This is a genomic window from Microvirga sp. VF16 (genome assembly GCF_016864375.1).
GTDB lineage: Bacteria > Pseudomonadota > Alphaproteobacteria > Rhizobiales > Beijerinckiaceae > Microvirga.
Genome location: NZ_CP069354.1, coordinates 2,182,844 through 2,238,879, shown reverse-complemented (window position 1 = coordinate 2,238,879; position 56,036 = coordinate 2,182,844). Strand labels below are relative to the sequence as shown.

General features: G+C 62.4%; 52 protein-coding genes and 2 pseudogenes (2 of these 54 running past the window's edge). 26 read left to right on the top strand and 28 right to left on the bottom strand.

Going from position 1 to position 56,036, the window contains the following annotated elements:
• On the top strand, positions 1-520 hold the 3' portion of the coding sequence (locus tag JO965_RS10635; protein WP_203443592.1) for an aldo/keto reductase. It extends 515 nt beyond the left edge of the window; only the last 520 of its 1,035 coding nucleotides appear in the window; the start codon falls outside the window, past its left edge; the stop codon is at positions 518-520.
• 481 nt (positions 521-1,001) lie between these two features.
• Here JO965_RS10635 and JO965_RS10630 read toward each other — a convergent pair whose 3' ends face one another.
• The 3 genes and pseudogenes from JO965_RS10630 to JO965_RS10620 all read right to left on the bottom strand — a co-directional run bounded on the left by JO965_RS10630 (position 1,002) and on the right by JO965_RS10620 (position 4,751).
• Positions 1,002-2,891 (bottom strand): adenylate/guanylate cyclase domain-containing protein, encoded by a 1,890-nt coding sequence (locus JO965_RS10630; RefSeq protein ID WP_203443591.1) that lies wholly within the window; start codon positions 2,889-2,891, stop codon positions 1,002-1,004.
• Between the two features lie 401 nt (positions 2,892-3,292).
• Positions 3,293-3,538: pseudogene (locus JO965_RS49320) on the bottom strand (transposase); the annotation flags it as partial.
• A gap of 157 nt (positions 3,539-3,695) precedes the next feature.
• On the bottom strand, positions 3,696-4,751 hold the full coding sequence (locus tag JO965_RS10620; protein WP_203443590.1) for a methyltransferase: 1,056 nt from the start codon (positions 4,749-4,751) through the stop codon (positions 3,696-3,698).
• 585 nt (positions 4,752-5,336) lie between these two features.
• Between JO965_RS10620 and JO965_RS10615 the strand changes: the two genes are divergently transcribed.
• Positions 5,337-5,747, top strand: a complete 411-nt coding sequence (locus JO965_RS10615; RefSeq protein ID WP_203443589.1) for a cupin domain-containing protein — start codon at positions 5,337-5,339, stop codon at positions 5,745-5,747.
• Between the two features lie 142 nt (positions 5,748-5,889).
• Here JO965_RS10615 and JO965_RS10610 read toward each other — a convergent pair whose 3' ends face one another.
• The 6 genes from JO965_RS10610 to JO965_RS10590 all read right to left on the bottom strand — a co-directional run bounded on the left by JO965_RS10610 (position 5,890) and on the right by JO965_RS10590 (position 11,572).
• Positions 5,890-6,033, bottom strand: a complete 144-nt coding sequence (locus JO965_RS10610; protein WP_203443588.1) for a hypothetical protein — start codon at positions 6,031-6,033, stop codon at positions 5,890-5,892.
• A gap of 247 nt (positions 6,034-6,280) precedes the next feature.
• Positions 6,281-8,038, bottom strand: coding sequence for an adenylate/guanylate cyclase domain-containing protein (locus JO965_RS10605; protein ID WP_203443587.1), 1,758 nt, complete (start codon positions 8,036-8,038; stop codon positions 6,281-6,283).
• Between the two features lie 570 nt (positions 8,039-8,608).
• Positions 8,609-8,752: a winged helix-turn-helix domain-containing protein gene (locus JO965_RS49315; RefSeq protein ID WP_371826853.1), complete on the bottom strand. Its 144-nt coding sequence runs from the start codon at positions 8,750-8,752 to the stop codon at positions 8,609-8,611.
• Between the two features lie 39 nt (positions 8,753-8,791).
• Positions 8,792-9,214 carry a response regulator transcription factor gene (locus tag JO965_RS10600; protein WP_371826852.1) on the bottom strand — a complete coding sequence of 141 codons (423 nt, stop codon included), beginning with the start codon at positions 9,212-9,214 and terminating at the stop codon, positions 8,792-8,794.
• A gap of 63 nt (positions 9,215-9,277) precedes the next feature.
• Positions 9,278-10,720 carry an SGNH/GDSL hydrolase family protein gene (locus JO965_RS10595; RefSeq protein ID WP_203443586.1) on the bottom strand — a complete coding sequence of 481 codons (1,443 nt, stop codon included), beginning with the start codon at positions 10,718-10,720 and terminating at the stop codon, positions 9,278-9,280.
• A 426-nt stretch (positions 10,721-11,146) separates the two neighbouring features.
• Positions 11,147-11,572 carry an antibiotic biosynthesis monooxygenase gene (locus JO965_RS10590; RefSeq protein ID WP_246776807.1) on the bottom strand — a complete coding sequence of 142 codons (426 nt, stop codon included), beginning with the start codon at positions 11,570-11,572 and terminating at the stop codon, positions 11,147-11,149.
• A gap of 495 nt (positions 11,573-12,067) precedes the next feature.
• On the opposite strand from JO965_RS10590, the gene JO965_RS10585 reads away from it, so the two are divergent.
• Both JO965_RS10585 and JO965_RS10580 read left to right on the top strand, forming a co-directional pair.
• Positions 12,068-12,880, top strand: a complete 813-nt coding sequence (locus JO965_RS10585; protein ID WP_203443585.1) for an alpha/beta fold hydrolase — start codon at positions 12,068-12,070, stop codon at positions 12,878-12,880.
• Positions 12,881-13,572: 692 nt separating this feature from the next.
• Positions 13,573-15,126 (top strand): acetolactate synthase large subunit, encoded by a 1,554-nt coding sequence (locus JO965_RS10580; RefSeq protein WP_203443584.1) that lies wholly within the window; start codon positions 13,573-13,575, stop codon positions 15,124-15,126.
• A 600-nt stretch (positions 15,127-15,726) separates the two neighbouring features.
• On the opposite strand, the gene JO965_RS10575 is transcribed toward JO965_RS10580, so the two are convergent.
• Entirely contained in the window at positions 15,727-16,071 is a 345-nt protein-coding gene (locus tag JO965_RS10575; protein WP_203443583.1) for a hypothetical protein, read from the bottom strand.
• Positions 16,072-16,287: 216 nt separating this feature from the next.
• On the opposite strand from JO965_RS10575, the gene JO965_RS10570 reads away from it, so the two are divergent.
• Positions 16,288-16,530, top strand: coding sequence for a hypothetical protein (locus tag JO965_RS10570; protein WP_203443582.1), 243 nt, complete (start codon positions 16,288-16,290; stop codon positions 16,528-16,530).
• Positions 16,531-16,916: 386 nt separating this feature from the next.
• Here the strand turns inward: JO965_RS10570 and JO965_RS10565 are convergent, their stop codons facing one another.
• Together JO965_RS10565 and JO965_RS10560 are read right to left on the bottom strand one after the other, a co-directional pair.
• Positions 16,917-17,609, bottom strand: coding sequence for a response regulator (locus JO965_RS10565; RefSeq protein ID WP_203443581.1), 693 nt, complete (start codon positions 17,607-17,609; stop codon positions 16,917-16,919).
• Positions 17,606-19,177, bottom strand: a complete 1,572-nt coding sequence (locus JO965_RS10560) for an ATP-binding protein (protein WP_203443580.1) — start codon at positions 19,175-19,177, stop codon at positions 17,606-17,608. The genes JO965_RS10565 and JO965_RS10560 overlap by 4 nt, the downstream gene beginning before the upstream one ends.
• A gap of 685 nt (positions 19,178-19,862) precedes the next feature.
• Here JO965_RS10560 and JO965_RS10555 point away from each other — a divergent pair.
• The 7 genes from JO965_RS10555 (at position 19,863) to JO965_RS10525 (ending at position 24,858) form a co-directional block, all read left to right on the top strand.
• Entirely contained in the window at positions 19,863-20,150 is a 288-nt protein-coding gene (locus tag JO965_RS10555) for a hypothetical protein (RefSeq protein WP_203443579.1), read from the top strand.
• Between the two features lie 57 nt (positions 20,151-20,207).
• Positions 20,208-20,513 carry a hypothetical protein gene (locus JO965_RS10550; protein ID WP_203443578.1) on the top strand — a complete coding sequence of 102 codons (306 nt, stop codon included), beginning with the start codon at positions 20,208-20,210 and terminating at the stop codon, positions 20,511-20,513.
• Between the two features lie 42 nt (positions 20,514-20,555).
• On the top strand, positions 20,556-20,828 hold the full coding sequence (locus tag JO965_RS10545; RefSeq protein WP_203443577.1) for a hypothetical protein: 273 nt from the start codon (positions 20,556-20,558) through the stop codon (positions 20,826-20,828).
• 111 nt (positions 20,829-20,939) lie between these two features.
• Positions 20,940-22,376 (top strand): efflux RND transporter periplasmic adaptor subunit, encoded by a 1,437-nt coding sequence (locus tag JO965_RS10540; RefSeq protein WP_203443576.1) that lies wholly within the window; start codon positions 20,940-20,942, stop codon positions 22,374-22,376.
• 13 nt (positions 22,377-22,389) lie between these two features.
• Positions 22,390-23,121 (top strand): ABC transporter ATP-binding protein, encoded by a 732-nt coding sequence (locus tag JO965_RS10535; RefSeq protein ID WP_246776806.1) that lies wholly within the window; start codon positions 22,390-22,392, stop codon positions 23,119-23,121.
• 55 nt (positions 23,122-23,176) lie between these two features.
• On the top strand, positions 23,177-24,337 hold the full coding sequence (locus JO965_RS10530; RefSeq protein WP_246776805.1) for an ABC transporter permease: 1,161 nt from the start codon (positions 23,177-23,179) through the stop codon (positions 24,335-24,337).
• A 251-nt stretch (positions 24,338-24,588) separates the two neighbouring features.
• On the top strand, positions 24,589-24,858 hold the full coding sequence (locus tag JO965_RS10525; protein ID WP_203443574.1) for a hypothetical protein: 270 nt from the start codon (positions 24,589-24,591) through the stop codon (positions 24,856-24,858).
• A gap of 14 nt (positions 24,859-24,872) precedes the next feature.
• Here JO965_RS10525 and JO965_RS10520 read toward each other — a convergent pair whose 3' ends face one another.
• Positions 24,873-25,127, bottom strand: coding sequence for a hypothetical protein (locus tag JO965_RS10520; RefSeq protein WP_203443573.1), 255 nt, complete (start codon positions 25,125-25,127; stop codon positions 24,873-24,875).
• A gap of 273 nt (positions 25,128-25,400) precedes the next feature.
• On the opposite strand from JO965_RS10520, the gene JO965_RS10515 reads away from it, so the two are divergent.
• From JO965_RS10515 to JO965_RS10500, 4 genes are all read left to right on the top strand, one after another.
• The gene (locus JO965_RS10515; RefSeq protein WP_203443572.1) at positions 25,401-26,126 is read left to right on the top strand and encodes a Crp/Fnr family transcriptional regulator; all 726 of its coding nucleotides are present in this window, start codon (positions 25,401-25,403) and stop codon (positions 26,124-26,126) included.
• 88 nt (positions 26,127-26,214) lie between these two features.
• Complete coding sequence (locus JO965_RS10510; RefSeq protein WP_203443571.1) at positions 26,215-27,039, top strand: IS5 family transposase; 825 nt, start codon at positions 26,215-26,217, stop codon at positions 27,037-27,039.
• Between the two features lie 724 nt (positions 27,040-27,763).
• Complete coding sequence (locus JO965_RS10505) at positions 27,764-29,086, top strand: HlyD family secretion protein (RefSeq protein WP_246776804.1); 1,323 nt, start codon at positions 27,764-27,766, stop codon at positions 29,084-29,086.
• Positions 29,083-31,671, top strand: coding sequence for a peptidase domain-containing ABC transporter (locus JO965_RS10500; RefSeq protein ID WP_246776803.1), 2,589 nt, complete (start codon positions 29,083-29,085; stop codon positions 31,669-31,671). The genes JO965_RS10505 and JO965_RS10500 overlap by 4 nt, the downstream gene beginning before the upstream one ends.
• 254 nt (positions 31,672-31,925) lie before the next feature.
• On the opposite strand, the gene JO965_RS10495 is transcribed toward JO965_RS10500, so the two are convergent.
• Entirely contained in the window at positions 31,926-32,243 is a 318-nt protein-coding gene (locus tag JO965_RS10495; protein ID WP_203443569.1) for a hypothetical protein, read from the bottom strand.
• A 186-nt stretch (positions 32,244-32,429) separates the two neighbouring features.
• Between JO965_RS10495 and JO965_RS10490 the strand changes: the two genes are divergently transcribed.
• The 3 genes and pseudogenes from JO965_RS10490 to JO965_RS10480 all read left to right on the top strand — a co-directional run bounded on the left by JO965_RS10490 (position 32,430) and on the right by JO965_RS10480 (position 35,012).
• Entirely contained in the window at positions 32,430-33,092 is a 663-nt protein-coding gene (locus JO965_RS10490; protein WP_203443568.1) for a winged helix-turn-helix domain-containing protein, read from the top strand.
• A gap of 249 nt (positions 33,093-33,341) precedes the next feature.
• Positions 33,342-33,910: pseudogene (locus JO965_RS10485) on the top strand (tyrosine-type recombinase/integrase).
• Between the two features lie 268 nt (positions 33,911-34,178).
• The gene (locus JO965_RS10480) at positions 34,179-35,012 is read left to right on the top strand and encodes a metal-dependent hydrolase (protein ID WP_203443567.1); all 834 of its coding nucleotides are present in this window, start codon (positions 34,179-34,181) and stop codon (positions 35,010-35,012) included.
• 5 nt (positions 35,013-35,017) lie between these two features.
• On the opposite strand, the gene JO965_RS10475 is transcribed toward JO965_RS10480, so the two are convergent.
• The 5 genes from JO965_RS10475 to JO965_RS10455 form a co-directional block, all read right to left on the bottom strand.
• Entirely contained in the window at positions 35,018-36,964 is a 1,947-nt protein-coding gene (locus tag JO965_RS10475; RefSeq protein WP_203443566.1) for an adenylate/guanylate cyclase domain-containing protein, read from the bottom strand.
• A gap of 395 nt (positions 36,965-37,359) precedes the next feature.
• Entirely contained in the window at positions 37,360-38,346 is a 987-nt protein-coding gene (locus tag JO965_RS10470; RefSeq protein WP_203444133.1) for an IS481 family transposase, read from the bottom strand.
• A gap of 360 nt (positions 38,347-38,706) precedes the next feature.
• A complete protein-coding gene (locus tag JO965_RS10465) occupies positions 38,707-40,128 on the bottom strand; it encodes an IS4 family transposase (protein WP_203443565.1) in 1,422 nt (473 codons plus the stop codon).
• A gap of 134 nt (positions 40,129-40,262) precedes the next feature.
• Positions 40,263-40,823, bottom strand: a complete 561-nt coding sequence (locus JO965_RS10460) for a transposase (protein ID WP_246776802.1) — start codon at positions 40,821-40,823, stop codon at positions 40,263-40,265.
• A gap of 81 nt (positions 40,824-40,904) precedes the next feature.
• Positions 40,905-42,173 (bottom strand): IS256 family transposase, encoded by a 1,269-nt coding sequence (locus JO965_RS10455; protein ID WP_203443564.1) that lies wholly within the window; start codon positions 42,171-42,173, stop codon positions 40,905-40,907.
• A gap of 281 nt (positions 42,174-42,454) precedes the next feature.
• Here JO965_RS10455 and JO965_RS10450 point away from each other — a divergent pair, with 281 nt between their 5' ends.
• Both JO965_RS10450 and JO965_RS10445 read left to right on the top strand, forming a co-directional pair.
• Complete coding sequence (locus JO965_RS10450) at positions 42,455-42,757, top strand: hypothetical protein (protein ID WP_203443563.1); 303 nt, start codon at positions 42,455-42,457, stop codon at positions 42,755-42,757.
• 482 nt (positions 42,758-43,239) lie between these two features.
• On the top strand, positions 43,240-43,509 hold the full coding sequence (locus JO965_RS10445; RefSeq protein WP_203443562.1) for a hypothetical protein: 270 nt from the start codon (positions 43,240-43,242) through the stop codon (positions 43,507-43,509).
• Positions 43,510-44,102: 593 nt separating this feature from the next.
• On the opposite strand, the gene JO965_RS10440 is transcribed toward JO965_RS10445, so the two are convergent.
• Complete coding sequence (locus JO965_RS10440) at positions 44,103-44,813, bottom strand: gamma-glutamylcyclotransferase (RefSeq protein WP_203443561.1); 711 nt, start codon at positions 44,811-44,813, stop codon at positions 44,103-44,105.
• A gap of 145 nt (positions 44,814-44,958) precedes the next feature.
• On the opposite strand from JO965_RS10440, the gene JO965_RS10435 reads away from it, so the two are divergent.
• Both JO965_RS10435 and JO965_RS10430 read left to right on the top strand, forming a co-directional pair.
• Entirely contained in the window at positions 44,959-45,660 is a 702-nt protein-coding gene (locus JO965_RS10435; protein WP_203443560.1) for a class I SAM-dependent methyltransferase, read from the top strand.
• 286 nt (positions 45,661-45,946) lie between these two features.
• Complete coding sequence (locus JO965_RS10430) at positions 45,947-47,530, top strand: adenylate/guanylate cyclase domain-containing protein (protein ID WP_203443559.1); 1,584 nt, start codon at positions 45,947-45,949, stop codon at positions 47,528-47,530.
• A gap of 450 nt (positions 47,531-47,980) precedes the next feature.
• Here JO965_RS10430 and JO965_RS10420 read toward each other — a convergent pair whose 3' ends face one another.
• Positions 47,981-48,418, bottom strand: a complete 438-nt coding sequence (locus tag JO965_RS10420) for a hypothetical protein (protein ID WP_203443558.1) — start codon at positions 48,416-48,418, stop codon at positions 47,981-47,983.
• Between the two features lie 739 nt (positions 48,419-49,157).
• Here JO965_RS10420 and JO965_RS10415 point away from each other — a divergent pair.
• Positions 49,158-49,925 (top strand): calcium-binding protein, encoded by a 768-nt coding sequence (locus JO965_RS10415; protein ID WP_203443557.1) that lies wholly within the window; start codon positions 49,158-49,160, stop codon positions 49,923-49,925.
• Between the two features lie 254 nt (positions 49,926-50,179).
• Here JO965_RS10415 and JO965_RS10410 read toward each other — a convergent pair whose 3' ends face one another.
• From JO965_RS10410 to JO965_RS10395, 4 genes are all read right to left on the bottom strand, one after another.
• On the bottom strand, positions 50,180-50,821 hold the full coding sequence (locus JO965_RS10410; protein WP_203443556.1) for a calcium-binding protein: 642 nt from the start codon (positions 50,819-50,821) through the stop codon (positions 50,180-50,182).
• 47 nt (positions 50,822-50,868) lie between these two features.
• Positions 50,869-51,144 (bottom strand): hypothetical protein, encoded by a 276-nt coding sequence (locus JO965_RS10405; protein ID WP_203443555.1) that lies wholly within the window; start codon positions 51,142-51,144, stop codon positions 50,869-50,871.
• Between the two features lie 327 nt (positions 51,145-51,471).
• Positions 51,472-51,666, bottom strand: a complete 195-nt coding sequence (locus JO965_RS10400; RefSeq protein ID WP_203443554.1) for a hypothetical protein — start codon at positions 51,664-51,666, stop codon at positions 51,472-51,474.
• 86 nt (positions 51,667-51,752) lie between these two features.
• Entirely contained in the window at positions 51,753-52,856 is a 1,104-nt protein-coding gene (locus JO965_RS10395; protein ID WP_203443553.1) for a DUF2252 family protein, read from the bottom strand.
• Between the two features lie 174 nt (positions 52,857-53,030).
• Between JO965_RS10395 and JO965_RS10390 the strand changes: the two genes are divergently transcribed.
• A complete protein-coding gene (locus JO965_RS10390; RefSeq protein WP_203443552.1) occupies positions 53,031-53,312 on the top strand; it encodes an MgtC/SapB family protein in 282 nt (93 codons plus the stop codon).
• 232 nt (positions 53,313-53,544) lie between these two features.
• Here the strand turns inward: JO965_RS10390 and JO965_RS10385 are convergent, their stop codons facing one another.
• The 3 genes from JO965_RS10385 to JO965_RS48905 form a co-directional block, all read right to left on the bottom strand.
• Positions 53,545-54,072, bottom strand: a complete 528-nt coding sequence (locus tag JO965_RS10385; RefSeq protein WP_203443551.1) for a hypothetical protein — start codon at positions 54,070-54,072, stop codon at positions 53,545-53,547.
• Positions 54,073-54,163: 91 nt separating this feature from the next.
• Positions 54,164-55,183, bottom strand: coding sequence for a patatin-like phospholipase family protein (locus JO965_RS10380; RefSeq protein ID WP_203443550.1), 1,020 nt, complete (start codon positions 55,181-55,183; stop codon positions 54,164-54,166).
• Between the two features lie 397 nt (positions 55,184-55,580).
• Positions 55,581-55,712 carry a hypothetical protein gene (locus JO965_RS48905; RefSeq protein ID WP_256451911.1) on the bottom strand — a complete coding sequence of 44 codons (132 nt, stop codon included), beginning with the start codon at positions 55,710-55,712 and terminating at the stop codon, positions 55,581-55,583.
• A gap of 158 nt (positions 55,713-55,870) precedes the next feature.
• Here JO965_RS48905 and JO965_RS10375 point away from each other — a divergent pair, with 158 nt between their 5' ends.
• A protein-coding gene (locus JO965_RS10375) for an ISL3 family transposase (RefSeq protein ID WP_203443549.1) crosses the window boundary here: on the top strand, positions 55,871-56,036 show its 5' end (the start). It continues 1,391 nt past the right edge of the window; the window shows 166 of its 1,557 coding nt (coding positions 1-166); its start codon is at positions 55,871-55,873; the stop codon falls past the right edge of the window.

Below are 56,036 nucleotides of genomic sequence, written 5' to 3'. Positions count from 1 at the left end.
GGACAGGCATGGCTGGCCCCGCTACGTGGCCCACCAGGTCTACTATTCTCTGGTCGGGCGCGACTACGAATGGGAGCTCATGCCGCTCGGATTGGATCAGGGAGTCGGAGCCCTGGCGTGGAGCCCGCTCGGCTGGGGACGGCTGACCGGGAAGATCCGGCGGGGACAGCCGCTGCCGCAGGGCAGCCGGTTGCACGAGACCGCCGCCTTCGGCCCTCCGGTCGACGATGACCACCTGTTCCGCGTCGTGGACGCCCTTGATGAGATCGCGAACGAAACTGGCAAGACCATACCGCAGATCGCCATCAACTGGCTGCTGCAACGGCCGACGGTGTCATCAGTCATTATCGGCGCCCGCAACGAGGAGCAGTTGCACCAGAACCTGGGTGCTGTCGGTTGGGCACTTACCCCAGATCAAATAGCGCGCCTGGATGCGGCGAGTGCCGTCACCGCGCCCTACCCGTACTTTCCCTACCGCCGCCAGGAAGGTTTCGCGCGATTGAATCCACCGGCAGTCTGAGGGTGCGCGCAACTTGAGGCCGACAAGACTCGCGGTGTTCAGGTCAACGTTGGCGGCCTTTTCTGCCCGATGCCGGAACAGCCGCCCCATCAGGAGATCCGCCGTCTGCCTTCGCCTGGTGCAAACCCTCGGCTCACCGGGCGATCGGTTGGGGTCGACAGTGTTGATGTAGTCGGCCCAAGTTCGGGCGACAACGAAGCTTGAGCGCAAAACTCTGACAGTCGGATCGGCTGGCGCGGTACAGGCATATCCCGTCCTCGGTGACCCCCGGCACGCGGGGCTGTAAATGGGTACCGTAACTGACCAGTTGCTTGCGTCCGGACAGGTGGGACGGCCCTGCTTCGGATCATGGACGCCGTCGGAGTGTAAGAACTTACCGTCGGCTGAAGCCGGGGAGCCGCGATCCGGCATAAAGTCGCCTGCCTCACCCATCAAGAGGTCGCCGCTGCTGTCCTCTTCCGCCCGCAGTCAAGGAGCCACATCAGGATCGTGGCGCTTTCTCAAGCAACTCGACCACCTCTTGGAACCGCGGATGGCTCCGGATCGGGTCGAGATCGGAGTCGTACTGTACCCACCGTTTTCTTTCCCGCGTGGCGTGGGGCATAAGCTCCACAAGCAGGTCGATTGCTCGTTCGTGTTCGCCCACCAGCGAGCAGAAGCAGGCCACGTTGTATTTCGTCAGGCTATCGTCGGGATCGATGACCAGAGCACGTTCCGCCCACTCCTTGGCACGATCGGGCTCGCCGAGAGCGGCAAGCCCGACGGCACCCAGATATGCTGGCCTTGAGTTCTCCGGATGCAACGCCAGGTCGCGTTCTGCGCGGGCCACACCTTCCCGCGCTGCCCTTCTCATATCCTGGTCTCGCCCCAGCGCCCGCAAAGTTCCAACCAGCACGAGCAAGGCCTGATAGTCATCGGGCTTGAGATCCGCTGCACGCTGGAAGTGCCTGGCCGCCTGCTCGAGGCTCCCTTGAGCAAAGCAAGCCCTTGCAAGGAAGTAATGCGCCTCGAAGAGGTTTGGATCGAGCGTGGTGGCGCGTTCCAATTCTGCCATGGCTTCCGGATAGCGCTCTGAAAGCGAGAGAGCCAAGCCCCGCGAGGCGTGCGCCTCGGCGAGGCCACTCTCCAGATCGAGAGCCCTGGCGCTGGTGTCGAGAATGCCCTCGATCGACACATCGGTGTTGTAGTGGAGGAACAGGAACGAGTCACAGTCCGCGATCCCTGCATAGGCCCGCGCATAGTTTGGGTCGAGCTCGACCGCCTTGGCGAACATACGTTTCGCCAGAACGTAGTAGGGCCTGGAATGCCGGTGCAGGAACTGCCGACCGCGTAGGTAATATCCATAGGCTTCGACGTCGTGGGTCGGCACTTGGCCGATGGCCGATTTCTCCTCTGGCAGCAGTTTGACCTTCAACTGGTCAACGATCGAATGAGCGATCTCGTCCTGGATGGCGAAGATATCGGTGAGATCACGGTCATAGCGCTCGGCCCAGAGGTGACCGCCTTTCCTGCCGTCGACAAGCTGCGCGGTGATGCGCACACGCGAGCCGGCCTTTCGGACGCTTCCTTCCAGGATGAAGGTGACCCCGAGTTCCTGGCTCGCCTGCCGCACGTTCGCAGGTTTGTCCTTGTAGCTGAAAGCCGTGTGGTACGCGATCACGAAGAGGCCCGAGATCTTCGACAGGTCGGTGATCAGATCCTCGGTAATTCCCTCGCTGAAGTACTCCTGCTCCGGATCCCCGCTCATGTTGCTGAACGGGAGGACCGCGATCGCCGGCTTCTCGATCTCGTTTCGCTCCCACCGGTCTGCATCGGCACCGGCTGCCCGGGCTGTTGGGGCCGCTCCGAGGCACACGCTATAGGCGTGCACCGGTCTGTCGATGTTCTTGAGAAACTGGTCACCCATATCCTGGTAGTGCAGGTCAAGCCGCGTGCCGACGTTCTCCCGCACGGAGGCCGAGACAACGATTCCGCCGGGCTTCGCGATAGTCTGGAGGCGGGCAGCCACGTTGACGCCGTCCCCGTAAATGTCGTCAGCTTCGACAATCACATCGCCAAGGTTGATGCCGATGCGAAGCTCCATCCGGCGGTCCTGCGGGACGCCTGCATTGCGCTCCCTCATTCCCCGCTGGATCATGGCGGCGCAGGCAACGGCATTCACGACGCTCGGAAACTCTGCCAGAAATCCGTCGCCGACAAGCTTCACGATGCGCCCCTCATACTCGGCAATTTTGACGTCGATCAGCTCGCAGCGGTGCAGTTTCCAGGCCGCAAGCGTGCCGGCCTCGTCCAGGCGCATGAGACGGCTGTAGGTCACAACATCTCCCGCGAGGATGGCCGCCAACCGTCTGTGCACTGAGGGAGCGCTCATTTGAGACCATCCAGTCTCCGCGTCCTGACACGCTCGCGGGATGCTCGACTATTGAGATGCCCACCACACTCCAGCGGTGTCCCGGCGTCTCGCCTCGGGTGCGGCAACGCTTGCACCGATGCGCTGGTCCTGCATTCCTGCCGCTCCACTGACGAACACGGGCGTTCGCCGGATTTACGAGATACATTCAGTGCGATCCATGTAAATGCGGGGCATCCGCGATGGGTCCTCTACGCCACAAAAAAGACAGCCAAGACCTCTCTCGGGTCAGGACAGGGTGAGAATCGGGAAAGTCCACCTGTTGCCCGCTAAGCGGACCAGAGCATTCCTTCGGCTCAGTGCCAGTGCTGACCTGCGGCATCGCCGCGTGGTGCCCCGCCCCCTAAGCCGAGACCAGTCAGCTAGTCCGAGTAACCGCAGGCACTTTGAAACATGCCCAGAGCCTGGAGAAGGAAGGCCTCCTCTTGCAGGCGGATAACGCGAGTAAAGGTCTGGCCGAGGAAACCTCTCTGGCGGATGGCCAAGGCGCAGAGACGGTCCGGGCTGCGATTCTGCTTGAGGCGGCGATCCACACGGTCCTCGGCCTTGTTCTCGGGCCGGACGTGGCCGCCCGTGTACTTGCCGTCGATCTCGACCTCGCCATCAAGGACCAGCCCTACACCGATCCCAAAAGCGCTTTACGACGCGACTACCGCGACGTGAGCGACACCATCCGAGAGTTCATGCGGCAGGGTATCGTAGTGAAGACGGTCATCAACGCGATGCCCCTCGACAGGGCGACCACTGATCCCATACTGCAATACTCTATGCTGCCGGAGCAGCCTCGATGAGCGAGGCTGGCGACGCAATGGGAATGACACGGAGCAACGAGAATCCGGACTGTTCGAGCAGGCTGCGGAACTCAGCTTCCGTGCGTTCGCGGGCGCAGCCGAACATGGCCATCATCTGCATGTCGACGAGATACGTCGCCACTTGCCCGAGCGCCGGATCGGGTTCCAGGATCTGATCGCCAATCAGCAATAACGCGTGTGGGCTCATCGCGGCCCGGCAGGTTCGCAGAATGTGCAGGCAAGCCTCATCGTCCCAGTTATGCAAAACGAAAATCAGCATGTAGATGTCGGCCCCACCCGGCACGGCGTCGAAGAAACTGCCGGCTTGCGCGGAGATCCGCCCCTGCATCGTGTCCTGAGGCAGAATGGCGGTGATGACGTCCTCGCGGTCGAAGACAAGCCCACGCGCGGTGGGGAAGCGAGTCAGGATGCGGCGCAGCGTTGCGCCGTTACCGCCACCGATGTCCTCGATCAGTCCCGCGCCGGAGAAGTCATAGCCCTCGGCAATCGCTGCATGCCGGTTGTCAGGATAGTTCGCCATCATGGCGTCGAAGATGCGGGCTTCGTCCGGGTGCTGCCGCAGATAATCGAAGCGGCTCATATCCCAGGCTGCCTCATGGGGTATGCCGCCTGTCATCGCGACATCCAGCATGCCCCAAGCCCCCCAGGAACCGCGCCCGGTCCAGAAGCGGGCTGCTTGGTGCAGACTGTTCGGTGTGTCTGTCCGAAGCAGACGCGAGCGCGGTGTGTGTGCGACCTTGCCGTCCGCTGAGACCTGAAAGATCTGGAAGCTCGCCAGTGCACGCAAAACGCGCAGCATCTGCTCGGGCAGGACCGCACAGGTCGTTGCAAGCTCTTGCACTGTGAGATGGCCATCGGTCGGGATCTTGTCCGCGACCCCAAGATCGGCCACCAGCCTGAGCATGCGAGATACCTGAAATCCGCGCAAAAGCAGATCCAGCTCCTCGCGGTCTCTGTCAGGCGTGGGCAACGCCGTGGACGGGAGCGGTGAGGCAGGCGGAAACGTCATCGCAACGAACACTCCTCTGCCCTCGACAGGAGCGCCAGGAAGAACTCGGCTCGGAACAGGAACCACCAGAAGCCGAGCATACCCGCCCGCCCACGAGGAATCCAAGGGGCGGCGGAGTTCCGCACCTCCCTGAAGACACTCGGGGCTTCTCGGAGCGCCAATGAACGCGACTGCCGCCAGGATGATCTAAGCCCCCTGAGTCCCTCGGAGAACCCGACGGTGTCTTCGTAAAGACCCAGCACTGTAGCTCCCCTACTGCCCTCGGGCACTCTAACCAGCGGCAGCAGGCCAGAGGCAGCAGGCGCAGCACAAGGGTTCGCTACGGGTTTCCCAATGTTCTGGTGCCAACTTCTGAAAGCCCATATCGTAGCGCGGCGCTTGGATTTACCCGGCATTCGGCAGCAAAGGCCACCAAACACCCTGTCCCTGAAATGCTCCCGAGGATTGCTTATCGTCGTAAGCCCAGCTCCATGATCGCACGGCATTCACGGTCCCATGGTCATGCGAATGCGGACCATATTCGTTCTTTCCTTCGGGACAGCTCAGGCGCATCCTGACCTCGAGCGGGGGCAAGGGAGATCGCCTATGCCCGGCAAGTTCATACTCAAGGATGACGTCAGGCGGGACGAACTGGAGATCCTGCGGCTCGGCTGGTTGAGCAATCCGGCCTCAACAGGTGCCAGCAAGTTCACCGTGCTGGAAGGAACCTTCTTCCCCGGCAAGGGACACGGCTTCCACTACCATGCCGACCAGGAAGAGCTCATCTATGTGGTCTCCGGCATCGTCGAGCACTGGATCGAGCAGGAGAAGCGCATTCTGGGTCCGGGAGACAGCGTCTTCATGCCGCCCCGGGTCGTGCACGCTACCTTCAATATCGGCACCGATGACGCTAAGGTCGTGGCCATTCTCGGACCCTGCGTCGGCGACATGGGGGTGGAGCAGGTTGATGTCTCCGGTGAGGCGCCTTGGAACGGGCTGAGGGCCCACGCAGCCTGAAAAGAGATCGTTTGATGGCTCCGTCCTGAGGATCCTCCGTCTGGTTCCACCGGGATGGAAGACTGCCAGGCGCATCGGATCCGATCTGGCGGCGTTTCCGGATCTGGCATGGTGAGGTTGACTGCTCTCGGGGCTCCGAGCCCTACTTGACGGTTGCGATCTCGGGCAATCGCCGGTCCGTCGGCATCGCGGCCGAGATGTCCTCGATCGAGCCGGCAGAGAGCGCCTTGTAGAAGGCGTCATTGGCTACGCGCACATCATTCGCATCGGTACCAGGATCAGCCATCGAAGCCTCCTTGATCGCCACGGACAAAGCGTCGGCTACCCAGATTACACTCGGAAGCACGGTCAATCATCTCTCGCAGCTCGCGCAGTATGGCAGCAGTAGCTCGAGCAACATTCAGTCTCGCAACTATATAACCACAAGCCGCAAGCTCGCCTTATCTGCAATGCCCCTCCGAAAGTCGTCGCGACATGCTGCCGGGAACGCCCCTCACCGGGAAGCGATCGGTTCTCGAGGTCAATCCAACCCGTCAATCCAGGCCGGCTCGGGCAAGTCCCTCGATCAGGCGCGCCCGATCCTCGGCGCGGACGAAACAAGATGCTGCTTCGACCGCGTCCCGTGAGATGTCAGGGACCAGCGACTTGAGCCGCCCGAGCAAATCCGTGGCAGCCTCGTGGTTGTCCAGAAGTCCGGCACAGACCGTGCCGATGATCAGCGGATATGCATGGCCGGACCGCAAGCGATGCGCCTCCCGTGCATAACTCAATCCAAGCTCGTAATTCGCGCCCTGGAAGTAAGCCATGGCGTAGTAGAACTGAAAGTCGCCGAGAAAAGCCTCGCGCGGACTCAGTCTGAGGGCGTAGTCGATGCAGGGAATGGCCTCCGCCGCGCGGCCCCCGTTGGCATGCGCAAGTCCCAACTGGCCGTGGGCAAACGCGGAGTTGGGGTTGATCGCGACAGCCTGGCTGACCGCTGCCATCGTCAGGGCATCGTCACGCATCGCATAGGCTATCATCGTCTGCGCAAGGTAAGCCCACGGTTCCTTGTCGTCCGCGGCAATGGCCTGTTGGACGACATCCCCGGCAAGGGCCAGGGCGTATCCCATGTCCTCCCACCCCTGGAACGCGCGCCACATCGTAATCCAACCTTTCATGGCGAGCGCCTGGGCATAATCGGGAGCCAGCCCGATCGCCCGATCGAGCAGAGGGAGCATCTTTTGGCTGCTTTCCTTAGACAACTGGGAACACAGGAACCTCGCCCGCACGACACATTCCCAGGCATCGAGGCCATGATGCGGCTTGGGGCTTTCGCGGGCATGCTCTGCCGCCATGAGTTCAGGCCCGATACGGCCGACAATGCTTGCGGTGATTTCGTCCTGAATGACGAAGATGTCGCCGAGGTCGCCGTCGTACCTCTCGGCCCAGAGATGGGCTTCGGAGGCCGCATCGATGAGCTGCGCAGTCACCCTGATGCGGTTGCCGGACTTGCGGACACTCCCCTCGAGAACATAGCGGATCCCGAGTTCGCGGCCGATGGCGCGCACATCCACGGTCTTTCCCTTGTAGGTGAACATCGTGTTGCGGGCGATCACGAAGAAGCCCTTGAGCTTGGACAGCGCGGTGATGATGTCCTCGGTGAGCCCATCGCTGAAGAAGTCCTGCTCCGGGTCGGCGCTCATGGCGTTGAACGGCAGCACGGCAATGGATGGTCGGTCCGGAAGTGCGGGCCTGGGCGATGCCGTTCGTGCGGTCGTCCCTTCCGGAAGGGGGCGGTACAGTCGCACCGGCCGCTCCATGTTCTTGAGCGCGCGTTCGCCGAGGTACTCGTAGTCGCAGTCAAGCTTGCCCTGGAGGTGATCGTACGCCGTGCCGGAAATGCAAAGGCTGCCTGGATCCGCCAGGGTCTGAAGGCGGGCCGCGATGTTGACACCATCGCCGTAGAGATCCCCATCCACCTCGTGGATCACATCACCGAGATTGACGCCGATCCGGAAGATGATGCGTCGCTCCGTCGGGATATCGGCCTGATTCTCGGCAACGCCCTTCTGGATGGCGAGCGCGCACGCGACGGCATCGACGACCGAGCCGAACTCCACAAGCGCACCGTCGCCCATCAGCTTGACAATACGGCCCTGATGCTCGGCCAGCAGCGGATCGATCACTTCCCGGCGCAGAACCTTCAGGGCCGACAACGTCCCAGCCTCGTCATGTTCGACGAGGCGGGAATAGCCGACGACGTCAGCGGCCAGGATCGCGGCCAGCCGCCGCTCCGCTCTTGCAGTCGCCATGGCTGTCTCTCCCTCAGGAGATCCGCCGGATGAAGCCTGGGCGATTGACGCGACATGCACCATCCGGCTGCCCGACACCGCGACCGTGCTGGTTCATGATACCACTGAGACGGTCATGTGGCGACGCTTCACGAGAGAGCCGCCTTCGACAGGAACAGGATCCGCGAAGCGGTCACTGCAAAGGTCTGTTGCGGTCCAATGGAAGGACAGGGGCATTCGAAGGAAGGTCCGTTTTCGGGACTTCGAGCCCGCCGTCGCGCTGAACTTGCCGAAGCGGTTTCTTCCGTCGTCGGCGGTGGGAACAATCGCTCCGTCAGCCACGTGTCCCAACCTCAGGATGGTCCGGAGTGGATCAGGCCATGAAATTCGCGGCCCTTGAGGAGTGTCTGGTTACGCGAGGATTGCTGCCTTCGGACGTAGGCTCAGGAGTGCCATGAACAGACCTTCCCGGTTCACAAGTTCATGTGGCACCCAAATTGAAATATCGCTGGTTGCGCAAAGTAGCAGAACTGTCAGTCAGGCTGGGTGAGACGGGGGCTGGGGCGCCGCCGCCTGCAAGTCGATCCAGCTTCAATCATCGGTCCGCAGCCGATAGCCGATTCCGGTTTCGGTTTCGGTTTCGGTCAGGATGTAGTGCGGCTGCTCCGGGTCCGGCTCCAGCTTCTGGCGCAGGGAGCGCACGTAGATACGCAGGTACTGCACGTCCCCCTTCATCCCCCAAACCTTCTCCATGATGGCCCGATGGGTGAGCACTTAGCCGGCATGCATCACCAGCAGGCGCAGAATGTCCCATTCCTTGTTCGTCAGCCCCACCTCCCGGCCGCCCACCCGCACGAGCCCGCGCGTGAGGTCCACGGTCAGGTCGCCGCTCCTGAACACCGGCTCGGCCCCCTGCTCCCGGACCTGTCGGCGAAGCACCGAGCGGATCCGCGCCACCAGCTCGGCCATGCCGAACGGCTTGGTCACGTAGTCGTCGGCCCCAAGATCGAGGGCCTCGACCTTCTCGGCCTCGCCGTTGCGGCTCGAGAGCACGATGATCGGCACCCGCGAGCCCGAGCCGCGCAGGCGGCGGATCACCTCGACGCCGTCGAGATCTGCCAGGCCGAGATCAAGCAGGAGGACATCAGGGTTCCCGGGCGAGCATCCCCAGGACCGCGTGGCCCGTTTCCGCCTCAAGGCTGCCCTTCACCTTCAGGGTATACCTTCGAGACCTGATTGGGCTTGATCCGCCCGGCCCGCTCACACCAGTCCCCACAGGTCCCCGTCCCGCAGCCGCGCCGCGGCGGTCGTGCCCTGGCTGGCGGCCGCGAGGCCGGCGAAGAGCTTTAGGGTGTCATCGACATAGACTTCGAGGCGCTCGACCTCGCGCACCGTCACGCCGATCGAGAGCGCCGTCTCCGCGCCGGGCACGAAGGCCCGCACCTCGGCCTGGAAGGCGGCTGAGTCGTAGACGCTTTGGGAGACCTCCAGCCGCAGCGTGTCGGTCCCCGTCCCGCCGATGATTGTATCCAAACCGCTCAGGGCGTCATCGGTGATGATCAGGAGGTCGTTGCCGGTGCCACCGCTGGCGCTGTCGAGGCCGACGCCGAGGAGCAGGATGTCATGGCCGTCGCCGCCGCTGGCGGTGTCATTACCCGCGTTGCCGGCAAGGAGGTCACTGCCGAGGGAGCCCGTGAGCACGTCATTGCCGCGGCCGCCGATGACGAGGTCGGACCCGTCGCTGCCACTGACGGTGTCATTGCCGATGCCGGCAAGGACGACATCGTTGCCGGCTCCCGCGAGGACCGAGTCGTTGCCCAGGCCCGCCACCACGAAGTCCGCGCCGGAGATACCGCTCACGACATTGTTGGCATCCCCGCGGAATGTGACACGGTCGGCCCGCAAGGTCGCCTCGGCAAAGGCCGCGAGGATGCCGTGGCCGGCGGCCGAGGGATGGACCGGGTCGAAGAAGGCGACCTCGTCGGGATCGAACTGGATCGTGGCCCCATTCCGCACGGGCCTGTCGTCTTCGTCGAGAAGGTAGAGGGGGGCGTCGTATGCCTTCAGGCCGAAGGTCTCGATTTCGCCGCGGACCTCGTGGAGGAGGCGCTCGACGTCGACGATGGTGGTCGGCACGCCGGCACTGTCGTAGGCAGCCTTGAGCGTCAGCAGGCGGTCATTGTGGGCGTCGATCATCGTGTCCTCGGCCGCCAGCTCGGCGGGGGACAGGAGCTGCCAGCGGGGAATCTGCGAGGAGAGCGGCAGGTTGAAGAGGATGAGTTCGTCGACGCCCCGGCGCGCCAGCCGCCCGGCCGCGTCATCGATGCGCTCGATCACCCTGTTGACGATCGTCGGATCGTTCGGGTTGACGTCGTGATAGTCGTTGCCGCCGATGAAGATCACGGCGGCACTGCCGCTCGGCGCGCCGAACAGGTAGCCGATCTCGAATTCCGTGACCTGGGCATCGAGGCCAATGACGTACTGCTGCGGCTCCGACGGCACGGCGTTTGCGCCGCCATAGGCGTAGTTGTTGGATCGGACGCCGAAGTCCTGGAGTTCCTGGGTCAGCACCTGGGCGTAGACGAGGCCGTTGGTAAAGCGGCCGCCTTCATAGGGCGGGTCAGGCCGAAACGGTTCTAGCAGACGCCCTTCATCGGTGATGCTGTCGCCAAAGAACAAAAGCCTCCGGAAATCGATCGACATGTCCGCCTCCGATGCCGCCGCGAGCGCGCCCGCGTCACAGCGATTTGCTCACCCTGCGCCGGATTTTGGGCAGGATCAGGCCTGCGCGCCTCCCCAATAGGGGTTAGGGCGAGACCAACGCGCATGAGGAACCAGCCTCGTGAATTTCGCGGAAGGTATGTGTGGACGGCGTTTATGGAATGGGCTTGGGGTTCAGGCGCTGGGCGGTCAGCCCTTGCGCTGGAAACTGAGCCTCGTGGGCCGATTCACGTTCGAGGGACGATGTCCATCAGGAACGAGTAGCTCACGATGGCCAGCATCACTGTCACGAGGATGATGGTGCCTGCCTGCTCCTCAAAACTGTCGCCGGCCATCCCTGCTCTTGGCAGGATCCCCTGCGGGGATGCGAGCCGGACAACCGACTCGCTTGTCGAGGAATGCCTGAGGTCAGGCGGCCGTTGCCCCTTGGCCCGGAACGCTCACGACGACCTCGCCCATGGTCACTTCGGGCTCACCCTCATAGAAGTCGCTGATGTTGTCCTTGATCCAGGCCATGGCGCGCCGATGCGCCTCCTGCACTGCGTCCTGGGTATCGAACAGGCTGATCGAAACGCCGACGTCGTTGCCGCCATTCACGACATAGTAGCCCCGGAACCCAGGCGATTGCCGCAGGATCGGCGCGAGGCCGGCCTCGGCCCGCCGGGCGACCTCATCAACCGAACGCATTTTGTTGAACTTGCGGATCACGGCATACATGAGAGCCTCCCGTTCGAGAACGCCCCGCAGCCGAGCGCAGCATACCACGAATGCCCCTAGGTCATAGCGGATGAAGTCCCCGGTGTTTCCTTGGCCTGCGCGAGGTGGCAATGCCACTTGGCCACTCATCGCGCCAACGGTCTCCCTGATCCGAGTGCAGTTCACGGGCCAGCAGCGTGCGCATGATCTCGACAAACAACCAGTCAAACCCATCCGGTCCGCAGCAGGCCTGCTGGAACTCCGGAACGGCAAAGTCCGGAATGGGTCGAGCCTGTGTCAAAACCCAAAGCAGCCTGATCTCAACGAAATGTTTGTACAATTCGACGCCCTTACACTGGGAAATCCTCGGCTCGTTTAAACCTGCAAGACATAAAGCTGCCCTTGGCAAGGCCCCGTCAGCGTTTTGGCACACTCTCGGTCACCCCAGGAACCTGCAAGTGCCTTGGGACAGTCTGCTGCTCCACACATGAGCGGACGTTCGGCGTATTTCAGGGAAGTGCCAGAGGGCGACAATCCTAATCTTACGTAGAGCGGAACCATCCAGATCCGTTGAAGGCTGAACAGGCAGGCCACCATTGCTCGTCTTCTCTCCCCCACGGTACACTGGCGGCCATGTCAACCGATCTGCGGTTCGCGAAATATCACCTGCCGTCTGGCCTTGGCCTGCATGTGGCCGAGCAGGGGCCGGAGGACGGCCGGGCCGTGCTGATGCTGCACGGCTATTCCGACTCCTGGGTATCCTTCAGCCGCATTCTCCCGCTCCTCCCGGCGGACTGGCATATGATCGTCCCGGACCAGCGCGGGCATGGAGATTCGGACCGACCCATTGATGGCTATGCGCCCGCCGATCTAGCCAGAGACGCCATCCAGCTCATAGACCTGCTCGGCATCGCAGAGGCCGCCGTGGTCGGCCATTCGATGGGGAGCTTCATCGCCCGCGCAGTCGCGGCTCAAGCTCCCCAGCGCGTTGAACGCTTGGTCCTCGTTGGCTCGGCCGCGACAGCGTGCAACCCGATCACTCAGGACCTGCTGCGGGAGGTCGAGGCGCTCGACGATCCTATCGGCGAGGACTTCGTCCGTGCCTTCCAGGCCAGCACCATCCACCGCCCGGTGCCGGCGGCGTTCTTCGAGCGAATCGTGGCCGAGAGCCTGAAGCTCCCGGCGCGGGTCTGGAAGGCCGCGCTGTCTGGCCTTCTCGCGGCCGATCCCGAACCGGATCTCGCCCGGATCCGCTGCCCGGTTCTGATCCTGGGCGGCGACCGCGACGGCGTCTTCTCGCGGGACGAGCAGGAGCACCTCGCCACGCGCATCCCCGGCGCGATAGTCAAGATCAGCGCCGAGATCGGCCATGATCCCCAGTGGGAGGCGCCGGACGATGTCGCGCTCGATCTGCTCGCGTTCCTCCAAAGCCCGAACACTCGGTAGGGGCGTGGACGCTTTCGGGTGCGCATCGGCACTCAAGCCTAGCTGCTCTTCTGATTTGAACACGCAAGGTCTGTATGGGGCCACGGAAGGAAATTGCCGATCCTTCAGGGACGTCTGCTGTTCCTTTCTTGAGCCGACGTTTGGTTTACTTCCGCCCCGTGCCAGTTTAGGACCTTTGCATCGCGGTCAGAATGGAAGTTTGTAGGGGGATTTTCAGGGGCACCCGAAAGGTTATCGGGACGGGCTCAAACTTCCCAGGCTCCCGCACGCGGGAGCCAAAGTAACCTCGTGCAGAGCGGCAGTTGGCTCGCGTAGGCATGTTCTGCGCAGTTACTGCCTCCTATCAACAGTTGTGGCGGGATCAATCAGGCATCGTGACAGGACCAGGGTTCGTGGCTGCGCTACCATAGGCTGATGAGATATCCCATGATCGACGCAAGGATGACATCGACGGGCCATCCGGTAAGCGATGCACTCTGGCTGGAACTCCACTTCCAAGTTGCCCGAGCTGAGTACGAGGAGGCCCAAGTCTTCGTCATCACATAAGGGCGTGTTCTGGCCTGACGCAGGGCCTTTCAGGCCATGGCAGAACAGGACTTGGAAAGCCGCCGAATGGCATGCGCACGGCTTCCCGACCGGAGGGATACGATCCCCCTCGGCTCCTGGGCCGAGATACGACAAGCGAGGACGATATGAACGGTGCCGACCGCCTGTGTGACGTGCTGCTCGCGAACGACGTGGACGTCTGCTTTGCCAATCCCGGAACCTCCGAGATGCATTTCGTGGCGGCGCTCGACCGCAAGCCGCGGATGCGCTGCGTGCTCGGCCTGTTCGAGGGCGTGGTCACTGGCGCCGCCGACGGCTACGCCCGAATGGCCGACAGGCCGGCCGCCACTCTCCTCCATCTGGGACCCGGGCTCGCCAACGGGCTCGCCAATCTCCATAATGCACGGCGCGCCCATACGCCGATGATCAACGTGGTCGGCGATCACGCCACCTATCATCTCCAACATGATGCACCGCTGACGAGCGATATCGAGAGCCTCGCCCGACCGATGTCGCACTGGGTCCGGCGGATCGCCGATGCCGAGAGCGTCGGGCCGGATACGGCCGCAGCCTATCAAGCGACCATGTCCCTGCCGGGCATCACGACCCTGATCCTGCCCGCCGATGCCGCCTGGGGCGCGGTGTCGGAGAGGCCGATCCAGCGGACTGTAGTCCCCAAGCCGGAGCCCTTGGCGGCAGAGGCGGTCCTGGCAGCGGCGAACGCCGTCCGCTCGGGCCGGCGCGCAGCCCTCATGCTCACCAGCCGGGCCCTGCGGGCGGATGCGCTCGAAATTGCCGGCCGCATCGCTGAAGCTACAGGGCTGCGGCTGACCGCCCAAGCATTCAACGGACGCATTGAGCGCGGCGTCGGCCGCGTCCCGGTCGCGCGGGTTCCCTATCCGATCGATCTGGCGCTGGAGATGCTGCGTGACGTCGAGGTGCTGATCCTTGTCGGCGCTGAGGTGCCGGTAGCCTTCTTCGCCTATCCGGGCAAGCCCGGGCGGCTCGTGCGTGACGATTGCGAGGTGATCGAGCTGGCACAGCTCGGGCAGGACCTCAAGGGGGCTCTCGCCTGGCTTGCAGACGAACTCGGGGTGCGGCCGGATAGGCCGGCGCCCATCCTCCGGTCCGCTGCTCTCGCAGACCCGCTGCCGGCGGGGCGTTTGACCGCGGATGCAATCTCGCGCGTCGTCGCCCGAATGATGCCGGAGAACGCCATCATTTGCGACGAGGCCATCACATCGGGCCGACAGTTCTTCGCCCTATCGCAGGACAGTGTGCCACATGATTACCTGCACATCACCGGCGGCTCCATCGGCATCGGCATCCCGCTTGCGGCTGGCGCGGCGATCGCCTGCCCCGATCGCAAGGTCATCGGCCTCCAGGCTGACGGCAGCGGCATGTACACGGTACAGGGGCTGTGGACGCAGGCGCGTGAAAACCTCGATGTGATCACCATTGTGTTCGCGAACCGCGCCTATGCGATCCTCCAGGGCGAGATGCGCAATGTCGGCGTGAACGAGTTCGGCCGCAATGCGCAGCGCATGCTCACCGTCGACGAGCCGGCGCTCGACTGGCTTGCGATGGCGAGGGGCCTGGGCGTAGAGGCAGGACGCGCCAGCACGGTTGAGGAGTTCGTGCGGCTCTTCGAGGGCGCTCTGTTGCGCCGCGGCCCCTTTCTCATCGAAGCCGTCCTCTGATGTGTCTCCGAGGCGGGGCCTCCCCGGCCTGACCCAGAGGCTTGAACATTTAGAACACTGACCCGAAGGCCGATAACAGATCTCCACCCACGGTTTGCCTCCAACCCATGGACTATTGGACGTCTGCAACGGGTCAAAGTATAACGTCAAAGTATAACATTGAGCGGATCAAAGGAAAGTCCGCTCAGCGCGCAATCGCGGAACTTGGGATAAGGTCAGCCCAGTGCCATTAGCGGTCCTTCCAACCCGAGCCGCCGGCACATGAACACCTCCGGCCTTCGCCATGTCGGTTACGTCTGTTTCAGTCCCAGGTACGCAACACATTGACCAGCAAGGTGAAGGCAGGCGCGGATTCGTACCGGGACGGATCGCATGAACGCCTCTGTTCCGATGCGGCGCAACCCGCGACATGGGCGCTCACGCCTCGTCTTGGGTCCTAAAGTGGCAAGCCATTGGCTCATTGGGGCAAACTGCGACGGCCGATTCTCGTAATCTGGAAGCCGCCGCCTGGCAGACCGGGCACGGCAGGCGTCGAGTTTGCGGGCGCCTTAACCGGATCGGAGACCGGCATCGTCGTGAGGACCTCATGAGGAGGAGAACTCACACGCCCTTGGCTCTGGAGGAGCTTTCTTGAAGTCTTGCCGATCTGGCATTCAAGGTGCGCTGGATGCGCCGAAGCTCCTCTTGGAGGAACTCAAGCCGAGTCAACAACTCGGCATCGGTCAGTTGGGGTGAGGCGCTGTCGCCCTGACACGGCTGTGGGCGCAGGACACAGTGAATCTTCTCCAGGGTGGAGGGGCCGATGTCGGGCGTTGCCAACCAGTGGCGATCGGAGATTTGGGAGACTTCCTGAACAGTGGGCCAGCGCCCCTGAAACTCGTGTAAGATCGCTCTGCGCACCCGGGGCGGAATGGCGTCGAGAGGAAAGAACTCATCCTGCTGCATGTGACATCCTTCAACTCAAGATGTCCGGCCAAGGCAAAAGAGAAATCCGGGCCTGCACAGGGCGAGACAAGGACATTTTTTAGTCTTCCACCGGCAATATCCGTTTGAGAGACTGGTCCAATACCAATGCGTCACGGATCAGCAGCGTCTGTGCGAGCATCCAGCGTGAAATAGCGTACGGATTCACTGGGTCTATATTGAACAGAGAACGACAATATGCCTAATGACAGGAGCCGCTGGGACGCTGTTCGTCTTGGTACGTACGGCGGATTGCTTGGCATGCTCCTGGCGATCATGGAACAATTCTGTCATGCCTTCTGCCCGCCTTCATGGCACTATGTCCCTGAAGGCGACTTGCTCCCGCACGTTCTGATGGAAGTCTTTGTCTTTGCCGTTGCCGGGGCAGCTTTGCTCGCCACCACCGCCATGATCCGGAACTGGCTCATCCGCGAGACTTGAGCCCGAGGAACCCCTTCAAGGACTGCACCTTGAGAGATCGCCGTGCGCTCACCCTTCTGCCAGCCAATAGTGGCCCAGCAGGATGACGAGCGATGCCTACCGAACGGCACTAAGGCGCAATCTCGGCCTTCCCCAACGTCGCCGAGCAGTCGCCGACCTGCCTGAGCCCTGTCGCGTGCCCGCAGCCACATGGCAGTGCTCTCAGCAGCACAGGATCCGATCCCATCATCGCACCCAAGCTGGATTATTGATGGCTGTCGCGATTGATTTGTCACCGGACAGGATAGGTCAGGAAAGCAGTCCGGTTTCAGGATGCTCACACTCACATGGTTGCGGTCATTCCAGCAGGGGCGAGGCCCATCTTCAGCTCGAGCGCCACTCCGGCCTCAGTCGTCGGTCCGCAGCCGATAGCCGATGCCGGTTTCGGTCAGGATGTGGCGCGGCTGCTCCGGGTCCGGCTCCAGCTTCTGGCGCAGGGAGCGCACGTAGATACGCAGGTACTGCACGTCCCCCTTCGTTCCCCAGACCTCCCGCATGATCGCCCGGTGGGTGAGCACCGTGCCGGCGTTCCTCACCAGCAGGCGCAGAATGTCCCATTCCTTGTTCGTCAGCCCCACCTCCCGGCCGCCCACCCGCACGAGCCCGCGCGTGAGGTCCACGGTCAGGTCGCCGCTCCTGAACACCGGCTCGGCCCCCTGCTCCCGGACCTGTCGGCGAAGCACCGAGCGGATCCGCGCCACCAGCTCGGCCATGCCGAACGGCTTGGTCACGTAGTCGTCGGCCCCAAGATCGAGGGCCTCGACCTTCTCGGCCTCGCCGTTGCGGCTCGAGAGCACGATGATCGGCACCCGCGAGCCCGAGCCGCGCAGGCGGCGGATCACCTCGACGCCGTCGAGGCCGGGCAGCCCCAGGTCGAGCAGAACGACGTCGGGCGGCTCGCGCGCCAGCATGTCCAGGGCTGTCTGCCCGCTCGCGGCCTCGAGGATGCGGTAGCCATGGCCCGCGAGGGTGGTGCGCAGGAGACGGCGGATGGAGGGTTCGTCATCGACGACCAGGATGGAGGCGCTCCCGGCGTTCACGGATCGCTGGCCTTGACTGCGGAGAAGAGGGCCTCCGGGAAGGTGATGGTAAAGACCGCCCCCGGCCCGCCCGCCCGGTTGGCGGCCCGGATCCTGCCACCGAGCGCCGCGACGAAGCCGCGGCAGATCGCAAGCCCCAGCCCCGTGCCGGGCGCCGGCCGGTCCCAGCCGCACGCCCGGCGGAACATTTCGAACACCTGCTCGGGATCACCGGGCGGGAGGCCCGGCCCCTCGTCGGCGACCGCGACGGCAACGCCCCCGGCCTCCTGGTGCGCCCTGAGCGTGATGGGCGAGGCCGCCGGCGCGTACTTGGCGGCGTTGTCGAGCAGGTTCACCAGCACGTGCTCCAGCAGGCCGGCATCCAGGTCGAGCAGGGGCAGGTCCAGGTCGAGGTCGACCTCAAGCGGGTGGCTACCCAGCACCGGGGCGGCCTGCCGAAGGGCCGAGCCGATCACCTCGCCAAGGTCGACGGGCTGGCGGTCGGGGACGATGGCGCCTGCTTCCAGGCGGGTCATGTGGAGCAGGTTCGTCACGAAGCGGCTGAGCCGCTCGGCCTCGTCCTGGATCATGCTCTCCAGCTCGTCACGGGCCATCTTGCCGTAGAGGTCCCGGTCCTGCCGCAAGGCGGTGATCGCGCCCAGGATCGACGCGAGCGGCGTCTTCAGGTCGTGCGAGAGCGCGGTGAGCAGGGCCGCGCGCAGCCGCTCGGTCTCCGCCGCCAGGCGGGCCTCGTCCCGCTCCCGCCCGAACCGGATGCGCTCGATCGCGACGGCGGCTTGGCTGAGGAGGGCCTCAAGGGTCTTCTGCCGGTCGCCCGTCAGGAGGCTTTCATTTCTTGCATTGCGCGTCGCGCGTCGCGCGATCCCGACCCGGCCGATCACCGCGTCGTTCGTCCGCAGGTCCAGAAACCGGACGTCGGCGCGCCGGACGCCAGGATCACCATCCGCTGACGCCTCGATCTCCCGCCAGGATGAGGTGCTTGCCCGAACCGCGAGTTGTCCCGTCGCACCAGGCAGCAGCAGCACGGCCTCGAGATCGAGCATCGTGGCGATCTGCTGCACCGTGGCCTGAAGCAGCTCGTCCAGATCCGTGATCGTCGCGATCCGCTGGCTGTAGGCGTAGAGCGCCTCGGCCGTGGCCGCGCATTGCTGGGCCGCGAATGTCTCGGCGCGGATCCGTGCGGCCAGGTAGCTGGCAATGACCGCAGCCAGTAGGAAGACTGAAAACGTGGCGACGTTCTCCGGACGTATTGGCTTGAATGCGTAGAGCGGCGGGACGAAGAAGAAGTCGTAGGCCAGCGCGCTGACGGCGGCGCAGGCGAGCGAGAGCCATAGTCCACACCGGATCGCTACGGCCCCGATCGCGAGGAGGAAGATGGTGTCGATGACATCGACGCCGACGACATCCTCCGCGAGCAGCGTGGAACCGAGTGTGCCGACGAACACCGCCAGCGCAATTCCGAAAGGCCATGGACCGGATGGCAGTTCCCGAAAGAAGCCTTGGAAGCCTTCCGCCAAGGGAACGTCACGGTTGATGGGTCCGGCAGCCCTGCTGTCGGCATCGCGCATGGGTCTTCATCTCCACCCATGGCCGATGCTGGGAACCGCGCGCCTCAACGAAGTCCCGCACCCTTTTCGCGTGGCACCGCAAGCAAACGGCCTGCAAATGAACCGTCTGGAACGAGACGACCTCAGCAGAAGACCTACGCTCTCGATGTAAAAGCGTTCCACGCGAGGACGCCCGCGCGGAGGCAAAATATAAATCTCATATAAAAGAGGCCCACGTGGTCCTCCAGCGGTTGCTGCGGGGAGATGCACGCAATAGGTTCACGACCGTCGAAGCCGATCCATGCGGCCTAGGAGAACGGGCCGCAGCGGCGGGTCCGTAGCACCGCAATGCTGCTATTTCCCGCATGCTGAGGGACATTATCCGGCGTTGCGAAGATAAAGTGCGCCCATACGGCATGTTTTACTTCCCAAATATAGAATATTTGTGGCAATTTTCAGAAATAAAGCAAATAATTTAATCATTGTCTCAAGTATATACTTAGCAATAACATATGTTTTTCTATACCATCATATAATACTTATTTTCCATACTAGTTAATCTGGTTCTGTTGCTATCGCAGAGGCAAGGGCGCAAAATATCCTTCCGCGATATCAGTACGCATGCTCCAGTGATCATGTTGGAGGAACGTATATTCAAGTACTCGCGGCCAGCATGCACATCTTTTGCTTCTAGAAGGAGGCAGTCATGACGCGTGTTCTTACGCTCGCTATCCTTGCATCCGCAGCCGCGTTTGCCATGGCCCCTATGTCTGCATGGGCGCAATCCCCCTCCCAGCGGGAGTGCGAGGCCGCAGGCGGCACCTTCACCAAATCAGGCGGGCAGGTGGAGTGTGTCATCGTTGAGGAAGGCAAGAACCCGAAGTTCACCGAGACGGAGACCACGACCGGCCAGGGCAACATCAGCAACAAGCAGGAGCAGGACACCGAGTGCGGCGGCACGGGCAGCAACAAGTGCCCGCCCGGGCAGTTCTAGGCACCGCCTCGGCTCATATGACCATTTGTGACCATTTGCTTCTGATGGGAGGCAATCATGACGCGTGTTCTTTCACTAGCCATTCTCGCATCCGCGGCCGCGTTTGCTATCGCGCCACCTGGCGCATGGGCACAATCCCCCTCCCAGCGGGAGTGTGAGGCGGCAGGCGGCACCTTCACCAAATCAGGCGGGCAGGTGGAGTGTATCATCGTCGAGGAAGAAGAAGGCAAGAATCCGAAGTTCACCGAGACGACGACCACGACGACGACCGGCCAGGGGAACATCAGCAACAAGCAGGAGCAGGATCAGGACACCGACTGCGGCGGCACAGGCAGCAACAAGTGCCCGCCCGGGCAGTTCTAGGCCCCAGTTCATGTGACCTTTCGCTTCGAACAGGAGGCAGTCATGCCGCGCATTCTTTCGTTCGCCATCCTTGCATCCACGGCCGCATTCGCGATTGCGCCCCCTGCCGCATGGGCGGTCTCGCCGTCCCAGGAACAATGCGAGGCGCAGGGTGGTGAGTTCGACCGTGTGAACGGCGAGGTGATCTGCACTGAAGAAGGCAAGAATCCGAAATTCACCTCGGCGACCAGTGGCCAGGGGAATATCGACAACAAGACGAGCGGTCCAGTTTGCGATGGGACGGGCAGCGACAAGTGCCCGCCCGGCCAGTTCTAGGCGCCCTGCGGTCCCTCGAAACCGAGCCGGAGGCGGCGACGCCCCCGGCTCCCGTGATCATGGCCCGGCACCCTCTTGCGGGGTGCCGGGCATAGCCATGGGACAACCGCCATGACACGGATCTTCCTGCTTGCGGTCCTCATCGTGGCCGGGGTGCTGTTGCCCGCGCGCGACTTGGTCCCGGAGGGCGCCATGCCGTCCGTCCTGTCGGGCATGCGAGGCTCCATGCCGCCCGCTCCAGGCGGTCGGGAGCTGTCGGCCTACCGAACGGTCCCAACGGAAAGAGGTGATCTCATCTCCGCCGTTACCGCCGGCGGTACCCTCAATGCCGTCGTGCTCGTGGAGGTCGGGTCGCAGGTCTCGGGCCAAGTCAGCGAACTCTTCGTCGACTTCAATTCCGCCGTCACCCAGGGCCAGGTGATCGCGCGGATCAGCCCGGAAATCTACGAGGCCCGGATGGCTCAGGCACAGGCGGAGCTCAAGACGGTTCGGGCCGGCCTGCCGGTCCACCAGGCCGAGGTGGAGCGGGTCCGCGCCGAACTGGACAATGCCAAGTCGGCCCTGGCGGTCGCAAAGGCGCAGACCGTACGGGCAGAACTGGCGGCGGACGACGCCAAGCGCGACCTCGACCGCAAGCAGTCGCTGGCGGAGCGCGCGATCGTCTCGGCCAGCGACTGGGAGCGCGTCCAGAGCGCGCATCGCTCGGCCCAGGCCCAGCTCGCGGCCTCGCGGGCCCAGGAGCTTTCACAGGCCTCGGCGATCCGTGCCGCTGAAGCGGCAGCCAGGATGGCCGAGGCTCAACTCGTCGCGGCAGCAGTCCAGGTGACGCAGAAGGAAGCGATCCTGCGCCAAGCCCAGATCGACCTCGAGAGGACCTTCATCCGTGCTCCCGTCACAGGCACCGTGGTCAACCGCAGCGTCAACCGCGGGCAGACCGTGGCGGCCAGCCTGCAAGCCCCGACCCTGTTCACGATCGCGCAGGACCTGCGGCAGATGCAGGTCGAGGCCTCGGTGGTGGAGGCTGACGTCAGCCGGTTTGCCATCGGGCAGCCCGTCACTTTCACGGTGGACGCCCATCCGGGCCGGTCGTTCACCGGAACCGTCCAGCAGATCCGCAAGGCTCCCCAGACCGTGCAGAACGTGGTTACCTACACGGCGGTGATCGCGACGGAAAACCCCGACGAAGCCCTCCTGCCCGGGATGACGGCCAATCTCCAGGTCGTCGTCGGCCGGAAGACGGACGTGTTGAAGGTGCCCAACACGGCGCTGCGGTACCGGCCGCCGGAATCCGCCCCCGAAACCATGGCGCAGGGAGCGGTCGCGAGCCCGGCTGGGGCTGCGCCCCATCAGCCGGGCACGCCCGGTCAGGTTTTCGTCCTCGGACCGGAGGGGCAGCCGACCCCGGTGCCGCTGCGCCTCGGGATCAGCGACGGCCGCATGACGGAGGTGCTGGCCGGCGACTTGGACGTCGGCCAGGCCGTCGTGGTGGGGCGGGCCTCGGCGAGCCCCGCCGCCGCGTCGCCCCTTGCCACCTTCCGGCTTTGGTAGGAGACCTGCGGCCGTGACGCTGATCCGCACGGAAGCACTGCGCCACAGCTACCGGATCGGGGGTGACCTCGTCTGGGCCCTCGACGGGGTCAGCCTCGCGATCGAGAAGGGGGAGTTCGTCGCCGTCGTGGGGCCGTCGGGCTCCGGCAAGTCGACCCTGATGAACCTGATCGGTTGCCTCGACACCCCGAGCCAGGGCCGCTACTGGCTCGACGGCATCGAGGTCACTGGCCTCGCACGCCGGGCGCTTGCCGCGATCCGCAACAGGAAGCTGGGGTTTGTGTTCCAGTCCTTCAGCCTGCTGCCGCGGATCACCGCGCTCGAGAATGTCGAGTTGCCGCTTCTCTACGCCCGCGTGCCGGCCACCGAGCGGCGCCGCCGCTGCCTGGCTCTTCTCGGCGAGGTCGGCCTCGCGCACCGGATCCGGCACACGCCCGCCGAGTTGTCGGGCGGACAGCAGCAGCGCGTCGCGATCGCGCGCGCCCTGGTCAACGACCCCATGATCCTGCTGGCGGATGAGCCGACCGGGGCCCTCGACACCCAGACCGGTCGCGACATCATGGCGATTCTCGGGCGTCTCCGGAGCGAACGTGACCTCACCGTCGTTCTGGTTACGCATGACGCGGAGATCGCCGCCTATGCCGACCGCGTGGTGACCGTCCGCGACGGGCGGGTCGTCTCGGACGAGCGTCGGTGTCCCGATCCCTGTTTACCAGGCGCGAGCGCGGACCATGTTGGGGGCTAGCATCAGGACGGCCCTACGATCCCTGCGCGCCCATCGGCTGCGCAGTGCGCTGACGATGCTCGGGATCATCATCGGGGTTGCCGCCTTCGTCGTGATGGTGGCGGTCGGCAGCGGCGCGCGCGAGCACGTCGCGGCCCAGATCCGCAGCCTGGGGGCCAACCTGATCGGCATCAGCCCGGGCAGCCTGACGATGCGCAGCGTGCGGCTCGGCCGCGGGGCCTCGCCCCGCCTCAACGAGGACGACGCACGGGCCATCGCGGCGGAGGTGCCCAACGTCGTGGCGGTTGCGCCGGTGCTGTACAGCCGGGCCCAGCTCACGAGCGGCGCATCCAACTGGATGGCGCCGATCCATGGCGTCACGCCCGACTTCCTTGCCGTCCGCGAGTGGGGTGTCGTGGAAGGGCGGGAGATGACCCTCGACGACAACGCCCGCTCGGCCATGGTCGTGCTGCTGGGGGCCACCATCCGCGAGAAGCTATTCGGCGAGGCCGATCCGGTCGGCACCATCGTTCGCCTGCGGGGCGTGCCGTTCACGGTGATCGGTGTCCTCGACCGCAAGGGGCAGAGCGTCTGGGGCGATGACCAGGACGACGTCGCGCTCGTCCCCCTGACGACGGCCCGCCACCAGCTTGTCGGGATGAACCGCGCCAGCCCGCGGTTGGTCCACGGCATCTCGGTCAAGTACGCCGAGGGCGGATCGGCCGCCGAGATCATGCCGGCGATCGGCGACCTCCTGCGCCAGCGTCACCGCCTCCCGCCCGGACAGGACGAGACCTTCATCATCCGCAATCTCGCCGAGGTGGCAGGCATCGAGCAGACCGCCACGCGGACCCTGTCGGGGCTGCTCGCCGCGGTCGCGGCCGTCTCCCTCGTCGTCGGCGGGATCGGCATCATGAACATCATGCTGGTCTCGGTCACCGAGCGCACCCGCGAGATCGGGCTCCGGCTCGCGGTCGGCGCGCAGGACAGAGACATCCTGGCCCAGTTCCTGATCGAAGCAGTGACATTGGCGGCCCTGGGCGGCCTGCTCGGGGCGCTGGTCGGCATTGCCAGCTCCGTGGCGGTCGCCATGACGGTGGGGTGGTCCGTTCTCATCGACGTGAGCACTCTGGCCGTCGCGATCGCGTTCGCGGGAATGGTGGGGGTGTGCTTCGGGTTCTATCCTGCCTGGCGGGCCGCGCACCTGGATCCGATCGTTGCGTTGCGCTCCGAATAAGGAGCCCGATCCAAAACCCGCGGGTGGTGACTGGACTGCGGGCGGTCAATGACCGCGCATGGGGTCTCGCGCCCGCCAGAAAGATGCAGTGGGGGAAGGCCAGGGAAACGCCACCGCAGTCACCCAAGGAGCGCTGCGCGACGGCGAAGAGTCGGGTGGTGACGCGTCGTCTCGCGCTGAGCTTCATGGACTGCGTAAGGGCACGTCGCGGGCAGCAATCGGTCTCCGTAATTCGCAATGGGTGCACGACCATGTCCCGTTACTATTTCGACATCTGCGAGGGGCTGGGATTTCGCCCTGATGATGCCGGCGAGGAGTTCGAGGACTTGGACACTGCCAAGAGCCATGCGGTGCACCTTGCAGGAGAGATCGCCAAGGACATGCCGCTGGCGCCCTCGAACCATGTCGTCATCGTTGAGGTCTGCAACGAACACAGGGAGCGGGTGATCACGGTGACCGTCGCGCTCTGGATCGAGCGGACGCAGATCGAGGGTCAGTCGGTGAATCCTTGGGGTGCGTAATACGCGGAATCTCTTTATGGAACAGGGGGAGCCTCGGGCTCTGGTCCTTCCTGGCGCGCGATTTCATCCAGGATGAGCTGACGATGCCTGCGCCATTGCTCCAGGGCTTGCATGTAGTTCCAGAGCAGCTTCGTAGCCTCCCCTGTCTCTTGCCTCTTCAGGGTCATCCGCCTGATGAGGTTGATCTGCTGGGCGACTCGCCGCTCGGCCTCGGCAATGTCGGCATCGATTTTGGCGAGGTTCTCGCGCTCTTTCCAGTCATTGGGCATGGATGGATCATGCACCGGGTGTACGCCCAGATGATGGAAATTCCGGGTAAACGCGACCTCACGCGCGTGAGCAAAGTTATTTTCTTGAGATCAGATAATTGTCCTGACAGCTGTCAGATAGTTTTAACCTTGCGACCAGTTCCACGGCCGTATTGTTCGGGACGATGTATCCAGGATCCAAGGTTTCACCGCGCTTCATTCGCTCCATTCTGCTCGCACCAAGGCAGTTGAAGCGATTGCCATAGCGCAATGATATCGGAGGAATGCATAGCCATGCCCTATAGGTTCGAATATCCTTATAAGGGCGCAAATCGTCTCCTCGAAAGACTCGATCTCAATATTCAGCAAACGGTAGGATCTCACTTGGAGACCATGGATCTTCCCTTGGGCAAGATCCTGTATGAGGCTGGAGACACCATTGAGTTTGTATATTTTCCACACAATGCAGTCCTGTCACTGCTAGCAGTTCTGTCGGATGGCAGCACGGTGGAGATGGCCACGATAGGCCGTGAAGGGATGGTGGGACTTGTCGAGGCGCTCGGCGATGGAGTTTCTCAAGGACGCTGCATCATTCAGGTCGGCGGGAAAGTCTCACGCATGAGGACGGAGCAATTGCGGCAGCAAATCGAGAGCAACGCACCCGTTCGCAAGATTATATTCTGCTATCTTCATTTTCTATTCAATCAAATTCTACAAATAGGAGTCTGCAGCGCCGCTCACTCTGTAGAGTCCCGTTGCTGCCGAATGATCCTGACGATGCGCGACCACATCGATCGCGACGAACTTCCTCTCACACATGAATTTCTTGCTCAAATGCTTGGAGCTCATCGCCCTGCGATCAGCATGGTTGCTCGTCGTCTGCAAGGTGCAGGACTTATTAAGCAGGGTCGCGGAACAATTACTGTTACCGATAGTGCTCATCTCGAAGAATTGGCATGTGAATGCCACAATATCATCCGCTCCAATTTCGAGAGGCTTCTTCCCTACACGAATGATTAAGCATGGCTTAGAGGCTGACTGAAAAAGGTTGAGTGGCCTCAAGCCGCTGTGATTCCGTCGGATTTGCAAAGATTCGATGGAGGTCACGATGGTTTGGACCGAGGCCACTCGCCGACAGTATCGGCGGGATGGACTGCGCTATGCAAGCAATCTCACAGATGCCGAATGGGCGCTGGTCGAGCCGTTCATGCCCGCCGCCCGGCGGATCGGGCGTCCGCGTATGACCTGCCTGCGGGCCGTGGCCGATGCCATTCTCTATCTCGCCTCGACCGGGTGCCAATGGCGCCAGCTGCCAAAGGAGTTTCCGCCCTATTCGACCGTGCAAGGATACTTCTATGCCTGGTCACGCGACGGCACCTTTCAGCGGATCAACCATGCTCTCGTGGCCGCCTCGCGCGAGAGGGCCGGCCGCGAGGCGAGCCCCTCGGCCGGCGTGATCGACAGCCAGTCCGTGAAGACCACCGAAGCCGGCGGCCCGCGCGGCTTTGATGCCGGCAAGAAGATCAAGGGCCGCAAGCGCCACATCATCACCGACACGCAGGGCCATCTGGTCGGGTTAAGGGTTCATCCCGCCGAGATCCAGGACCGGGACGGAGCCGTAGAGGTGCTGACGTCCGTCCGCACCCTCTATCCGTGGCTGCGCCATGTCTTTGCCGATGGCGGCTACGCGGGCGACAAGTTGCGCGACGACATCGCCGCTCTCGGGCACTGGACGATCGAGATCATCAAACGCTCGGATGCGGTCAAAGGCTTTGCGGTCCTCAAGCGCCGCTGGGTCGTGGAGCGAACCTTCGGTTGGCTTGGACGCTGCCGCCGCCTGGCCAAGGACTTCGAAGCCTCTATTGAAAGTGCGGTGGCATGGGTCTTCATCGCCCATATCCGGATGCTGACCAGACGGCTCGCAAGGACCTGAAAGACCACATGTCTTTTTGAGTCAGCCTCTTAGGCATCAAAGATGATCTGGCGCCTATGATGGATTTTGAGCGATTCATTTTGAAGAATGTTGATTTGCAGGCGCTGTACTCTGCTCCCGAATATTTGGGATTATTCCCCTTAAGAGATAACAGGAGAGTACATTTCCGAACAGACACAAGGTTTTGATACACTGATATTCGATGGCGACGCCAAGCCAAAAAGCACAACCTAAAGGCTGCAACGTCCCAAGTGCGTCGCGTTATAAATCAAAATGTTTTCTGCCTTTTCAATGAAACATAGAGGAACTTACCATGCGCGAACTTAACAGTGACGAGCTGGTCCACGTCTCTGGTGGCACCCTTGTTATTTGTCCGCCGTCCCCATGCTACCCGAAGCCTCCCTGCCCACCGAAGCAGGACGCCTATGGCAATCCGGGCAATAAGAAGGAAGTAGGGAACGCTATCAACGTCCTAGATCCAGACAAGTTTGTGGAGAATACGGATCCTAACGGCATTGGCACGCGTGGTGCTAGCAACTGATCAGGCATCTTCTCCGCACTTTTTGTCCTTTCGGATAAATAGAAGCTGAAGCGGCCCAGTATTAATTGCCGTGATAAGCAGAGCGCCGGCGGGAATCTCTGCCGACGCTCTCAAAATTACTGCATAGACAAGGCCGGGTGGCATGCCTTGTGCGGTCATTGTGAGCGGAGGAGGGTGGCGGTTGTGAGCCATGCCATTAACAAGGTCTCCATCGCTGAGCGCAACGCTCCTCCTTTACAGCCGTTGTTTCGCCCTGAGGTGATGGTTGAGCACCAGTCGCAGTGGCTCGGAACCGTGCTGCTGGAGCCGAAGATCACCCACTGGATGTTTGCATCGCTGGCCTTGCTGGCCACTGCCGCCGTTCTCGGCATGCTGTTCTTCACCTCCTACACCCGCAAGGCTCACATCAATGGCTGGCTGGTGCCTCAACAAGGTTTGGTGCGGGTCTTCGCACCACAAGCAGGCGTGATCACCCAAGTGCATGTGAAGGAAGGCATGGAGGTCAAAAAGGGTATACCCCTTCTGGCTGTATCCACCGAAATGCAGAGCGAGGCGTTCGGCGGGACGCGGAAGGAGATCGTCGACCGCTTGACGAAGCGCCGCAACAGCATGGCTGAGGAGAGAATCACACAGGAACAATTCTTCTCTCAACAAGCTGCAGACTTGGTTCGGCGCATCGCCGCGCTTGAGGACGAACAGAAACATCTGACCAAGGAAATCGACCTGCAGCAGACGCAATTGAAACTCAATGAGCAAATTGAGGAGCGGATGCGGGCTCTGCGCACACGGGACATCGTTACCGAACCGCGCCGGGAAGAGGCCGAGCGAGAGCGGATCCAACAGGCCGCAAGGCTACAGGGCTTAGAACGAACCCAGGCAACACTGCGGCGTGAGCACCTTCTGATGAAGGCGTCCTTACGTGAGATTCCGCTCCGGCGTCTCACCCAGCTTGCCGAGATCGACCGCAATGTCGCGGCGCTGGAGCAGGAACTGGCCGAGGCCGAGGCACGCCGGGAGATCGTGATCATGGCACCTCAAGATGGCACTGTCACAGGGCTGCAGATCGAGAGGGGCGGCGGCGTCCAGCCGAGCGTGCCCCTCATGAATATCGTGCCGTCTGGCGCCACCTTACAGGCGCAGCTTTTCAGCCCAAGCCGCGCGATTGGGTTCCTCCGCGAAGGGCAGCGGGTGCTCTTGCGCTACGAGGCATTTCCCTATCAGAAGTTCGGGTTTCACGAGGGCGTGGTGATCTCCGTCTCCCGCTCCGCAGTCAGTCCGGCCGAGATGACCCAGCAGCTCGCCGGCCTTTCCGCTCTCTATGGCGCCAATGAACCGGTCTACCGGATCACCGTCGATCTAAAGCAGCAGACCCTCGTCGCCTACGGAAATCCAATGCCGCTGCAGCCGGGCATGAAGCTTGAGGCCGATGTGCTGCTGGAGAGCCGCCGTCTAGTCGAATGGATGCTTGAGCCCTTGTTCAGCATCAGCGGGAAGTGGACCGGATGAGCGCCGTCGAACGCCTAGACCTTGGCTGGGGGCGCCGCACCCCAATGATCCTGCAGACGGAGGCGTCCGAATGCGGCCTCGCCAGTCTGGCCATGATCGCAAGCTACTTCGGGTACGAATCCGACCTTGCAGACCTGCGCCGGCGCTACGGTTTTTCCCTGAAAGGGGCGACGCTTAAGGATCTCGTCCGCATTGCCGATCAGATCGGTTTCGCGACGCGGCCTCTGCGCCTTGAGATCGAGGAGCTGCCGCAGCTCCGGATGCCCTGCATCCTGCATTGGGACCTTAACCACTTCGTGGTTCTGGTCAGCATCGGGCGCTCCAGTGTCGTTATTCATGATCCGGCCTTTGGACTGCGCCACATGAAGCAGACTGAGGTCTCGCGCCACTTCACGGGCGTGGCGCTTGAACTTTATCCAACCGACCGCTTCGAACCAGCCGCTACACCGCCCCGCGTGCGGTTTCAGCGGTTGCTCGGCCGGATGGTCGGCGTCAGGCGAGCTCTGTCTCACCAGCTGTCCCTCGCGCTCGCCATCGAAGTCTTCGCGATGACTGGTCCTCTGTTCATGGGCTGGGTTGTCGATCATGCCCTGGTCACCGCCGATCACGATCTTCTGTTCACGCTGGTGCTTGGCTTCCTTCTCCTGCTCGTGCTGCAGACATCGATCGCGGCCATGAGGAGCTGGATGCTGATGGGTCTCGGCGCCACTCTGAAAGTTCAGTCGCGCGCCAATCTCTTCTCACATCTCATCAGCCTTCCGGCATCGTTCTTCGAGGCGCGCCACCTTGGCGATGTGACATCCCGCTTTTCCTCTCAGGAGACAATCCTGAGCGCAATTACGACGGAACTCGTTGAAGCCCTCATGGACGGACTCATGACGGGCATCACCCTGGCGATCATGCTGATCATTGCCCCCAACATGACCGGCATCGTCGTGGCAGCGGCGATTCTGTATGCCATCCTGCGCTGGGCGTCCTACGCTCCCCTGCGCCAAGCCTCCATGGAAGCAATTGTCTGGAAGGCGAGGCTCGACACCCACTTTCTGGAGACCTTACGTGGCATCCGCACGATCAAGCTGTTCAACGGCCAGGAGGATCGACGCGCGCGCTGGCTTAATCTTCTGATCGAGGCCACCAACCGACAGCTCACCACCGAGAAGCTCGCCTTTCTGTTCCAGATCGGCAACAAGCTGCTCATGGGACTGCTCAAGCTCCTAATCATCTGGCTCGGTGCCAGACAGGTGCTGGACAATACCCTCTCGATCGGCCTTTTGCTCGCCTTCATTGCCTACAAGGACCAGTTCATCGGTCGTGTGACCGTTCTCATCGATAGGGCTGTGGATCTGAAGATGCTGCGGCTGCATGCGGAGCGCTTGGCGGATATTGCGCTAGCGGAGCCCGAAACGCGCACATCCCTCATGCCCGCGCCCGGAGGGCACCTGCCACCAACTATCGAGCTGCGGAATGTCAGCTTTCGCTATAGCGAACAGGACCCCTGGGTGCTCGATAACGTCAATCTGCAGATTGAAGCCGAGCAATCTGTGGCCATTACTGGACCTTCGGGAGGGGGCAAGTCGACGCTCTTGAAGCTGCTCGCCGGACTGATCCAGCCGACTTACGGTGAGGTCCTGATTGACGGCGAGCCGCTCGCTCGCATCGGCCTCGAAAACTACCGCGCTAGGGTTGGCGTGGTCATGCAGGACGACCAGCTCTTCGCAGGCTCTATTGCCGATAACATCTGCTTCTTCTCTGCTCAGCCAGACAGAGAGCGCATTGTTCTATGTGCCCAGCAGGCCGCCATTCACAATGAAATCATGGCCATGCCAATGGGCTATGAGACGTTGATCGGCGACATGGGAACTGTCCTGTCCGGCGGTCAGAAGCAGCGGGTCGTAATTGCCCGCGCTCTCTACCGGCAGCCAAGCATCCTCCTACTCGATGAGGCAACGAGCCACTTGGACGTGGAGCGGGAGAAGCTGGTGAACATGGCTTTCGGAGCCATCCGAGTCACACGCATAGTGATCGCCCACAGACCGGAGACGATCCGCATGTCCGGCCGCGTGGTTGGTCTTGAGCAAGGCAAAATTTTCGAAGCCGGCGATGTGGAGCGGAAGAAGCGCATTACGATAGATGACTACAGGCCTATTGCTCCGAACGTGCGTTTCAGCTCGGAGGAGAATCGAGGCGGCAGGGCAAAACTAGAGGTATCCAAAGGTAAAGCGCCGCACCGAGGGAAACTTCGCTCATCGCGCCGGGACCGCTCGCGCCGTGAGCACAGTGCCCCCAAAAGCCATGTCGTTCCCGAGATGCTCTCCGTTCTCTCTGATATTGCGTGCGAGATCCAGCTGCCCAAAGCGACGCTCGAAATGCCTTCCCCATGTAAGGTCAGTAGCCCGCGAAGTGCGGATAATGCGGACGAGATCGGGCAACAGACTCCTTGTGTGCCGGCAAGACAGGACCCTCCCCTGGAGGCGGATCGATCACCTGCCCATACAGCGCCCCTCCGACCGAAGCAGCGAGAGGTCTGGGGACGGGCCGCACTGGCAGTCTCCGCCTACCTACTGATGGCATCGACCTGCATCTGAGGTCCTCTGCGCGTCAGGGTCAGTGTTTAAGAATGGCCGTATAAAGGTCCGTTTCACCCTCCTCTTGCAGACGTATGGCTAACGTCATCCCCATGCCATTACCTGACCTTCGTGTCAGAAGCTTATAGAGCCGATGTTTTGTTGGCTCAATTGGCCAACGCATTGCGAGCGTGATTTAAAGATTTTCGCAGGTGGCGCGGCTCAGACGCTCAGGTTGCTTGCACGTTCAACAGGAGCAAATGAAAATAGTTGCCCTAGTGTCCATGGATCGGCTTGTCAGGTGTTTCTGTGACGAAGCCTTCGGGCATCTCCTCATCTGTGTAGTAGTAGCTGTCGAAGTCGACCACCGCATTGGCGTTGAGTATACGCACGGTACGGCGGGCCCGCTCCAAAGATAGGCCATGGGGCGGCTGCAACAGGATGGTGCGCGGATTAAGGTTACCTCTCGTCTGAGCCTGGATGTGGAAGCCGCGTGCCATCAGCTTCGCAAGGTCAGCATCGGTCAGCCCTGAGGCAACGAGGGTGTGCGTCGCCCGCTGTGGTTTGCCGCGCAGGTCGCGTGCCTTCGCCAAGGGTGTCGGGCGCTGACCCTGTGCCGGTCCGGGGAGACCCAGTGCGCGAGCGGCCGCACGGCGCTGAGCAGAGCCGGTGCGCTTGGGCTGACATCTCTTGAGCCAGGTATGGTGTCCTTGTCTGCACCGCCTGCCTTGCGTCCGGACAGGCCGTGGCCACCACGGCTTGGGCCTCCCCCCATTGCCATGGCTGTTTCCTCGGCCCTGATTGCCGGCGCTGCCCTTGTCATTTCCACCGCGACCGTTTCCGCCACCGCCGTGGTTTCCTGCCCCGTTCCCTCCGGCGTTTCCTCCGTTGCCCGATTTTGCGACAGCGAAAGAACGCTCAAGATGAGGCAGGACGACGTGGCGATCATCGTCCTTTCCAGCCGCGACGAGGAAGGCGCCAAGGTGGAGGCCCTCGACCTGGGTGCAGACGATTACGTAACCAAGCCGTTCGGTATGGCCGAGCTCGTCGCCCGCATCCGCACCGCCCTGCACCCCCGGGTCCAGCGGCAAGGGGCCGAGCCGCTGTTCACCCATGGCGACCTGTCCGTTGACCTCCCCCGCCGGCTCGTGGCGGTGCGCGGGGCGGAGGTGAAGCTCTCCAACAAGGAATGGGACATCCTGCGCCTGCTCGTGCTTCATGCCGGCCAAGTGGTGACCCACCGTACGATCATGCAAGAGGTCTGGGGACCGAAGGTCGACGTGCAGTACTTGCGGATCTACGTGCGCCAGCTCCGCCAGAAGCTGAAGGTGCGGCCCGACCAGCCTCGGCACATCCTAACGGAGACCGGGGTTGGCTATCGGCTCCAGACCGACGCGGATATGCCGGTAGTCGGATCAGGGTTGCGGACCGAGATTGGATGAGGCTGCCGTCTACGCTGCATCGCGGAATGTCACTTCCGGGTCACGAGCAGGAGATCGGTGCAGAGAATGGGCCGTCCGGCTTATCTTGGTAAACTGACCAAGGCCTTAGGAGGAAGGCTCAGGCTGGGTTTTGTCGGCAGAACGGCCAAGGTTCATTGCGGGGGCTTCACTTCAGGAGCACTGCAATGCAAGACGGTATCGCTGACCTTACTTGCCGAACCACCTCACCCCTGGAACCGGGGCAAGCTGATTGGACCCAAGCCGCCACTGAAAGCCAAAGAGATTTGGTCCATTCGAGTCAGGCTCCACGTTGTTCACCGTATCCGGGACTTGGCCTTGTTCAACTTGGCCCTTGACAGCAAGTTGCGCGCCTGTGACCTTGTCGCGCTCCGCGTCGACGGTGTGGCCCTCAATGGATGGGTGCGGTCCTGAGCCACTGTCATGCAGCGGAAGACCGGCCGCCCCTTCAGTTCGAGATCACCGAGCAGACCCACGAAGCTGTGGGGCGCTGGCTTGAGAAGAAGAATCTGCACAAGGGCGAGCCGCTGTTTCCAAGCCGGATTGATCAGCGAAGGGCTATGACAACGCGCCAGTACGCCCGCCTGCTGGGCTCCTGGCTTCGCGCGATAGGGCTCGATCCCCTCGCCTATGGCACACACTCCCTAGGGCGCACCAAGGCCTCAATGATCTATCGACGAGCAGGCAATCTCCGAGCCGTCCAGCTCCTGCTCGGTCACACCAAGATCGAGAGTACCTTGCGGTATCTGGGCATCGACGTTGATGATGCCCTTCTGATTGCCGAGCAGGTTGAGATCTAAACGCTGAGGCGGCACGCCCGACGTGCCGCCTCAGCCTACGGCCTTTTACGGAGCAAGGTCTGGACCTGAGGCTCAAGCAGCCACAAGACGAACGACCGGTACGTGCCAGCAGGGGTCGTTCCGCCGGACCACAAACAAGATCAGGACCAAGGGCGGCGTTGCCCTCCCCACGCGCCTCGGGTGAGCTCAAAAGCTTAAGATAACGCGGCTCCGTCGAACACTGTGATAGAGTCATCACGGAAGCAGAAGCTAATGCCCGGAGTTTCTCATGAAGGCCAAGTGGGCGCTCATCCTGAGCTTCTTTCTGTTTATCGCTCCCGGCTTTGCCGCAGCCCAACCCGTTGAAGTGCTTTGGCTTGGGCACGCAACGACCCGCATCACGAGCATCGCCGGCAAAGTGATCGTGATTGACCCCTTCGTCACCAGAAACCCGACGACCCCGCCTGAGTACCGGGACCTGAAGGCGGTTGGAAAAGTGGACCTGATCCTGGTGACGCATGGCCACCAGGATCACATCGCCGATCTGCTTGATCTGGCCCGTCTGACGGGCGCCAAGGTCCTGGCCAATTACGAGTTCGCCCGAAATCTGGTCTCGCTGGGTCTCATGGAGGAGAACAACGTCATTGCCATGAACAAGGGCGGCACAGCGGAGCCACTCGGCCGCGGCGTCAAGATCCATATGGTGCACGCCGATCACAGCTCGTCGCTCGACTACAACATTCTGGGCATCAGGAATCCTGACAACTCCGCCTCCATCCGACAAGGCGGAGGAGCCGGGGTCTCCGTTGGCTACGTGGTCGAGATGGAGAACGGCTTCAAGATCTATCACACGGGAGACACCGCCGTCTTCGGCGATATGGCGCTCATTCGGGAGCTCCACAAGCCGGACCTCGCGCTCGTGTGCATCGGGGGCTTCTTCACCATGGGGCCTGAAGAGGCCGCTTACGCCGTACGGGAGCTGATCAAGCCGAAAGCGGTGATCCCGATCCACTATGGCACCTTTCCGGTCCTCAACCGAACCCCCGCTGAATTCAAGAAAGCTTTAGGACCTAGTGTGACCCAGGTCTTGGACGTCGCTCCAGGTCAGGCGCTGCGATTTTGAGGGCGCTAGTCGGGCACGTTGGCTAGTCTGAGGCCCGTCGCCATGCGTTCCCAATCCGCTGGCTCCTTGAAGGAGTACCAGAAAGCAGTTCCACGAATGGAGAGTGGGTCCAGGCCCTGTCGATTTTTCTCAGCCAACGAAAAGATCCGCTCAGCGTCCGCTGTTCGACCCAAATGGCCGTACGCGGCGAGAAGCACACGATAAGACCATCGGTCGTCCGGGTTGAGAGCGACAGCCCGCTCCAAACTTGCCGCCGCCTTTTCGAATTGTCCCAGCCCGAACTGGGCCAATCCGAGCTCATAGAAGTAAGAGGGTGGGGAGAAAGGGTTGAGTCGCATGCCCTGAAAGACCAACTCGAGAGCCTTGGCGGGCTGACCGGCTAAGCTCAACGCGCCAGCGAGCGCGACGTAGGCGTTGGCGTCGTTAGGATCCATGCTGATGGCTCGCTCTCCCTCTCTGATCGCCTCCTCGTGCATTCCCTGCTGAGACAGAATGGCCGCAGCGACCTGATGACTGAGAGACGTCGGCGATTGCTGTGCTTTGGTGATGTACTCTCCAGCCTTCAGCCGCGCATCGTGCACCGATCTCAGCCCGAACCTTTCTTCCTGCCACTGCCTCCTTGCGATCTGCCAGTATGTAGCCGCGAGCGCAGCATAAGCACGAGGATAGTTTGGCTCCATTTCGATTGCTCGCTCGAAATGCTCGATCGCCTCGCGCGCAGCCTTCGGATTCTGCTGAAGGTACTTGTTCCAACCTTTGAGGAATTCGTCGTAGGCCGCAGGATCTTCAGTTCGCTTGGCGGCGATCTGTCCCTGCTCCTTGGATGTCAACTGGACCGCCAATGTACTTGTGATCTTGCCGGCGATATCGTCTTGCAGCCCGAAAACATCTCCCAGGGTTCCCTCGTAGCGATCTGCCCAGAGCTGCCCGCCACTCGCGGCATCGACCAATCGAACATTGATGCGAATCCGGTCCGCAGCCCGGCGTACGCTGCCTTCGACCACATAGCGGACACCGAGATCCGCAGCCGCCTTTCGCACATCCACGGCCGTGTTCTTGAAGGTGAAGGTGGAGTTACGGGCAACGACGAGGAGCCCGGCCACTTTGGAAAGATCGTTGATCACGTCATCGGTGATCCCATCCGAGAAGTATTCCTGGGCTCGGTCGTCACTCAGGTTCGCAAACGGCAGCACGGCGACTGAGGGTCTGTCGGATCGCACTGGGGTGCTGGCGCCCGCCTTCTGCGGCTCGAGGCGCTGTTGGGCCACCAGCCACCACATAGTTCCGCCAACGCTTGCGAGCACCAGGAGGATGACGGCGATTCCCGCATAAAGGGTAACGCTTCTCGCCCACTTCAACGCACGATCGTGCTCGGGCGTAGGCGGATCAGCGACGCCCGGCTGCGCAGAGCCGAGGCCCTCGACCAGAACAGCGTAGGTTAGGATCGGCCGGTCGATGTTCTTGAGTTTTTTCGGGCCGAGTTCTTCGAAGGAGAATGGAACCGCTTGGTGGACCTGCTCGTAAGCCGCGCCAGAGATGCACACTCCCCCTGGCGCGGCGACCTCCTGGAGCCGCGCACAGACATTGACCCCGTCTCCAAGCAGATCTCGCCCGTGCGCGACGACGTCACCCACGTGGATAGCGATCCGGAACTGGACACGCCGGTCCAGAGCGATCGCTCCGCCCGTTTCTAGCAGCCGCCTCTGGACTGCAACGGCACACTGAACGGCATCGACTGCGCTCGGGAACTCCGCCAGGACGCTGTCACCCGCGGTGTTGGCGATCCGGCCCCCATGCTCCTCAATGAGGGCGTCCATGATCTCACGAGCGGCGGCGAGGCTTTTCAAGGTGCCAAGTTCGTCCAGGCCGACTAGCCGCGAATAGCCCGCGACGTCCGCCGCAAAGATCGCGGCAAGGTGTCGTTCAACCCTTGGTTCCTGGTGCGACGGCATCCATCGTCAGCCTTAGGCGGCTGGCAATTGTGCGGGTTGATCCGCCAGGATTCAAGGCACAGCGGGGTACGAACCGACGCTTTTCGGTTCTGAGGGTTGAGCCTCAGCGAACAAGCCGAGGGCTGTCGCAGACGTCACCGCCACACCTCGGCCGCCCCGATCAGGACAGACGTACTGCGTCCGAGGCTCACCCCAGTCGCTGACCTTCCGGCGCCGGCCCGATGTCAGGCAAAAAAGCCTATCCGATTACCATTGAGTTAGGCTCTTTTGGGCTCAGACACATCCTTGTCGCCTGTTACTTCAAACGCGGCAGGTCGGCTTTGGGTCCAAACTCGGCCGTTTAAGCGCGGCAGTGACAAGGTCTGCTCCTCACTCCTGACCTGCCCTCCCCTCTCCTAGTTGTCTGGATGCGAGACCTCCTTGGCGTGAGCGACGACCTGGAGGGCTTGAGGCAAAGCGTGTGGATCGGGTGGCTTCGCGCGCCGATTGGCCAGCTTCGGCTCAGCGACCAAGCGGCTTCGCACGACCTCGTCCGGTGATCGCCCCTTGAGCACGCGCTGGCGTCTTCTGTTGTAGGCTTGGTTGAAGCCCTTGAGCAGCGTCTCCAGATCCCCATGGCTGTAGATCGTGATGCCGAGCACTTCACGCTGCACCCGTCCATTGAAGCGCTCGGCGAGACCGTTGGTTTGCGGCGTATACGGCTTGGTCCTGCGATGCTCCACCTTCAACTGGTGGCAGGCGTCCTCGAAGCCATCAGCGGTAAAGCACGAGCCACGGTCGGTGAGCACGTGGGTGACCTTGAAGGGAAACGCGCGGATCGCTTCTTTGAGGAAGGCAATCGCGCTTATGGCCAGCTCGTCGTCTTTGACGGCCAGGTGCACCCAGCGCGAGCAGCGGTCGATGGCGACATAGAGGAAGCGTTTGCGGCTCTCGCCATTGGCGGTTCTCAGCTTGGGCAGGTGTTTGATGTCCATGTGCACGAAGCCGAGATCGTAGTCCTTGAAGGTGCCGCTCCGGCGCTGGCGCTGCTGCGCCGGTGGCAGGCGGCCTAAGCCTTCAGCCTTGAGGATGCGGTAGACCGCATCACGGTTGAGATGCGGCAGGAAATGCGTGACCACGAAGGTCAGATCGTCGAGCGGAAAGCCGGTGGCCTGCCTCAGGGCGCAGACGATGGCGCGTTCCTCCTCGGTGGCCCTCCAGGGCAGCTTGTGCGGCCGGCTGCTGTGGTCCTGACAGTCTTTGGGGCCGCGCTTGCGCCATTTGCGGACCGTCTCGGTGCTCACACTGAAGCGCTGGGCCAGCACGCCCGTCGGCTCGGATGAGCGGGCAATCTCCTGGCGGACGGCTGGAGTGGTGCGGGCTTGCGGATGAAGGGAGTGCATCATGTCCTCCTGCGATGAGGAGCTCGGCGCCGCAGGCCGTCAAAGCGCCAAGCATACTCCTCAATCGCGCAACGCACTTGGTCCCAACAACGTTCCGCCACCAGACAACTAGAGCATCGGACGAAAAGGCGGATCCACGACGCCCCGCCCCTATCAGCTGGGCAGATGTGGGAACCGAGCGGGTCCGACAAATCGTCCGATGCTCTAGTGCCATGAACGCCTATTGAGCTGCCGGCATTCTCCCTCCCCTGCTCTGAGTATGACAGCAGAAGCGGCGCGAGGTTTCTGTAAGCGACGCTCATCTCACTTCAGGTTTTACGATCGCCGCCCGTCCAAAGGCGTAAGCGGGGCAGATTACTTTCACTTACCCATAAGTCCGGTTCCGACGGTTGCGCCGAGTTCGATATCGGTGAGGCGCGAGAGGCCGCGCCACAGGACCATGTTGCCGGGCGGCGGATCCTTGGCGCGGGCAAGATAGCCGCCGAGCTGGGCGATCTTGGTCAGATAGTGCGCCAAGGTTGGTGCCGGTGAGACTGTCTTATTCTTGACCAGGCGATCGAGCAGGCGGATCTCGAGCGGGGTGAAGACCAGGCGTGGCGAGGCTTGTGGTGCCGTCCGGTTGAGCATCGTCAGCCAGAACACCCGCCAGGCCAGGATGCAGAACAGCGCCAGCAGGTTGACCAGCCGCTCGGCCGACCGCAGTTTCGCATCCTCGGCGCGGCAGCCCGACTTCAGGATCTTGTGAAAGAGCTCGATCTTCCAGCGCAGGGCGTACCAGCCGATCTTCGCGATCGCCTCATCAACGCAGGTGACGGGCAGATCGGTGATGAGGCGCCAATGGATCGGCTGACGGTTCTCAGGAGCGCCTTGTTCATCGGCGCAGATCACGGCAAGTTCGAGCGCGGGATAGCGCCTCTGCTTGGCAAGAGGCGGCCGTACCGTCAGGCGATGATACTTGATGGTAAGCCGCGCCTGACTGCTCCTGCCTTTGTCGTCGCGCACATCGATCCGGTGTTCGCCCTGGCCCTGCTCCGTCTCCATCGCGGCCATGAGCGTCCGGGCGCCGTCGTCCGTCAGCCGGTCAACACAGCTGCGCACGAGAAAGTGCGTGCCGAGTTCGTGCGCGGCAACGAACAGCTCATAGATGTCGCTCTCGCGATCACCGACATGGATGCATCGGGCCGGATCGGCAGCAAGCGCCGATGCCTGCCGCATGTTGTCGAGCCAGCGCAGGCTCTCCTTTTGCTCAATCGGCACGCGCGTTGGGTTGATATGCCGTTTGAGGGTGCTTGAGCCCTTGAGGTTGGCGCGGGTCCAGAACTTGATCGCGCACAGTCCCAGCGGCAGACCGTCCGGTGTGACGCCAAGGCTGGAGTGCATCAGCAGGCCGCAGACGGTATAGAACTGGCGCCGATCATAAGTGACGTTGCGGCAGGGATATTGCCCGATCACGCCGACGGGCTCGGGCCGGACCCGGTGATAGACGAACTCGGTGGTGTCGTGGAGAATGAGGATCGGCCCCTCGGTCGCAGCCACGCGGCTGGCGGTGGCTGCGAAGTGGCCGGCCAGGATCTGGGCCTCGCTGACGCGCTCATTGTCGAAGAAGCGATATGCGGCTTTGGTGGCAGCCCAGTCCTGGCAGGCCAGCGGCAGGCTCGCTCCGATTGCTCCGCCAAGTTGCTCCAGGAGCCGCCGCAGCCGCTGGCCCAGCCGTGCGTCGGCAAAGGTCGAACCGGCCAGTTCCTCGTCGAGCCACGAGGCACCCTCAGCCATCGGATCCATGACACCCTCCATCCAAGCGGGTGCCCGACAAGGAATCACGCCCGAGCCGTGCCGCGCAAGCTCAAGCAGCCCTCACTCCGGAGATGTGGGTAATTGAAAGGGCAGATTAGGGGGCGACTCGTCTTAGACTTGGGTCACGAGGCTGGCGAGCGGTGGGATCCTCGGCTGATCCCCTGCAGCCCAAGGCGATCCCCGAGATAGTCGAAGAACGACAGCCGGAGTTTGCGGCAGGTCTTCGAGAGCCCCAGCATCACATCCCGTGCTACACGGCCATCCGCACTCGTCGTGCCGCCGGAGACCTTCCGCTTGATCACGCAGGCGCGTAGGTCATTCTCGGACGCGTTGGTGTGCAGCGGGATCTCCGGACGCTCAAGCACCCGCAGCAATTCGCCCTTGCATCGCGCCAGGCGGGCGAGCAGCGCATCGAGGTCCTTGTAACCCGTGCGCTGGCCAAAGATGCGGTTGAACTGGCGCCTGAACAACGCCTCAGCGCCTGGCGAGGGGCTTTGCTTCCACAGCTTCAGGCCACGATAAAAACACCAGATGGTCTTCCGGACCAATTCCACCGCCTTGGCCTGCTTGGGCGAGGCCGGCATCAGCTTCTGCAGGTGCCGCTCGGCGTGAACCCAGCACAGAGCATGCCGGGCGACACGGAACTGTCCGGCATCGTCGGAGACCACCACCGTGTTGTCCATCAGCCCGTGATGCCGGATCGCACCCCAGGTGGCGGCTTCGTTCAGCGTCGAGTTATGCCGGAATTTAGGTGATGGGGTCGATCAGGCGACGTTGTGTGATGGCGTCGGAAGGATCTCGGCGCCGTCCTGGAATCTGACACCCGCAATCACCTTCGGCAACTGGTTTTCGCCCATCAGCCGCCGCCAGCTTTTCGCAGCCGCCATGATGAGCTTGAAGACCATCAGCCGCGCGGTCGTCGGCGACAGCGCCCCCTTGGTGCGCACGGTCCGGTGCCGCACCGTCGCGAACACACTTTCGATCGGGTTTGTCGTGCGCAGATGGATCCAGTGCTCGGCCGGCCAGTCGAAGAAGGCCAGCAACGCCCGCTGGTCCTTGCGCACGCACTCCACAGCTTTCGGATAGCGTGCCCCGTAGGCTTGCTCGAACAGATCGACGGCGGCCTCGGCCTGGGCTCGTGTGGGCGCGAGATAAATCTCCCGCAGGGCCGCCGTCATGCCCGGCTGCACGGACTTCGGCACTTTGTTGAGGACATTGGACGTCTTGTGCAGCCAACAGCGCTGATGATGCGTGCCGGGGAAGAGCTCGTCGAGCGCCTTCCAGAAGCCGAGTGCCCCGTCCCCGACGGCGATCCGGGGTGGGATCGACAGGCCCCGCCGCTTGATCTCGACCAGAAGCTCTCTCCAGCTCTGGGCACTCTCGCGCACGCCGGCCCGGAAGCCGACGAGCTCCTTCTTGCCTTCCGGGGTGGCGCCGATCAGCACCAGCATGCATTCAGCCTGATCCTCCATCCGGGCCTGGAGATAGACCCCGTCGGCCCAGACGTAGACATAGTGGCGGGCTGAGAGATCCCGCGCCTGCCAGCGCTCGTACTCGGCCTGCCATTCGCCCGTCAGTCGGGTAATGGCCGAGGGCGAGAGGTTGGGCGCGTCCTTGCCGAGCAAGGCTGCCATAGCGTCCTGGAAGTCGCCGGTCGAGAGCCCGCGCAGATAGAGGATCGGCAACAGCACATCCAAACTCTTCGTCCGCCGGGCCAATTTCGGCAGGATCACCGAGGAAAAGCGGATGCGGTCTTCATCGCTGCTGGCACCGCGGTCGCGGATCTTGACCCGGCTGACTTCCACCGGACCGATGCCGGTCTGGATGGTTCGTTCCGGCCCATGCCCGTGCCGGACCAGGCGCTCGCGGCCATCCGGCAACTTCAGTTCGCGCATGCTGGCAAGAAAGGCCTCGGCTTCGCTCTCGATGGCCTGGGCCAGCAACTTGCGGGCGCCGGCGCGCAGAATATCCGTCAGGGGATCATCAATCGCATCGGGCTGACGAAGGCGCAAAACATTGGTAGTGTCGTTCATGGCGTATCGCTCTCTCGTAGAGGTTCTGGCAGGCTCGTCACCCGCCTCGATACGTCGCCCTTCTCACACCGTCATCACCCAGATTCCGTCATAGCTCGAGCACTGTGTGGTGCCGATCACAGAAGCATAGGCTGTTTCAAGCGATCCTAGGATCAACCGTAGGAGGTCATCATGAGGCGATCCTCGAAACGCCAGGCCAGACGCTGGGTCATTCAAGAGCTGGCATGCTGCCTGGAGCAGCGCAGCAAGCCTCTCCCTGCAATCAAGTCGGCGTCGGATTGATGTTACACTCAAGGGCATGGGCTCCATCCCGCGTAACGAATGACGAGATCGAGAAGGCGAAGGCCCTCTGCGCCGACGACGGCCTCGACCTGGACCAGAACGTGACGCACGCATACGGCGACGACTTCACCGCTCAGGAGTGGGAGTGCCGGTGGGCGTTAAACACGGCGATCCCCGTCCAGCCAGTGGTCAGCCCGATGTGGAGGCTGTCCCGGGCCCGCGCGGTTATCGAGCTGGCGCGCCTGCAGCAGATAGGCAAGTACAGCGGCAACATCGTCCCGTTCAGGAGGCACAATGGTTAGCTCGGTCGGCCTGGACTTCGTGCCGGCCGCAGCATCCTGTCGGTCCGGGAGCCCGGTTGCGGCGCTCTCCGCCGACCCGATCGTGGGTGACAGAGCGCACCGTGTTCCAACAGGGCGGTAGACTCTACAAATCGGAGGACATGGGATTGAGCCATGACACGCTTTCGCCCCTCCAGTCACGCCGCCGACTGCCTGGTCGGTGTCAAAGCTCACTTGGGCTGCTTCCAGGTGCGGCAGCGGTCATCCCTCTTCTCATCACGATAGCACCAGCCAAAGCCCAGCCGCGTGACGGGCAGCAGGTTGCCTTCGATGGCTTTGTTGCCTCGAGTGTATACGAGGCCTTTCTAGCCCAATCACGCACCGGTCTGCTGGTTCGGCTTCAAGGCTCTCTCGAGCCTCGCCCAGGCGGGGCAATGGTCGTGTCTTTGCTCGTTGCGCCACCCTCAGCCACCGCCCAGCCGCGTGACGCGCAACAGGTCGCGTTGGACGATTTTGCCGCGGCAACTCTGCTGATCACCAAATGCTTCTCCTGGCATCTTGATCTGAACGAAGCTGAAAAGCGGTTTTCAGAGCTCAATCTCCAACCGAGTCTATGGCGCGCCGGTGGACGACACTTCTCCTTCTTCAGGGAGCGTCTGTCCTATTACTCAACCCTTGTCTCCAAGATGTCTGCAATCCAGGCCTGTGAGGCGGCAGAAGGGGCGTTTGGGCCGAGCGGTCACATCAGGAAAGGATGGATGAGTCCGCAATAGAAGGCCCCTGTGCGCCGCAACAGCGAATAAGTGTGCGTCTGACCAGGATGATAAGCGATCCTAACCTCCATGTGACTGAACGAGTTTGAAGGGGACCGCATGTCGGTCGCGACCTCCCATGAGGGGGCTGCCTTTGCCGTGCAGACGGTCGCCTCCATGGCCGAGGCATGGGTTTGGCTGGAGGCCAAACAGCCGGCGGTGCCATTGTCGACTTCATGCTCAACGACGGTCCTGCCACAGAGGCTGCAGGCAAGCTCAACAGCCACGCCATCCCTTTCGTCGCCTATTCTGGCGAACCTCAGCGCCAGAGCATGTCCTCTGAGCTTCATGCAGTGTCATGGCTTGAGGGGCCTACGAGACGCGTCGACTTACTGAAGGCTGCGCGGAAGACACTCATGCCCGTGTCAGGGTAGGAGTTATCCGCTCCTACTCTGCGTTCTTGATGCTCACTTAATGTCGGCTTGGGGTCAGGCAGTAACCTTCGCCAACGTTTTGGGCTGTCTGGTTTGCTAGGGATTGCTGCCCTTGGGCTTAGGTCTCAGGCGTGCCATGAAGGGATCTTCCTGGTGTTGCTCAATTTCGCGAAAGGCCGTTCATGGAACCGGCGAGCATCCGGAAGACACGGCCTTGATCCGCTCGGCGACCAAGGCTTGCAAGCGCCAGAGATTGCGGTCGCGGATGCTATGCTCTTCGAGGTACGTAACCGTGTTGTGGAGATACTCGGCACAGGATCCCCAATGGCCACAGGCTTTGGCCAGCACGTCCGCAATCTCTTCCGGCGGCAGCTTGCCCGTGTAAAAGCGCGACTGCCGGTTTATCACGAAAGCAATGGCACGGAGGGACCCTTGCTCGGTCTCCACGGTAATCCAGCGCGGCATGTTGCTAGGCGGCTTCACCGTCATCTCGCGCCGGACCAGCTTTCCCAATTGTCCTTCCAGGTCGTCCGGAGGCAGCCGGAAGACCACCCCTTGGCACTGGCCGCCGCGGTCGAGGGACGTCATCAGCCCGGGCTGCTCCCGGGTGCCCCGGAACCGCTCGATCCGGAAGCAGAACGAGCGGTGCCAGCCCCGTGCCGTGCCTTTGAGCGTCTCAACATGTTCCAACTCGGGCTTCCAGATCAGGGAGCCATAGGCAAAGAGCCACGTGTCCGGCCCGCCGGGATGTGAGGCGAGCAGGCCCTGTACGAGGGCGTGATAGTCCTCGTCGGTGTGGTAGGTCCACGTCGAGTCGGGCCCCGGATCGTCCAGGACGCGATGGACCTGCGCCACATGCTCTGGCGTGAGTGTCATCGGTCGGGTTCGCATCGGATTCCCCTGCCGGTCGACTGCCGCATTCCGACGATACCCGAGAGCGCCGGTCCTGTCGCGGAGGACCATCGTCGTCGAAATTCCGGGAGGACGCGCCGTGGGGTAAGATAGTCCCCTGACATCCCATCCGGTGGAGGCTGCGATGGCGGAGCCGAATCCCTCATTTCGCGCGTTCGAGCATCAGGGCTGGTCGGCGGAAACTGTTGCCGCCGGATACCACGACCATCTCTCCCCCGTCACGACGCAGGCCATCGAGGCACTCCTTGACGCCGCCGGAGTCACGCGCGGTATGCGTGTCCTGGATTTTCGGGAGGGCGACGCCGAAGCGCTCCCGTTTCCCGACGGCAGCCTCGATGCCGGCGTTTCCAATTTCGGCGTGCTGCATTTCCCCGATCCGGATGCCTTCCTGCGCGAGGCCTTCCGCGTGCTCCGTCCCGGCGGCCGGATCGCCTTCAGCGTCTGGGCGCCGCGGGACCGCGCTGGCTTCGGCCTCGTCTACGGCGCCGTGCAGGCCCACGGCCGCATGGATGTTCCCCTGCCGCCCGGTCCCAGCTTCTTCCTGTTCAGCGATCCGGCCCAGTGCGAGGACAGCCTAGCCGCCGCCGGCTTCCGGTCCGCGACCGTGGCCACGGTCCCGCTGGTCTGGCGCCTGGCGTCGCCGGACGGCCTCTTCGAAGCGATCATGCAGGGTTCGGTCCGCGCCGCCGCCCTGCTCCAGGCGCAGACGCCGGAGGCACTGGCAGCCATCCGCGATGCGATGCGCCAAGCCGTCGCCGCTTACGCACGGAACGGTGCGTTCGAATTGCCGATGCCGGCGATCGTGACCGCAGCCAAAAAGCTCTGAGAGCCCGTCCCGAACTGACGAGCAAGGTTGAAAACCGCAAAAATAATGGAAATTCGTGGCCATGTGGGTAGTTCAGCCATATCCTTTGTGGCGGCGGAGGTCAGATCTTGACAGCAGAAGGCGTCGAGCGAAGGTTATCGGCAATATTAGCCGCCGATGTGGTTAGTTTCAGCCGCATGATGAGCCTGCGCGAAGAAGAGACTCTCCGCCTACTGAATGCATTGCGAGACGAGCTCTTTGACCCTCGGATCAGTAAGTCTAGTCTGGTGGACGCACGATCAAGCTCATGGGTGACGGAGCCCTATGCGAGTTCTCCAGCTCCGTTGCGGCGGTCACATGCGCCATTGACATTCAACAGGCTCTCAGTGCGCAGAACAATGCGGTACCTGATGAGCAGAAGATCGAGTTACGCATCGGAGTGAATGTCGGAGACGTGATCGTTCAAGGGCATGATATCTATGGCCATGGCGTGAACATCGCGGCTCGCCTAGAGAGCATCGCACAGCCGGGTGAGGTGCTTATCTCGGAGGCCGTCTTCCAGCAGGTGGCGGGCACAGAGGACTTGTCCTTCGTCGATCTTGGTGAGCAGGACCTCAAGAACATCCCTGATCCTGTTCGTGTATACCGGGTTAGCTCGGGCCAGAACAGCAGGAGTGTTCGCGTTGATGTTCGCTATCTTCTGAGTAAGCCAGCGGTTGCAGTACTTCCAATCACGAACATGACTGGAGACCCGGAGCAAGAATACTTCTCTGATGGGCTCACAGAAGATATTATCACTGCGCTGAGCCATTGGAAGGGGTTTCCAGTGATCGCCCGCAGCTCCTCCTTTACCTACAAGGGCAAAGCCGTTGACGTCCGGCAGGTCGCGCGGGCTCTCGGCGCTCGCTACGTGTTGGAAGGGAGTGTTCGAAAGGCGGCCGAGCGCCTACGGGTGACGGCCCAGCTACTCGACGCCGACACCGGGCATCATGTCTGGGCCGATAGAGTGGACCGGAGAATAGACGACATTTTTGCGGTTCAAGATGAAATTGCGCAGCAAATTGCATCCATTGTCGAACCCGCCATCACTAAAGCTGAGATACAGAGACCCCCTGCAGTGAGAAGAACGAAGCTGAGCGCATGGGATCTCTATCAGAGAGGCAATTTCTATCACACTCAGTTCACACCGGAGGCAGCCGATCAGGCCCGTGAGTTCTCCACGAGAGCCACGGAGGTCGATCCGACCTATGCTCCAGCATTCGCGGGTATCGCGCGAAGCTGGAACATACGCATCATGCTTGGCCAGACCACCGACCACAAAGCCGCGATCGCGGCTTCCTTCAAGGCTGCCCGTCACGCGGTTGCTCACGATGACAGCGATAGCTTCGCTCACATGACCCTTGGATTAGCGCATATGTGGTCAGGTGATCACGACCGGGCGGTCGCGGAGGTAACGCGATCCGTTCAGTGTAACCCCAGCAATTCAGCGGCTCACATCGTCTGTGGCAACGTTCTCGATGTTGCAGGTCGACCAGAGGAGGGCATCGTTGAGTTACAAGCAGGTATACGACTAAACCCTCTGAACCCTGGGATGCATCAGTCGATGACGTGGCTAGCTGGAGCATACTTGAATGCGAGGCGGTATGGCGAAGCTCTCGCTTCGTTAGAGAATACCCTGCTTCACGATGTCAGTTACCCGCTGACCCATGTTTTCCATGCGATCACCTTAGCGTATTTGGGCAAGACAGACAGGGCTGAAGCGGCCCTCAGTACATGTGAGCGAGTAAGCCCCGGTTTTATCCAGAAGTTTGCCTCATGGCGGCCTTACCGCCTGCCCGAGGATAACGACCATATGATCGAGGGTCTGCGGCAAGCAGGCTGGCAAGGCTAGTGTAGCACCAGTATCATCAACGCCACTTATAAAGACAATGTGGACCAGTTTCACTCGAGGTCAGCATAGCTGCGAGGGGCTGGGTTACGAAACCGGTTTGACCGATGCGGAATGGGCTACCAGAGGAACCGGCCAGGGCTGTATGGATCAAAGGACAGATTGAAGAACAGGTATCCGGCCACCAAAGCCAGGAGGCCCACGCTCAGAAGGGCGAGAAGGAGCAGGATGATGCGGCTCCTTCTCTCATTTCGAAACAAGGCATAACGCTCATCTTGCATGGGTTATCCCCGAGCTTGCCTAGCTTTATCAGCCCCGCGAACGTGCGAGAAGATAGTCCAGAATTTCCGATAAGGTCGAGTATGGAACGTCGTCCGCCTACGAGGTCGAGGCGGCGAGGCTCTGGAGGCTCTCGCCTGGGCGAAGCGGCGGCGGGGATATCGGGATCTCTGACTAAGACAGCAGGGTTGCAGGAGACGCTTTCTCGAAGCAGCGGCAAAGGTGCTTCTCACAGATGAACTCGTCTTCAATCAGGACTTGCGACGCCCTGTGCTCGGCGCATCGAGTCTCAACCATCTCCCAGACCAGCAACTCGGCCGAGGACCGGCGTGGGACGCCGCCGACAAACTCATTGTCGCAATAAATCAGCCAGCCCAAATCGCTGCCGACGAGTTTGTAAGTGGTGGGAGATTGCCGCACCAGCGGCCTCAGAATTTCGGAGAACGGCAGGCGGAAAACCACCTCCCCCGTCTCATTCTCGACCTCAATGGCATAGTCCTGTGGATCGTGGCCTTGGGCTACGAACACCTGTTTGAGGGTCCGAGCAGCGCGCACCACGGCGCTCCAGGCCGTCGCCACATCCGGGTACTCGCGGCCGACCTCGTAACTCATCCCTCGATCCTTGTGGCGGATGTGAAGGTAGAAACGAGGCATGGCGTCGCCCAGAGCTAACCAGTAGTCGATTGAACTAAAGTCCTTGTGGCGGAAGAGTTCCGGCCACCAATTTCGCATGAGGCGCAGTATGGAACAGCACGCAGAGCTATCACCATACCGTAACGAGTAGGCTAATCAGCCAGTATGAAGAAGAGACCTGGATCAGCAGAACGGGGAGCACCCTGCTCTTGGCAGCGGTGGGAGCCATGGCCACGCTCCGCCACCTTCTCCACGACCATTTGGATCTGACCGCCGAAGAGGCGCTCTGGCATCATTTTATTCCGCAGATGTTCGCTGCCATGGTGGGAGGCGCAATCGTCTTTGGTGGAGTGTCCGCAATCCGGAGCTGGCTGAAACGGCGCTCATTGTCAGAACTCATTAGACAAGTCCCTGATTGTCCTCATTAGAGATGTCACCAGTAAAGCATCAGTCATAGGGCTGCGCAGTGCCGGATGAGGCCGTCGAATTTCGGGCCGGCCCGTCGATACTCCTGATCTTGGCGCGACGTCGGGGGAGAGAAGCCTGTTCACCGGGTCTGGCGATGGGGCTTGGCTTCCGATGGCTCTATGGCAACGGGAGGAGCATCGAAAAGGAGAAGCGACGCGAGCAAGTGTGAACTGCGTGACAGAAAGTCGGCCTCGCGTCTGGCATTGCCTCTCGCGGAGCGGGCGTCTGCGCGCGGCGAGAGGAGACGGTCATGGAGCTCGGCAAGCGTTATTCCCCCGGCCAGGACACGGAACTCCATCTTCCGGATGCCGCTGACGAGTCCGGTGATGGTGGGGGCGTTGCGACCCCCTATTCTCCAGACCAGGACACGGACCTCGATCTTCCCGACACGTCTGACGAGGCCGAGGACGGCGAGGGCGTCGCTGACCCATACTCTCCAGACCAGGACACGGACCGTCAGAGCCCGGATATGGTGATCCGGGGCGGTGAGGACAGGGACTTTCTAGAGGGTGGTGAAGGCATTGACCATCTCTGGGGCGAAGGGGGCAATGACGTCCTCTATGGAGAACAGGGAGATGATCATCTCAACGGGGGTGCCGGCCATGATCTCTTGGTTGGAGACCTTGGCGCAGATCAGCTCACCGGCGGCGAAGGCCAGGATCAGTTCTGGTTCTGGTCCGATGCTGTGGCCGAGAGCCCGGCGACCACAACGGGTGCGGATCAAATCCTCGATTTCCAGTACGGCACCGACAAGATCGGGCTTGGGGTTGCCGGGACAGCTGAGAACTACCACTCGGCCGGCACCACCGCGACCTCGATGGATGCAGCCGCTCAGGAGGCGAACCAGACCGGCGAGGATCGTCTGACCTATCTCTACCTCGCCAATGAGGGAGCCGACACCGGCTATCTGCTGGCGGATCTGGATGGGAACGGCAGCTTCGAGTTTGGCATCACGATGGTCGGCAACGGCGGGCCGGGCGAGTTCGGCTATGATGCTATCGAGGATGTCAGCTTATAGCGGGCAGGTCGCAGCAGTGTCGTCGCCGGATCCTGGCCCGAGCGGAGCCGTCCGGAAGGTCATCACCTCTGTTCCCAGTTAACCCCTAGATGTCAGTGGAATGACATGGGTGGATGGAACTTCGCGGACGGCTGTTTATGGAACGGCCTTAAAGCGGCTGTTGCAGGCCCCCGCAGAGCCGCGGCCGGAAGCACAAAGGGGATCGCTCGCTATACTGCCGAGCGATCCTCCATCCACGTTTGGCGATTTGTGGGTCAGGCTATGGCGTCGTAGCCGAACTCGCCCGGCCCGCCATTGCCGACCAGCGTGATGCCAAACTCGAAGCTGCCGTTCCCATCCAGATCCGCCAGCAGATAGCCGGTGTCGGCTCCCTCATTGGCGAGGTAGAGATAGGTCAGATGATCCTCGCGATAGTTCTGGTTCGCTTCCTGGACCGCGGCATCCATCGAGTCTGCGTTCGTGCCTTCCGAGTGGAAATTTTCCGGTGTGCCTGGACCCGCCGCCTCAGGATAGTCAAAATCGATCGTGTCCGTGCCGTACTGGAAATCGAGGATTTGATCCGCGCCGGCTGAAGTCGCCGGGCTCTCCTCGACCGCAGGGCCATTGTAGGGTCCGCGATAGATGAATTCGTCCCGGCCTTCACCGCCGGTGAGCTGATCCGCTCCCTCGGAGCCCATCAGCGTATCATCGCCAGCATCACCATACAGGCTGTCATTCCCCTGACCGCCAACAAGGACGTCATTCCCGCCTTCGCCCCAGATCTGGTTATTGCCGTCCCAACCCAGCGCGAAATCACCGTTCTCACCGGCCCATAGGCGGTCATCCCCACCATCGCCACTCATCATGTCGGAGCCGTCGCCGCCCCACATGCGATCAGGGCCGTCATCGCCCCACATGCTATCGTTGCCTTTGCCACCCGAGATGCGGTCGGAGCCCGCACTGCCTACAAGGCGGTCCTTTCCATCGCCTCCCTCGAGAGAGAGAGCCCCGGCAAGGTGACCTCCGTGTCCTGGTCTGGAGAGTATGGATCAGCGACGCCCTCGCCGTCCTCGGCCTCGTCAGACGTGTCGGGAAGGTCGAGATCCGTGTCCTGGCCAGGTGAGTATGGTTCGGCGTAGTAGGTGCCATCTCCATCCGAGAGGGGGTCATTGTCCTCGGAGCTATAGGGGCCCTGGAGTTGCGTGTCCTGGCCGGGCGAATAGGGCTTGTCGAATGGCATGGGATCTCCTCCTGCGCGCGCGTTTTTGCTTGGCAAGCTAGTGCCAGAGGGGAGAGGAACTTGCTGTGATGCAGGTCACAGCCGATCCCGGGGCGACACTCGACGCCTCGCATGGTGCCAGAAGAACTCGCTTTCCTGGCGTCGTTCCTGGAGGATCATGGCTGCTCGTGCGTGGCGGCAGCCTTCCGGCATTCCGCACGGCATCGGCGCGTGCAAAGCCTGATCCAGAGGGCTCAGGCTGTTGAAGCGAAGGTCATCTGAGCCGGGAAGGCTTGTGCGACTTACGTCCGGTGTTCCGTGCGAAGGAGCATGAGGCGGCCCACGCGGTTAGCTCTCGGCCTGCGCCCCTTCCTCCTCCGCGAGCAGATCGTCGAGGTCGTCGGCAAGCTGAAGGATCTGCCCGGATCCGATGTGGTAAACAGCGACATCGCCCGATTCATCCTCGATCTGAAGCTGGTACGCGCCGTCATGGCGCGTGACGGTGATGCTCGTCAGTGTCTTGGTGAGCGGAAATTGGGCCATCGAGTCCTCCGTGGGAAAAGCTGAACGCCTGACCCTGACGCGAGATCCACCTTGACCGGACAGCATCGAAAGCCGCGCGCCGCACATCACGAGCCGCGCAGAAACGTTTCGTAGTCCTGCTGGACATGCGCCGCGGCCAGACAGGATGCTGTCCGCAGCCAATCGTCGGGCAGCCGCTCAAGACAGGAGCGGATCGGCGCGGCTCCGCGGGCGGAGCCCAGGTGAACATTGGCCAGTTCCCGTCCCATCGCATGCAGAAGATGCTTCTGGTCCGGGGCATGCTCGACCTCATCGATCTCGACCTTGCGTGCCTCGGGCGAAAGCCGCCGGACCACCCAGCGCTCGCCGATGTGCAGGGCCGGATCCGGTGCCCGACAGGCCTGCTCCACCGCTCGGCGGGACGGGCCGGTTGGAGCGTCGACCTCGGATACGGCGACATGCACCGCCGATGGGATCCCGGCTTTGGCCTCGCGGGCCACAAGGCCGCCGCACCACTCCGCCACGGCCATGAAGCGGGGGCGGCCCAGGCTCCCAAGACCGGCCAGCCGGCGGAAGAACCGGACCCGGGCGGCGCCCGCTGGGAGATGCGACCGCAGAAGCTCGCGTGCCTCCTCCGGGACGGCGTGTTCATCGATTTCCTGCTGCTTCAAGAGTTTGCGCCAGTATCTCTGGGCGCTGGTCCCGGATGCGGCGGCGAGGTCGCGCAGCCACGCGTGCCGGTCCTCCAGGATGAACGGGTCGGGGCCAAACTTCAGATGCGCCCAGTAACCTTCCAGGATCGTGTCCGCCGCCTCAAAAGCTGTGAGCTGGAATGCCTCCCGCCGGGCTTCCAGCACGGCGCTCGTGGCGAGCCGCACGAGGTCGCTGGTGACCGGGAGTTCGGCCGCCTCGTCGAAGTCGTTGATGCCCCAGACCAACCGCCCCTCCCGGTCCCGCCAGGTGCCGAAGTTTTCCAGATGGATGTCGCCGACGATCAGGAAGGACGGGGCTGAGCGGACCTCGTCCGGCACGGCCGCGAAGTGATGGGACCAGCGGTAAAAGGTCCCCCGCAGAAAGGCGAAGGGACTATCGCGCATCTTCGCCTGTTTGAGCTTGAGACCTTGCTCGTCCAGGGCGCAGAAGCGGGCCATCCAGGCGAGATAGGCCTGCGTTGCCGCGTCGAAGGAGGGCTCCGCCTCTTGCTGGATCATTGACATCTCCTCCATCGAGTTCTCGGCCAAGACTGTGTCTGGCGTCCTAACGTCCACGCACTGCAGAGATCTTCAGAGATCTTCACTGAATGGTTCCGAAACTTACGCAGGAACATACCCGCCAACAGCCAAGTTTGTGTCCTGGCGATCAGCGATGCAAAGGGAGAGCAAGGCGTGGAGCAGGTCCTGGGAACCTCGGTCATTCCGTTCAACGAGATGCATTGGCGCTTTGGCCTTGCGTCGGCCTTCGGGCTGTTGCTCGGCCTCGACCACGAGGTGCGCGGCATCTCGGCGGGCGTTCGGACGCACATGCTGGTTGCGCTCAGTTCGGCCATGACGATGCTGATTGCCCTGGAGCTCTCGAGGAGGTGTCCGCCCGGGGACAGGGCGACCCGGACCCTACCCGGGCCATTCAGGGTCTGGCCCAGGCCATCGGGTTCCTGTGCGCCGGAGTGATCTTCGTGGCGAGAGGCAGTGTTTAAGGCCTCACGACCGCAGCAAGTCTCTGGATGACGAGTTCCATCGGCATGGCAGCCGGGGCCGGCATGTACCAGATTGCCGCCGCTGGGATCATTTTCGCTGTCCTGATCGTCTCGGGTGATGTGGCTCGTGACGCGACATCTCCCGACAAACAACAGTACCTCCCAGCAGGGGGACCGCTGAGCCACGTCGACCGGGCGGCGATTGGTCAGGATGAGGGGCGCGCAGCCGGGACGGCTCCGGACGTGCCGAGGGCAGCTGCGATCTCGGCCAGGGTCGCCCGCTCCGCATCGCTGACCGCCACTCCGCCGAAGCCGAGAAAGCCCCCCTCGTTACCCGCTTCTGCGGCCTTGCGGGCCACTTCGTTAAGCCACACCTTGAACCCTGCCGCATCCTCGGGGGCCTTGGTCTCCACGAGCGAGGAAATGGCGCGCAGCTCCTCAATGGCCCTGCCCTTCAGTTCGCCACGCTGGGCGCCCTTGAACTGCGCCTGCATCCGGTCGCGGGCGGCAGTGCGGGTTTCCGGGGTGATGATGTCGTCGGCCACCGCCTTGACGAGCGCGTTGGCCTGACTGCCCTGCTTGACCTCCAGCAGGGCCCAGCCGCCCGACATGGCCTCCTTCAGCAAGCCCCAGAGGCCGCTTGGGTCGGCTGCGGTGATCGCCATGCTGGCCACCATCGGGCTGGCCACGACGCGGGCCCGTTCCTCCGCTGTGAAGCTTGCCTTGCCTGCCATTTCATCCCTCCATTGGTTGGATTTCAATGGCCGGATCTGGACTTTGTTCCTGATGAGATCGTGGACGATGAGGCGCGATCCAGGGTGTTGTTCACCCCGATCCCTGGCCGAGCCACCGATCCGCCGCTCTTCGGCCCGCATCCCGGAGCGCCAGCAGGAAGTCCCAGTTCAAGTTGAGCGCACTGGCCTCGCCCAGGGCCGGATACTCCGCCTCCGCCGCGAGGTGATGGAGCCGCAGCTTTTGCAGCTTGCGGGCCAGACGGGATCCTTGGTCGTGGGGACCGGCAAGCTGCTTCATAGCAGCCAAGGCATCCATGTCCCGCGCCAACGAGCTGGCGAACGTGATCTGTTCGATGCGCTTGCGGATCTCTGACGCGGAGGTGGGCATCTCGGCTCCAACGGACGGCATGATCTGCACCACCAGCGCCTCCGTGGCGCGCGAGGCGGAGACCAGCGGCAGCAAGGGCGGATTGGCCGAATACCCACCATCCCAGTACGCCTCGCCGTCGATGGACACCGCATGATGCAGGACAGGCAGGCAGGTCGAGGCCAGGATCACGTCGAGGGTGACGGCCTTCTCGCGGAAGACACGCAGGCTTCCATCACGCACCCGCGTTGTCGCGATCAGCAGCTTGAGCTTCGAATGCTCCCGCAGGGCCTCGAAGTTGATCTCCTCCGCCAGGAGCACCTTCAGGGGGTGCAGGTTGAACGGGTTGAACTGATACGGCGAGAGATGGCGGACAGCGACCTCGACGGCGAGGCCGGCGTGGGCTCTGGGCGCCGCCTCACTGGCCCGCTGCCAGAAGCGTTGGAGAGTTTCCTTCGCTGCCTCTGGACCGCCCTGGACCAGCCCTGAGGCGAGCAGAGTGGCGTTCACGGCACCCGCGCTGGCGCCACTCACGGCATCAAACGTGATGGTCCTGTCCTCCAGCAGGCGGTCGAGCACGCCCCAGGTGAAGGCTCCAAACGATCCACCCCCTTGCAGGGCCAGGGAGACCCGCCTTCTCTTCGGAACAGCCCTGCGCCGGGACGGCTGGCGGACTGGAGGATAGACCCCAAACTCATGATGAAGAGGGAGGACGGCAAGGTAGTCGTCGGGAGCGAACTTCATGAGACCTCGTTGTGCAACGCACCATGGCGGTGCAGGCATCAACGGGGCCGTATCGTGATGGTTGCGCATGCCTGGAGCGGACCAGGGTTGTCCTCACGGAAGCCCTTGCCCAGCAACCATTCAGAATGAGCACTCTGCAGGCATGTCACCTTGTTCCATGCTGGACTACAGGCGCTTTCCGCCCGCTCGGAGGATCTCGGTCACAATCCGTCCCGATAGAACCGGCTTCCGAAGCGCCACAAGCTCAGGGTGCCGTGCTCTGACCTTCTCCGGCAGTCCGTCTCCACTGTACACGATGGTGAGGCTCTGCGGGCGTGGAGCGCCTCCAGAACCGGTGTGACGTCGCCATCTGCCAAGTGGATATCCAACACCGCCACCTCGAAGGTGAGCATCCTGATCAGCTGGCGCGCCTCATCGACGGTGCGAGCCACGCCCACGCTTTCGCCCCCGCATTCTCCACCGCGTCCGACAACATCGCGGCGACCAAGGCTTCATCCTCGACGATCAGAACTTGGATCCCGCTGAGCATGAGGAGGCCCCTTGCGGTGCTTCCCGAGTCAACCGCAAGGGTCATACGCGGTTGCACGCCTGAACACCGCTGTCAATCGGCTTCCAAGTTTGGCTCTGACTCACTTTTGATGGAGTTGAGCGTCTCGCTGGCCCTGGTTCACGTGGAGAATCAAGGCCATGGGTCAGCATTTGCGAGTCTCGGAGTTGGTGCCGGGCGGTTTTATCGTCGATGAGGTGGCCGAAGCGGATTTCGGCATCCGGATCGGCCTCCGAGCATCCAGCGCGGAAAGTTGCTGCCCGGGATGCGGGACAACCTCAACGCGCGTTCACAGCCGCTATACCC

Excerpts from the sequence above, each read along its gene's own strand:
- JO965_RS10630 (WP_203443591.1), bottom strand. The coding sequence starts at position 2,891 with ATGAGCGCTCCCTCAGTGCACAGACGGTTGGCGGCCATCCTCGCGGGA.
- JO965_RS10620 (WP_203443590.1), bottom strand. The coding sequence starts at position 4,751 with ATGACGTTTCCGCCTGCCTCACCGCTCCCGTCCACGGCGTTGCCCACG.
- JO965_RS10615 (WP_203443589.1), top strand. The coding sequence starts at position 5,337 with ATGCCCGGCAAGTTCATACTCAAGGATGACGTCAGGCGGGACGAACTG.
- JO965_RS10610 (WP_203443588.1), bottom strand. The coding sequence starts at position 6,033 with ATGGCTGATCCTGGTACCGATGCGAATGATGTGCGCGTAGCCAATGAC.
- JO965_RS10605 (WP_203443587.1), bottom strand. The coding sequence starts at position 8,038 with ATGGCGACTGCAAGAGCGGAGCGGCGGCTGGCCGCGATCCTGGCCGCT.
- JO965_RS49315 (WP_371826853.1), bottom strand. The coding sequence starts at position 8,752 with ATGAAGGGGGACGTGCAGTACCTGCGTATCTACGTGCGCTCCCTGCGC.
- JO965_RS10595 (WP_203443586.1), bottom strand. The coding sequence starts at position 10,720 with ATGTCGATCGATTTCCGGAGGCTTTTGTTCTTTGGCGACAGCATCACC.
- JO965_RS10585 (WP_203443585.1), top strand. The coding sequence starts at position 12,068 with ATGTCAACCGATCTGCGGTTCGCGAAATATCACCTGCCGTCTGGCCTT.
- JO965_RS10580 (WP_203443584.1), top strand. The coding sequence starts at position 13,573 with ATGAACGGTGCCGACCGCCTGTGTGACGTGCTGCTCGCGAACGACGTG.
- JO965_RS10575 (WP_203443583.1), bottom strand. The coding sequence starts at position 16,071 with ATGCAGCAGGATGAGTTCTTTCCTCTCGACGCCATTCCGCCCCGGGTG.
- JO965_RS10570 (WP_203443582.1), top strand. The coding sequence starts at position 16,288 with ATGCCTAATGACAGGAGCCGCTGGGACGCTGTTCGTCTTGGTACGTAC.
- JO965_RS10560 (WP_203443580.1), bottom strand. The coding sequence starts at position 19,177 with ATGCGCGATGCCGACAGCAGGGCTGCCGGACCCATCAACCGTGACGTT.
- JO965_RS10555 (WP_203443579.1), top strand. The coding sequence starts at position 19,863 with ATGACGCGTGTTCTTACGCTCGCTATCCTTGCATCCGCAGCCGCGTTT.
- JO965_RS10550 (WP_203443578.1), top strand. The coding sequence starts at position 20,208 with ATGACGCGTGTTCTTTCACTAGCCATTCTCGCATCCGCGGCCGCGTTT.
- JO965_RS10545 (WP_203443577.1), top strand. The coding sequence starts at position 20,556 with ATGCCGCGCATTCTTTCGTTCGCCATCCTTGCATCCACGGCCGCATTC.
- JO965_RS10540 (WP_203443576.1), top strand. The coding sequence starts at position 20,940 with ATGACACGGATCTTCCTGCTTGCGGTCCTCATCGTGGCCGGGGTGCTG.
- JO965_RS10530 (WP_246776805.1), top strand. The coding sequence starts at position 23,177 with ATGCTCGGGATCATCATCGGGGTTGCCGCCTTCGTCGTGATGGTGGCG.
- JO965_RS10525 (WP_203443574.1), top strand. The coding sequence starts at position 24,589 with ATGTCCCGTTACTATTTCGACATCTGCGAGGGGCTGGGATTTCGCCCT.
- JO965_RS10520 (WP_203443573.1), bottom strand. The coding sequence starts at position 25,127 with ATGCCCAATGACTGGAAAGAGCGCGAGAACCTCGCCAAAATCGATGCC.
- JO965_RS10515 (WP_203443572.1), top strand. The coding sequence starts at position 25,401 with ATGCCCTATAGGTTCGAATATCCTTATAAGGGCGCAAATCGTCTCCTC.
- JO965_RS10510 (WP_203443571.1), top strand. The coding sequence starts at position 26,215 with ATGGTTTGGACCGAGGCCACTCGCCGACAGTATCGGCGGGATGGACTG.
- JO965_RS10500 (WP_246776803.1), top strand. The coding sequence starts at position 29,083 with ATGAGCGCCGTCGAACGCCTAGACCTTGGCTGGGGGCGCCGCACCCCA.
- JO965_RS10490 (WP_203443568.1), top strand. The coding sequence starts at position 32,430 with ATGGCTGTTTCCTCGGCCCTGATTGCCGGCGCTGCCCTTGTCATTTCC.
- JO965_RS10480 (WP_203443567.1), top strand. The coding sequence starts at position 34,179 with ATGAAGGCCAAGTGGGCGCTCATCCTGAGCTTCTTTCTGTTTATCGCT.
- JO965_RS10475 (WP_203443566.1), bottom strand. The coding sequence starts at position 36,964 with ATGCCGTCGCACCAGGAACCAAGGGTTGAACGACACCTTGCCGCGATC.
- JO965_RS10470 (WP_203444133.1), bottom strand. The coding sequence starts at position 38,346 with ATGCACTCCCTTCATCCGCAAGCCCGCACCACTCCAGCCGTCCGCCAG.
- JO965_RS10465 (WP_203443565.1), bottom strand. The coding sequence starts at position 40,128 with ATGGATCCGATGGCTGAGGGTGCCTCGTGGCTCGACGAGGAACTGGCC.
- JO965_RS10460 (WP_246776802.1), bottom strand. The coding sequence starts at position 40,823 with ATGGACAACACGGTGGTGGTCTCCGACGATGCCGGACAGTTCCGTGTC.
- JO965_RS10455 (WP_203443564.1), bottom strand. The coding sequence starts at position 42,173 with ATGAACGACACTACCAATGTTTTGCGCCTTCGTCAGCCCGATGCGATT.
- JO965_RS10450 (WP_203443563.1), top strand. The coding sequence starts at position 42,455 with ATGTTACACTCAAGGGCATGGGCTCCATCCCGCGTAACGAATGACGAG.
- JO965_RS10440 (WP_203443561.1), bottom strand. The coding sequence starts at position 44,813 with ATGCGAACCCGACCGATGACACTCACGCCAGAGCATGTGGCGCAGGTC.
- JO965_RS10435 (WP_203443560.1), top strand. The coding sequence starts at position 44,959 with ATGGCGGAGCCGAATCCCTCATTTCGCGCGTTCGAGCATCAGGGCTGG.
- JO965_RS10430 (WP_203443559.1), top strand. The coding sequence starts at position 45,947 with ATGGGTGACGGAGCCCTATGCGAGTTCTCCAGCTCCGTTGCGGCGGTC.
- JO965_RS10420 (WP_203443558.1), bottom strand. The coding sequence starts at position 48,418 with ATGAGTTACGAGGTCGGCCGCGAGTACCCGGATGTGGCGACGGCCTGG.
- JO965_RS10415 (WP_203443557.1), top strand. The coding sequence starts at position 49,158 with ATGGAGCTCGGCAAGCGTTATTCCCCCGGCCAGGACACGGAACTCCAT.
- JO965_RS10410 (WP_203443556.1), bottom strand. The coding sequence starts at position 50,821 with ATGTGGGGCGATGACGGCCCTGATCGCATGTGGGGCGGCGACGGCTCC.
- JO965_RS10405 (WP_203443555.1), bottom strand. The coding sequence starts at position 51,144 with ATGCCATTCGACAAGCCCTATTCGCCCGGCCAGGACACGCAACTCCAG.
- JO965_RS10400 (WP_203443554.1), bottom strand. The coding sequence starts at position 51,666 with ATGGCCCAATTTCCGCTCACCAAGACACTGACGAGCATCACCGTCACG.
- JO965_RS10395 (WP_203443553.1), bottom strand. The coding sequence starts at position 52,856 with ATGATCCAGCAAGAGGCGGAGCCCTCCTTCGACGCGGCAACGCAGGCC.
- JO965_RS10385 (WP_203443551.1), bottom strand. The coding sequence starts at position 54,072 with ATGGCAGGCAAGGCAAGCTTCACAGCGGAGGAACGGGCCCGCGTCGTG.
- JO965_RS10380 (WP_203443550.1), bottom strand. The coding sequence starts at position 55,183 with ATGAAGTTCGCTCCCGACGACTACCTTGCCGTCCTCCCTCTTCATCAT.
- JO965_RS48905 (WP_256451911.1), bottom strand. The coding sequence starts at position 55,712 with ATGCTCAGCGGGATCCAAGTTCTGATCGTCGAGGATGAAGCCTTGGTC.